Annotated in this window: 39 protein-coding genes (2 of these 39 cut by a window edge); 16 read left to right on the top strand and 23 right to left on the bottom strand. The window is 69.1% G+C overall.

The genetic code is table 11. From position 1 onward, the window contains the following. Both BLP83_RS09930 and BLP83_RS09925 read right to left on the bottom strand, forming a co-directional pair. Positions 1-2438 carry part of the coding region annotated (locus tag BLP83_RS09930) for a lectin-like domain-containing protein (protein ID WP_176764110.1) on the bottom strand (this coding region is incomplete at its 3' end). 1969 nt of the annotated region lie to the left of the window's left edge, so 2438 of the 4407 annotated nt are shown. Positions 2439-2810: 372 nt separating this feature from the next. Beyond that, positions 2811-3998 (bottom strand): amino acid aminotransferase, encoded by a 1188-nt coding sequence (locus BLP83_RS09925; protein ID WP_091242036.1) that lies wholly within the window; start codon positions 3996-3998, stop codon positions 2811-2813. Positions 3999-4171: 173 nt separating this feature from the next. On the opposite strand from BLP83_RS09925, the gene BLP83_RS09920 reads away from it, so the two are divergent. Beyond that, on the top strand, positions 4172-5443 hold the full coding sequence (locus BLP83_RS09920; RefSeq protein ID WP_091242034.1) for a multifunctional CCA addition/repair protein: 1272 nt from the start codon (positions 4172-4174) through the stop codon (positions 5441-5443). A gap of 19 nt (positions 5444-5462) precedes the next feature. Next, on the top strand, positions 5463-7898 hold the full coding sequence (locus BLP83_RS09915; protein ID WP_091242031.1) for an ABC transporter permease: 2436 nt from the start codon (positions 5463-5465) through the stop codon (positions 7896-7898). Positions 7899-8115: 217 nt separating this feature from the next. Here the strand turns inward: BLP83_RS09915 and BLP83_RS09910 are convergent, their stop codons facing one another. From BLP83_RS09910 to BLP83_RS09900, 3 genes are all read right to left on the bottom strand, one after another. Then, positions 8116-9495: a cyclic di-GMP phosphodiesterase gene (locus BLP83_RS09910; protein WP_091242029.1), complete on the bottom strand. Its 1380-nt coding sequence runs from the start codon at positions 9493-9495 to the stop codon at positions 8116-8118. 70 nt (positions 9496-9565) lie between these two features. Continuing rightward, entirely contained in the window at positions 9566-9964 is a 399-nt protein-coding gene (locus BLP83_RS09905; protein WP_091242027.1) for a hypothetical protein, read from the bottom strand. Continuing rightward, the gene (locus BLP83_RS09900) at positions 9961-11139 is read right to left on the bottom strand and encodes a class I SAM-dependent methyltransferase (protein WP_245680004.1); all 1179 of its coding nucleotides are present in this window, start codon (positions 11137-11139) and stop codon (positions 9961-9963) included. Before BLP83_RS09900 ends, BLP83_RS09905 begins: the two co-directional genes overlap by 4 nt. 71 nt (positions 11140-11210) lie before the next feature. Here BLP83_RS09900 and BLP83_RS09895 point away from each other — a divergent pair, with 71 nt between their 5' ends. After that, positions 11211-11957 (top strand): pteridine reductase, encoded by a 747-nt coding sequence (locus BLP83_RS09895; RefSeq protein WP_091242025.1) that lies wholly within the window; start codon positions 11211-11213, stop codon positions 11955-11957. Between the two features lie 243 nt (positions 11958-12200). Here BLP83_RS09895 and BLP83_RS09890 read toward each other — a convergent pair whose 3' ends face one another. Together BLP83_RS09890 and BLP83_RS09885 are read right to left on the bottom strand one after the other, a co-directional pair. Then, entirely contained in the window at positions 12201-14264 is a 2064-nt protein-coding gene (locus tag BLP83_RS09890) for a S46 family peptidase (protein WP_091242022.1), read from the bottom strand. Between the two features lie 107 nt (positions 14265-14371). Continuing rightward, on the bottom strand, positions 14372-15826 hold the full coding sequence (locus tag BLP83_RS09885) for an MFS transporter (protein ID WP_143006630.1): 1455 nt from the start codon (positions 15824-15826) through the stop codon (positions 14372-14374). 80 nt (positions 15827-15906) lie between these two features. Here BLP83_RS09885 and BLP83_RS09880 point away from each other — a divergent pair, with 80 nt between their 5' ends. After that, positions 15907-17484, top strand: coding sequence for a GMC family oxidoreductase (locus tag BLP83_RS09880; protein ID WP_091242017.1), 1578 nt, complete (start codon positions 15907-15909; stop codon positions 17482-17484). Between the two features lie 162 nt (positions 17485-17646). On the opposite strand, the gene BLP83_RS09875 is transcribed toward BLP83_RS09880, so the two are convergent. Then, complete coding sequence (locus BLP83_RS09875) at positions 17647-19575, bottom strand: M48 family metallopeptidase (protein WP_091242014.1); 1929 nt, start codon at positions 19573-19575, stop codon at positions 17647-17649. Positions 19576-19597: 22 nt separating this feature from the next. Continuing rightward, positions 19598-20203, bottom strand: coding sequence for a LemA family protein (locus BLP83_RS09870; RefSeq protein WP_091242011.1), 606 nt, complete (start codon positions 20201-20203; stop codon positions 19598-19600). 123 nt (positions 20204-20326) lie between these two features. On the opposite strand from BLP83_RS09870, the gene BLP83_RS09865 reads away from it, so the two are divergent. Further along, positions 20327-21568, top strand: a complete 1242-nt coding sequence (locus BLP83_RS09865) for a serine hydrolase domain-containing protein (protein ID WP_176764108.1) — start codon at positions 20327-20329, stop codon at positions 21566-21568. Between the two features lie 522 nt (positions 21569-22090). Here BLP83_RS09865 and BLP83_RS18690 read toward each other — a convergent pair. The 3 genes from BLP83_RS18690 to gcvT all read right to left on the bottom strand — a co-directional run bounded on the left by BLP83_RS18690 (position 22091) and on the right by gcvT (position 25063). Next, positions 22091-22633 carry a hypothetical protein gene (locus BLP83_RS18690; RefSeq protein ID WP_176764107.1) on the bottom strand — a complete coding sequence of 181 codons (543 nt, stop codon included), beginning with the start codon at positions 22631-22633 and terminating at the stop codon, positions 22091-22093. A gap of 866 nt (positions 22634-23499) precedes the next feature. Further along, positions 23500-23886, bottom strand: coding sequence for a glycine cleavage system protein GcvH (gene gcvH, locus BLP83_RS09855; protein ID WP_091242004.1), 387 nt, complete (start codon positions 23884-23886; stop codon positions 23500-23502). 91 nt (positions 23887-23977) lie between these two features. Continuing rightward, positions 23978-25063, bottom strand: a complete 1086-nt coding sequence (gcvT, locus tag BLP83_RS09850) for a glycine cleavage system aminomethyltransferase GcvT (protein ID WP_091242001.1) — start codon at positions 25061-25063, stop codon at positions 23978-23980. 96 nt (positions 25064-25159) lie between these two features. Between gcvT and BLP83_RS09845 the strand changes: the two genes are divergently transcribed. The 3 genes from BLP83_RS09845 (at position 25160) to BLP83_RS18680 (ending at position 27328) form a co-directional block, all read left to right on the top strand. After that, entirely contained in the window at positions 25160-25768 is a 609-nt protein-coding gene (locus tag BLP83_RS09845) for an RNA polymerase sigma factor (RefSeq protein ID WP_091241999.1), read from the top strand. Beyond that, positions 25765-26334, top strand: coding sequence for a hypothetical protein (locus BLP83_RS18685; RefSeq protein WP_176764106.1), 570 nt, complete (start codon positions 25765-25767; stop codon positions 26332-26334). The genes BLP83_RS09845 and BLP83_RS18685 overlap by 4 nt, the downstream gene beginning before the upstream one ends. Before the next feature lie 64 nt (positions 26335-26398). Further along, positions 26399-27328 carry a DUF4097 family beta strand repeat-containing protein gene (locus tag BLP83_RS18680; RefSeq protein WP_176764105.1) on the top strand — a complete coding sequence of 310 codons (930 nt, stop codon included), beginning with the start codon at positions 26399-26401 and terminating at the stop codon, positions 27326-27328. A 30-nt stretch (positions 27329-27358) separates the two neighbouring features. Here the strand turns inward: BLP83_RS18680 and BLP83_RS09835 are convergent, their stop codons facing one another. From BLP83_RS09835 to BLP83_RS09825, 3 genes are all read right to left on the bottom strand, one after another. Further along, positions 27359-27652 (bottom strand): hypothetical protein, encoded by a 294-nt coding sequence (locus BLP83_RS09835; protein ID WP_091241993.1) that lies wholly within the window; start codon positions 27650-27652, stop codon positions 27359-27361. A gap of 89 nt (positions 27653-27741) precedes the next feature. Then, positions 27742-28698 (bottom strand): patatin-like phospholipase family protein, encoded by a 957-nt coding sequence (locus tag BLP83_RS09830; protein ID WP_091241991.1) that lies wholly within the window; start codon positions 28696-28698, stop codon positions 27742-27744. After that, positions 28688-29659 carry a helix-turn-helix transcriptional regulator gene (locus tag BLP83_RS09825; protein ID WP_091241989.1) on the bottom strand — a complete coding sequence of 324 codons (972 nt, stop codon included), beginning with the start codon at positions 29657-29659 and terminating at the stop codon, positions 28688-28690. The genes BLP83_RS09830 and BLP83_RS09825 overlap by 11 nt, the downstream gene beginning before the upstream one ends. Positions 29660-29766: 107 nt before the next feature. Here BLP83_RS09825 and BLP83_RS09820 point away from each other — a divergent pair, with 107 nt between their 5' ends. Beyond that, entirely contained in the window at positions 29767-31233 is a 1467-nt protein-coding gene (locus BLP83_RS09820) for a choice-of-anchor Q domain-containing protein (protein ID WP_091241986.1), read from the top strand. Between the two features lie 94 nt (positions 31234-31327). After that, positions 31328-32041 (top strand): hypothetical protein, encoded by a 714-nt coding sequence (locus BLP83_RS18675; RefSeq protein ID WP_091241983.1) that lies wholly within the window; start codon positions 31328-31330, stop codon positions 32039-32041. A gap of 85 nt (positions 32042-32126) precedes the next feature. On the opposite strand, the gene BLP83_RS09810 is transcribed toward BLP83_RS18675, so the two are convergent. Together BLP83_RS09810 and BLP83_RS09805 are read right to left on the bottom strand one after the other, a co-directional pair. After that, positions 32127-36143 (bottom strand): translocation/assembly module TamB domain-containing protein, encoded by a 4017-nt coding sequence (locus tag BLP83_RS09810; RefSeq protein ID WP_091241982.1) that lies wholly within the window; start codon positions 36141-36143, stop codon positions 32127-32129. Beyond that, on the bottom strand, positions 36140-37852 hold the full coding sequence (locus BLP83_RS09805; RefSeq protein WP_143006629.1) for an autotransporter assembly complex protein TamA: 1713 nt from the start codon (positions 37850-37852) through the stop codon (positions 36140-36142). Before BLP83_RS09805 ends, BLP83_RS09810 begins: the two co-directional genes overlap by 4 nt. A 267-nt stretch (positions 37853-38119) precedes the next feature. Between BLP83_RS09805 and kbl the strand changes: the two genes are divergently transcribed. After that, complete coding sequence (gene kbl, locus BLP83_RS09800) at positions 38120-39313, top strand: glycine C-acetyltransferase (RefSeq protein ID WP_091241977.1); 1194 nt, start codon at positions 38120-38122, stop codon at positions 39311-39313. Positions 39314-39349: 36 nt separating this feature from the next. Then, positions 39350-39748: an HNH endonuclease gene (locus BLP83_RS09795; protein ID WP_091241974.1), complete on the top strand. Its 399-nt coding sequence runs from the start codon at positions 39350-39352 to the stop codon at positions 39746-39748. A 99-nt stretch (positions 39749-39847) separates the two neighbouring features. Here BLP83_RS09795 and BLP83_RS09790 read toward each other — a convergent pair whose 3' ends face one another. The 3 genes from BLP83_RS09790 to BLP83_RS09780 form a co-directional block, all read right to left on the bottom strand. Then, entirely contained in the window at positions 39848-40162 is a 315-nt protein-coding gene (locus BLP83_RS09790) for a non-heme iron oxygenase ferredoxin subunit (RefSeq protein ID WP_091241971.1), read from the bottom strand. A 188-nt stretch (positions 40163-40350) separates the two neighbouring features. After that, positions 40351-43683 carry a TonB-dependent receptor gene (locus BLP83_RS09785; protein WP_091241968.1) on the bottom strand — a complete coding sequence of 1111 codons (3333 nt, stop codon included), beginning with the start codon at positions 43681-43683 and terminating at the stop codon, positions 40351-40353. Positions 43684-44415: 732 nt separating this feature from the next. Next, the gene (locus tag BLP83_RS09780) at positions 44416-45426 is read right to left on the bottom strand and encodes an Hpt domain-containing protein (protein WP_176764104.1); all 1011 of its coding nucleotides are present in this window, start codon (positions 45424-45426) and stop codon (positions 44416-44418) included. A gap of 533 nt (positions 45427-45959) precedes the next feature. On the opposite strand from BLP83_RS09780, the gene BLP83_RS09775 reads away from it, so the two are divergent. The 4 genes from BLP83_RS09775 to BLP83_RS09760 all read left to right on the top strand — a co-directional run bounded on the left by BLP83_RS09775 (position 45960) and on the right by BLP83_RS09760 (position 51977). Then, on the top strand, positions 45960-46865 hold the full coding sequence (locus BLP83_RS09775; protein ID WP_091241963.1) for a peptidoglycan DD-metalloendopeptidase family protein: 906 nt from the start codon (positions 45960-45962) through the stop codon (positions 46863-46865). A 110-nt stretch (positions 46866-46975) separates the two neighbouring features. Further along, complete coding sequence (locus tag BLP83_RS09770; RefSeq protein ID WP_425388997.1) at positions 46976-48583, top strand: peptide chain release factor 3; 1608 nt, start codon at positions 46976-46978, stop codon at positions 48581-48583. Between the two features lie 261 nt (positions 48584-48844). Further along, the gene (locus BLP83_RS09765; protein WP_091241960.1) at positions 48845-49411 is read left to right on the top strand and encodes a sigma-70 family RNA polymerase sigma factor; all 567 of its coding nucleotides are present in this window, start codon (positions 48845-48847) and stop codon (positions 49409-49411) included. Positions 49412-49415: 4 nt separating this feature from the next. Continuing rightward, entirely contained in the window at positions 49416-51977 is a 2562-nt protein-coding gene (locus tag BLP83_RS09760) for a serine/threonine-protein kinase (protein ID WP_091241958.1), read from the top strand. Positions 51978-52160: 183 nt separating this feature from the next. On the opposite strand, the gene BLP83_RS09755 is transcribed toward BLP83_RS09760, so the two are convergent. From BLP83_RS09755 to BLP83_RS18890, 3 genes are all read right to left on the bottom strand, one after another. After that, positions 52161-52571 (bottom strand): hypothetical protein, encoded by a 411-nt coding sequence (locus BLP83_RS09755; protein WP_091241955.1) that lies wholly within the window; start codon positions 52569-52571, stop codon positions 52161-52163. A 200-nt stretch (positions 52572-52771) separates the two neighbouring features. Then, positions 52772-56902 carry a S8 family serine peptidase gene (locus BLP83_RS09750; RefSeq protein ID WP_091241953.1) on the bottom strand — a complete coding sequence of 1377 codons (4131 nt, stop codon included), beginning with the start codon at positions 56900-56902 and terminating at the stop codon, positions 52772-52774. A gap of 720 nt (positions 56903-57622) precedes the next feature. Further along, a protein-coding gene (locus BLP83_RS18890; protein WP_091241950.1) for a proprotein convertase P-domain-containing protein crosses the window boundary here: on the bottom strand, positions 57623-57671 show its end. The gene runs 1967 nt beyond the window's last position; 49 of the gene's 2016 nt are visible here — the last part of the coding sequence; its start codon lies beyond the right edge, outside the window; the stop codon is at positions 57623-57625.

The raw sequence follows: 57671 nt of genomic DNA, 5'->3' as shown, positions 1-57671 counted from the left end.
GTGCCATCGCCTGTCACCGGGCCCACTGCAGGTGCCACCGCGGCCAGGCTCACTGTCACCGTGATCGGTTCGCCCGCCACGGCATCACGATCCCCCGAGGCATCCACCACCACGCTCGAGATCGCGACATCGCCGCGAGCCACACTGAAGGCGAAGCTGGGGGAAGTGCTCGCCGAATCATTGAGATCGCCCGGATAGCTGGCCACCAGCTGCGTCACCAGGTCACCGGGTCGGAGGGTGCCTTCGGGGACGCTGCAGCTGCCGGTCGCCACGCCCGCGCTGGGTGGCTGCAAGCTTGCGACGCAACTCGTCACCGTGCTGTTGTCCGCTCTGCGCACGAAAACGGTGACGTCGCCCTGGGGATCCGCGCCCGCCACCTGCACATCGACACTGAAGCCCTGATTGCTGCGGGCCTCGGCACCGGCGCTGGTCGAGACCACGGCCGCTGCTGTCGGCGCCGGGTTGATGGTGACGCCAAGACTCGCCTGCGGCGCGGCGAGATAGTTGCCATCGCCGGCCTGATCCGCCAGCAACAGGCAGGTACCTGCGCTCAGTTGAGTCACGGTGCTCCCGGACACCGAACAGATCGCAGGCGAATCCGAACTCAGCACCACCGGGTTGCCCGATCCACCGCCGGTCGCGGTAACGCTGAAGCTGCCTCCCGCGCTGTAGGTCTGAGCGCCGGGATCATCGATCGTGATGGCTTGCGAAGCCTGCTGGATGGTCAGCGACTGGCTGGCCTGCGGCGCGGCGTTGTAGGTGCCGTCGCCGGCCTGGTTCGCGTTGAGCGTGCAGGGGCCCGCCGCCTGGATCGCGACCGTGGCCGGACTGGTCGCATTGACCGAGCAGGTGGCGCTGGCCGAGGTGATGGTCACAGGCAGGCCGGAGCTGGCGGTCGCGGTGGCGATGAAGCTGCCACCCGGGCTGTAGGTCTGGTTACCGGGGTTACTGAAGCTGATCGTCTGGTCGAGCTTCAAGGTGGTGAAGCTGATTTCGGGGCCATAGGCAGTGCCCGCGGAGTTGGTGGCGAAGGCACGCACGAAGTAGGTCACGCCGGGGGCAAGCCCCGACAGGTTGGCGCTGTAGCTGCCAAGGGTGCCGCCCACGACGACCACGCTGTTGGCCGTGGTCGGGCTGGCCGAAGTGCCGAACACCAGGCCGCGCTGGGTGATGGCTGCGCCGCCGTCCGCGGTGACCGTGCCGCCCGAGGTCGCGCTGGTCTGGGCGATGCTGCTGGCCGCGTCGGTCGCGCTGACCGTGGGCGCGCCCGGCGCACGCACGACCGTGAGGGTATAGGGCTGGGTCGAGCCGTTTTCGGCGACGCCGAGCACGGTGATGGTGTTGTTGCCGACGTTCAGCGCGATCGGGCCGGAGGCTGTACCGCTGGTCACGGCAACGCCGTTGACGCTGACGCTCGCGGCCGCGTTGGTCACCGTGGGAGTCACCGTGATGCTGCTCACCGCGTTCGCCACGTTCACCGTGTAACTGAAGACGCCGCTGGAGAACACGGGCGACAGGCTGCCCTGGCTGGTGGCCAGGCTGCTCAAGGTCGCATCCGAACTCGCCTGCACGTATGTGTTGCCAACGGTGTCGATGGGCTCGTAGCGGTTCTGGAAGTACCAGGTCTGGATGTCGTGGGTTTCCCAGGAGCCGCCGGTGGCCGCGGTGAAACCGATGAAGGCCTGATTGGTGCCGAGGATCGAGGCGAGGTTGATGCCGCTCTTGTTCAGCACCACGGGCGCCGCAGCACGACTGTTGTTGCCGTGCACCCGCACTTCCATGGTCTGGTTGGCGCCGTTGTAGTCGACCCAGACGTGATAGGTGTTGCCGTTGGCGAACTCGTTGCCGTAGGCCGCGTAATACCCCTGCGCCGCGGTGTAGACGTTGTGGCTGACATCGCCGTTGATGTCGATGGCGACATGATTGGGATCGGCGTCACCTCCGCCGTTGACGAAGGTGTCGAACTCGACGGCGATGCTGTTGTTGATGCCCTGATAGCCCAGTCCACCACCCACCGTAACCGCGCTGTTCGACGAGGTCTGCACGGTGAAGGTGAGGCCATCCGCACCGTCGCCGCCCGGGTTCAGCATGCGGAAGGTGAAGTAGCTGCTGAAGCTGTAGTCCGCCCCCAACTGGACACGACGGTTGTTGAAGGCACTGCCGGCCTGACTGCTGGCCGCTTCGGTGAGCCGCAGTTCGGTGCCGTTGATATAGGCATTGCCGTTGAAGTTCAGCAGGCTGCCGGCACCCGCGAAGCTCTCGTAGAAGAAGGTCAGCGGAATCGGGCCGCCCTTGGGCTGCGCCGGCCGCGACGGCTCGGCGGCCGCGGCGAACAGCGGCGCCAGGAGCAGCAACAAGGCCAGCAGGCAGCGCGAGAACACGGAGCCGTCGACGGATTCGATCGTCGAAGCGAGCGGAGCGGGAAGGCGAGAGCGCATAGGGAAACCCGTGGCAGTGAGCGAAAGCGCGCGCGGCGCGTGGCCGCTGCCAGCAAGTTCTGTTCCGGGCTGAAGATTCCCCTGGGCGCCCTGGCCGCCGTCCAGCCTTTCAAGGCCTGGGCTCTGATGCGAAGCCGCTGGCGAGGCGCCAGCTGAGGCCACGACGCGAGGCGCGTCAGAAAGCCGTCGCCTGCTGCTGGCGAGCGCGCCATCGGTGGTGACGGGCATCGAATCGGGGGCAGGCCCGGCCTGTCACTTCGCAGCCGTCTCATCGACATCCCGCAGCGCGCACGAGTGCCTCGTCGCGCACGGCAGCGCAGGGCGCGACCACGTCAGCAACCGGCCAAGCGGCCCCTGCCCCGGCGCAGGAGTTCAGAGCACGGCTTTCAGCGATCGCGCGAAGTGGCTGAGGTTCGCAGCCGACAGCCCCGCGATGTTCATGCGGCTGCTGCCGACCATGTAGATCGCATGCTCGGTCTTCAGGCGCTCGACCTGCTCGGGCGTGATGCCGAGGAAACTGAACATGCCGCGCTGGCGTTCGATGAAGCTGAAGTCACGCGCGACACCCGCCTCGCGCAGCGCCTGCACCATGGCGCTGCGGTAGTGGTTGATGCGGCCGCGCATGGCGGCGAGTTCGTCCACCCACTGCGCGCGCAGCTCGGCGTCTTCGAGGATCTCGCGCACCAGGATCGCGCCGTGCGCCGGCGGCATGGAGTAGACGTTGCGGATCGCCGACAGCAGCTGCGAGAAGGTCGCCTGCGTCTGCTGCGCGCTGTGGCCGATCACGCTGACGGCGCCGATGCGCTCGCGGTAGAGGCCGAAGTTCTTCGAGCAGGAGGTGGCGAGCAGCAGCTCGGGCAGGCGCCGCGCCAACAGGCGCGGGCCGAAGGCATCGGCCTCGAGCTCGGTGCTGAAGCCCTGGTAGGCCATGTCGACAAAGCACAGGAAGCCCTGTCTTTCGGCCAGCTCGGCCACCGCCTGCCAGTGCTGCGCTTCGAGATCAACGCCGCTGGGGTTGTGGCAGCAGGCGTGCAGCAGCACGACGTCACCGGCAGGCACCTCCGCCAGCGCGGCCAGCATGGCCTCGGCGCGCAGCGACTGCGTCGCCGCGTCGTAGTAGGGGTACTCGCGCACCTTCAGCCCCGCGGCCTTGAACACGGAGGGATGGTTGCCCCAAGTCGGGTCACTGACCCACACGGTGGCCTCGGGCCGCGCCCGCTTGATCAGCTCGGCGGCGACGCGCAGGGCGCCGGTACCGCCCGGCGTGTGCGCGGTGGCCACGCGGCCCTCGGCCAGCGCCGGCACATCGCCGAGCGCGAGCTTTTCCAGCGCGGCGTTGAAGCCCGGATCACCGGCCATGCCGATATACGTCTTGCTGTCCTCGCGCTCGGTGCGGCGGGCTTCGGCGCGCTTGACGCAGGCCAGCACCGGCGTGTGCCCGGCTTCGTCCTTGTACACGCCGACGCCGAGATCGATCTTGTGCGGCCGCGGATCGGCGCGGAACGCGGCCATCAGGCCCAGGATGGGATCGGCGGGGGCGGGCTGCAGCTCGAAGAACATCGCGAAAGCTCCGGGGAAGTCGAGCCCGGAAGGATAGGCGCTCGCTGCTGGCGCGACCAAGGGCGGTTGACGCATATGGCGCCCGCGCGCGCTGGCAGCGCGCCGCCACGACTGCAGTCATGTGAGGGGAGAACGAACGCGCAGCAGAACCGCATGCTCGCTACCATCCCCCCATGTCGAGCTTCCCCGCACGTCCTTCCCCCCTTCCTCCCGGCACCTATCTGGTCGGAGGCGCCGTCCGCGATCTGCTGCTTGATCGCCCCGTCGGCGAATGCGACTGGGTGGTGGTTGGCAGCACGCAGGCTGCGATGGAGGCCATGGGCTTTCGCGCGGTCGGCGCCGATTTCCCGGTATTCCTGCATCCGGTCAGCGGCGAGGAGTACGCGCTGGCGCGCACCGAGCGCAAATCCGGACGCGGCTACCGCGGTTTCGTTGTCGATGCCGACCCCTCGGTCACGCTGGAGGACGATCTGCAGCGCCGCGACCTGACCCTGAATGCCATCGCGATGGCCCCGGACGGTCGCCTGGTCGATCCCTGGGGCGGCCGCGCGGACATCGAGGCGCGCCTGCTGCGCCATGTGTCGCCGGCCTTTGCCGAAGACCCGGTTCGGATCCTTCGGGTGGCGCGCTTCGCCGCCCGCTTCGCGCCGCAGGGCTTCCGGGTCGCCGCCGAGACCCTGGCGCTGATGCGGCAGATGGTGGCGAACGGCGAGGTCGATCATCTGGTGCCGGAGCGCGTGTGGAAGGAGCTCTCCCGCGGCCTCGCCGAGCCCGCCCCGCAGACCCTGCTGCGCGTGCTGCGCGAATGCGGCGCGCTGGCCCGGCTGCTGCCCGAGGTCGACGCCCTCTACGGCGTGCCGCAGCGCCCCGAATACCATCCCGAAATCGACACCGGCCTGCACATCGAGCTGTGTCTGGAGCAGTCGGCGAAGCTCAGGCCGGGGGACACGCAGGTCGCCTTCGCGGTGCTCGTCCACGACCTGGGCAAGGCGCTGACGCCCGCCGAGGAGCTGCCCAGACACATCGCCCACGAGGAGCGCGGGCTCGAGCCGATCCGCGCGGTCTGCGAGCGCCTGCGCGTGCCTGTGGACGCCCGCGACCTCGCCCTGCATGCCTGCCGCGAGCATCTGAACGTGCATCGTCTGCACGAGATGCGCGCCGCCAGCATCGAGGCCCTGATCCAACGCTGTGACGGCTACCGCCGGCCCGAGCGCATCGCCCAGATCGGCTGGGTCTGCGAGATCGACAAGCGCGGCCGCGCCGGTCTCGCCGACCAGCCCTACCCAAACCGCGAACGGCTCGACCGCTGCCACCGCGCCGCGCTGGGTGTGCAGGCCCGCGACCTCGACCTGTCAGGGCTCAAAGGCCCGGAGGTGGGCGAGGCTCTGAAGCGCGCGCGAGTCGCTGCCATCTCGGCTGTGATCGCCAGCGACGCCCCGTCATGAACTCCGAGGCCCTGCGGACATGAACCTGCACCACGCTCTGCGCGGCCTGCTGCGCACGCCCGTTTTCAGCATCACCGTGGTGCTGACCCTGGCGGTGGGCATGGCCGCTGCGACCGCGATGTTCGCGATCGTGTACGGCATCCTGCTGGCGCCCCTGCCCTTCCGCGAACCCGAGCGTCTGGTCAGCATCGGCTGGGAGAGCGCACGGCAGCCGGCGCTGGCGCAGCCGCTGGTGCTGCAATCGATCTATCGGTCGGCAAGCCAGATCGAGGCGGTCGGTTTCTATCGCGGCGGCCAGGGCGAGTCCAACCTTCGCGACGAAAGCAGCGATGCGCCCGCCCAGCGCATCCGCGCGACCTGGGTCGGCCCGGGCACACTGGACCTGCTCGGCGTCGCGCCGCTGCTCGGTCGTTTCTTCACTGACGACGAACACCGCATGGACGGTGGCGGTGCGGTGATTCTCAGTGAAGCCGAATGGCGGGCCCGCTACGGCGCCGATCCGACGGTGCTGGGGCGAACCCTGCTGATCAACGAGGTGCGCCGCGAGATCGTCGGCGTCATGCCCGCGCGCTTCGCCTTTCCCTCGGCAGAGACGCGCCTCTGGCTGCCGGGCCGGCTCAGCGCCGATGCAGCGCTGGGCGACTTCTCCTACGCCGGCGTGGCGCGGCTCAAGCCCGGCGCCTCGCCGCAACAGCTGCAGCAGGAACTCGGCGTCCTGCTGCCCGGACTGGCGACCGCCTATCCCCGCCTGCAGGCGGGTGGCCGCACCCAGGACTGGCTGGACACGCTGCAGCCACAGCCGCGGGTCGCGCTGCTGCACGACAGCCTGACCCGAGGTGCCGAGCAGACGCTTGGTCTGCTCGCCGCGGCCGGTGGCCTGCTGCTGCTCGTGTCCTGGGCCAACGTGATGAACCTGATGCTGATCCGCGCCAACAGCCGCCGCGCCGAACAGGCGATCCGCCAGGCGCTGGGCGCCCATGGCCTGCGCGGCCAAGGACAGCAGTTCGCCGAACCCCTGCTGCTGGCGATGGCAGCAGCCGCTCTCGTACCGCCGCTGGCCGCGATGGCCGTGCACGTGTTCGCCGCCTTCGCTCCGCCCGACCTGCCGCGACTGTCCGGTCTCGGCCTGAACCTGCCAAGCCTCGGCGTCGGCGCCGCCCTCGCCTTGGTCAGCGCCCTGCTCTGCGCGGCCTCCGCGCGGCTGCCTCTGCGCGCCGCCTCGCTGTCGCAGCAGGCCAGCAGCGCGAGCGGGCGCGCAAGGACGGCGCGAGTGCAGGGCGTCGTGGTCGCAGCGCAGTTCGCGGTGGCGCTGGCGGTGACCGCCGGTGCTGTGCTGTTGCTGCGCTCGGCGCAGGCGCTGCAGCAGATCGACCCCGGCTTCAGCACCGCGGGCGTGACCACGCTGTGGACCCAGCTGCCGTTCGCCCGCTACGACGAAGCGTGCGGCGTCGCCTTCTACTCGGCCCTGAGCGCTCGGGCGCGGGAATTGCCGGGCGTGGAAGCGGCCGGACTGGCGCAGCGGCTGCCGCTGGCGGGCGGAGAGCCGCTGCAGCAAACCCTGCGCGCGGTCGGTGGCGACCGCCTGCTCAGCCTGCCGATCAACGCTGTCGACGATCACTACTTCGCAGCGCTGCAGATCCCCGTGCTGGCCGGGCGCGGCTTTGCCCGCAGCGAACACGAACAGGTCAGCAACGTGGTGCTGAACCGGTCCGCTGCAAGCGCACTGTTCGGCGATGCGGACAGCGCCGCGGCAGTCGGACGACAGCTTGCGCTCGACCCTGATGGCCCGACGTACACGGTGGTCGGCGTGGTGGCAGATGTACGCGACCGCAGCCTGACCGCGCCCCCGCAGCCCACCCTGTATCGCCCGCCGCTGCCAGCGCTTGATCCGCAGCGGGAGCCCGCCGCTCCCCGCAGCCTGGCCCTGCTGCTGCGTTCGCAGGACGCCGCCGCCACCGAGGCCCTGGTCGAGTCGATCCGCGCCATCGTCCGCGAGCTCGACCCCGGCGTCCCGGTGTCGACTGCGGAGTCTCTGCAGACGATCAGCGACGCTTCGACCGCAGCGCTCTCGCTGGGGCTGCGGCTGCTGAGCGCCGCCGCCGCGCTGGCGCTGCTGCTCGGCAGCCTGGGCCTGTATGGCGCGATGGCCTACACGGTCGCGCTGCGCCGTCGGGAGTTCGGCGTACGCGCCGCGCTCGGCGCGGCTCCCCTTCGCATCGCCCGTCTGGTCATGCTGCAGGCCATCAGCCTCGCTGTGATCGGTATCGGCGCCGGGCTCGGCCTGTACGCCCTGCTGGTACCGTCGCTGCGCAGCCTGCTGTACGGCGTCGGCAGTCTGGATATGGCCAGCCTCGCTGCGGCCGTTCTGATCCTGCTCGTCACCGCGGTGCTCGCCGGCGCGCTGCCTGCACGGCAGGCCGCACGCATCGCGCCGATGGAGGCGCTGCGACAGTGAGTGCGCCCGCCAGGCCCTCGGGACACGCGTGAGTCCCGGCCGGGCGGAGGCGGTCGCCGCCGGGCCCATGGCTGAATGGGGGGGTCGCCGGGCTCGTCGCGTGTGGCCGCCTCGGTCCGCATCCCCGATCGCCCGCTTCGCCCAGCGCGCTCGGTCACGCCACAGCGCGTGGATCCGCGAGCCGCCTCTTCGCCTTGTCGCTCCCGAGTCGCGCGGCCTACCCCGGCATCCACAGCTTCTCCAGCTGCGGAAAATTCCAGGTTTCGGGCGATTCGATGCCAGCGATGCGGTCGGCGCAGTTGGGCGATGCGAGGTCGAGATCGCGGATGAACACCGGCTCGCGCTTCTTGGCGTTGAAGAAGATCCGCACCTTGGGCGTCAGCAGCGATTCGTCGTGCTGCTCCGTGACCACGGCCAGCAGGTCGGACTGCAGCCGCACCAGCGCGCCGACCGGATAGATACCGATCGATTTCACGAAGGCGTTGAACACCTGCGGGTCGAAGTGACCTTTCCAGGCGGCCATGCGGCGCACCGATTCCGCCGGGCTCCAGGCCTTCTTGTAGGGACGGTTCGAGCTGATCGCATCGTAGACGTCACAGACCGCCCCCATCCGCGAGAGCAGGTCGATGTCTTCGCCAGCCTGGCCGTGCGGATAGCCGGTGCCGTCGTACTTCTCGTGGTGATGCAGGGCGATCTCCAGCGCCGCCGCCGAGGCGGCACCGCCTTCCTTGAGCATCTCGTAGCCGCGCACCGGGTGCGCCTTCATGATCCGGTACTCATCGTCGGTCAGCGCGCCCGGCTTGTTCAGCACCTGCAGGGGCATGGCCGCCTTGCCGATGTCGTGCAGCATGCCGCCGATGCCGGCCTCGCGGATCTGCTGGGCGGGAAGGCGCAGCTGCCTCGCCAGCGCGATCATCAAAGCGCACACCGCGACCGAGTGCAGGTAGGTGTAGTCGTCATGGCGCTTCAGACGCGCGACGCTGATCAAGGCGTCCGGGTTACGGGTGACCGACGCGCTGATCTCCTCCACCAGCGGCTCCACCGCCGAGGGGCTGACCGCCTTGCCCATGCGCGCCTCACTGAACAACTCGACCATCTTCTCCTTGGCCGCAAGACAGAGTTTCTGCGCGGACTGCAGTTCGGCTTCGATGGCGCGCTGAGCACGGCGCGGGGGCGCGGGCTTGATGGGCGCCGCAGGGGGCTGCTCCAGGGAATCCGCGTGAGCTTCGGTCGCGTTCTCGGCCGTGGAGTCCCCAGGCGCTTCGCAGGCGCCTTCGCTCGGCGCGTCCTCGTCCGTTTGAGCGTCATCGCCCGCTTCCTGCGCGATCGCCTCCGCGGGCTCCGCCACCGGACCGTCCTCCTCGGCCGGGTCCTGCGCTTCCGCTGCTTCGACCCCTGGCGGCGGCCAGCCGGGGCAGTCCAGGCCGCGTTCGGTGTCGATCAGCAATTCGGCCACGCCGCCGCGCCGAAGCACGTCGATCTCCTGCGCGGTCAGCAGGAAGGAATGCCGGAAGAACACCGGATGGGTGCCGTCGCCACCGAGGCGATGGAACCACATGCCCGGGCGGGCGAGACGGATGGGAATGGCCTTGATCATGGCCGAAAGGGCGCACCTGGGGGCAGGACAGCATGGGCGTTGATGCAAGCGGCGGGCCGCGGCCCGCGCGCTAGTCGCGGCGCGATACCGTCAGCAGGCCGCGCAGCGGCGAAACGCCCGCCAGCAGGCCAAGACCGGCGCCAAGGCCGTTGGCGAGGGCGTCCATGAGGTCAAAGCTGCGGACGCCGCCCGCGCCCTGCAGGAATTCGAGCGCCAGTCCGAAGCCGGCCAGCCCGATACCGGCCACCAGCAGGGTCCGCGCGCGCCGGCACAGCGGCACGCAGGCGAATCCGGCCAGCGCGTAGCCCAAGGCGTGCCAGAGCTTGTCGTAGCGCCCCGGGTCCAGCGGCAGCTCGGGCGGCGGCAGCAGCGACAGCAGCGCGATCAGAGCCAGGTAGAGCGCGAGGCCGGTGATCCACAGCGGACGCAACCAGGCATGGCGCCGCGCGAGGCGGGCGGCCGGGCTCACAGGCGGTGGCTCAGGTCGCCAAACGCGAACTGCGCCTCGCAGTCGACATCGCGCACCAGGCCCATCACCTGGAAACGCTCGCCCATCTCGGCGGGCAGGATCAGGCGCTTCGACTCCAGGGCCAGACGCTGCTGGCTGATCGCATCCGTCGCGCCGGCCTCGACGTGCTGCTGCAGGCCGTTGTTGAGCAGGAAGGCCGCTTGGCTGCAGTAGCCGGCCAGCTCGAAGCCGGCGTGCTGGCCGGCTTCCGCCAGCGCGGTGAAATCGACCGAGGCGGTGATGTCGGTGAGGCCGGGCAGATGAAACGGATCGGCATGCACGCGGTGGCGGTAGTGGCAGAGCAGGGTCCCGTCCGAGCGCTCGGGCAGGTAGAACTCCGAACGCGGATAGCCGTAGTCGACGAACAGGGCCAGGCCCTCGGCCAGCGACGCGCAGACCGCGTCCAGCCAATAGGGCAGCTGCGGCAGCAGCTCACTGGTGTAGCCCCCCTCGAAGCCGCGGCCCAGGCTGCGCTCCAGATGGCGCACCGCGCCGCCGACCAGCATGTCGGCGGGGCGCTCGCAGAAGCGCAGACCCGCGTCGGTGCGTTCGACATGCTGCTCCATGACTTCGCCGGCACGCATCACGAACCGGGAAGCCGGCAGCGCATCCAGGACTTCATTGGCGAACAGCACGCCGACCCAGTCCTCCTCGGGCAGGCGGTCCAGCCAGCGCAGCCGCCCGAACAGCTCGGCGGGAAGCTCGGCCTCGAGCCGGGCGCGCTGGCGCTCGCGCAGGTCGGCGCTGGGCTCCAGGATGCGGTACTCGGCCGGCAGCGCATGGCGCGCGGACAACGCCGGCAGCACGTGACGGGCGAAGGCACCGCTGCCGCCGCCAAGCTCGAAGAAGCAGGCGGCCCCCTTGTAGCGGCGAAGCACCGGCGCCGTGGCTTCGGCCACGCAGGCCGCGAACAGGCCGCCCAGCTCGGGCGCGGTGATGAAGTCGCCGGCCGCACCGAACTTGGTGGCGCCGGCGCTGTAGTAGCCCAGCCCCGGGGCGTACAGGGCCAGCTCCATGTAGCGCGAGAACGGAATCGCGCCGCCACTGCGCGCGATCTCGGCGTGGATCAGCGCGCGCAGACGTTCGCTGTGGGCCTGCGCCTCGGGTGCGGGCGCCGGCAGGTCGAGGGGGATCATGGGCGGTCTCGTGATGGAATCTTCAGCGGCCAACATCGACACTGCGGCCAGACCGCACGAAGGATACCCCGATGTCTGCATCCACCCCGCGCGCTCCGGTCGCGCTGATCACCGGCGCGGCGCGCCGGGTCGGCGCGGTGATCGCGCGCCGCCTGCACGCCGAAGGCTACGACCTCGCCCTGCACTACCGCAGTTCGACCGACGCGATGCTGGCGCTGGAGCAGGAGCTGGAGGCCGCCCGGCCAGGCAGCGTGCTGGCCATTCGCGCGGAGCTCGCCGAGCCCGGCGCGGCGTCCTCGCTGGTGGCGTCGACGATGGCGCGCTTCGGTCGTCTGGATGCGCTGATCAACAACGCTTCGAGCTTCCATCCGACGCCGATCGGCAGTGCCACCGAGGCGGACTGGGACGGACTGTTCGCCAGCAACGCGCGCGCGCCCTTCTTTCTGAGCCAGTCCGCCGCAGCGCACTTGCGTGCCACGCGCGGCTGCATCGTCAATCTGGTGGACGTCTACGCCGAACGTCCGCTGGCGGAGCACACCGTCTACTGCATGGCCAAGGCCGCCCTGCTGATGATGACCCTGTCGCTGGCGAAAGAGCTGGGGCCCGAGGTCCGCGTCAACGCCGTCGCACCGGGCGCCGTGCTGTGGCCGGAGACCGGCAAGCCCAGCGCCGAACAGCAGGCCCTGCTCGACAAGACCACGCTGAAGCGCCCCGGACGCCCGGAAGACGTGGCCGAGGCCATCGCCTACCTGCTCCGCGCCGAGTACACCAGCGGGCAGGTGCTGCGGGTGGACGGCGGGCGGGCGCTCAACATGTGAGCGCCGGGATTCGGGATTCGGGATTCGGGATTCGGGATTCGGGATTCGGGATTCGGGATTCGGGATTCGGGATTCGAAAAAGCGTGCGGCATGGGGTGGGCCCTGGCCCACCGTGCGCCCCACACCCGCCGCGCTTTCGCGTGGACGACACGACAGCTGCCGCTTTGCTGCGACAGCCGTCGTTTCAACGGGGCCGCGGGGAACCGACCTTCGGTCGATTCCCCACTCCCGATTCCCTATTCCCTATTCTCGGCCCTCAAGAATCTCATCCGCCAGATGGTTCGCGTCGTACACCTTGCGCAGGGCCTCGATCATCGCCGCCGAGTGCACGCTGACCGCGCGGTTGATCCGGGCGTCGTACCAGAAGGCGCCACCCAGGCTATGGATGTTGCCGTCGAACACCAGGCCCACCACCTCGGCCTTGGCATTGATCACCGGGCTGCCGGAGTTGCCGCCGATGATGTCGTTGGTGCTGACGAAGTTCATCGGCAGATCAAGGTTCAGTTTCTCGCGCGAGCTCTCCCAGCTCGGCGCCAGCTTGTACGGATCAGAGCCCGTCGCGCGTTCGTACAGGCCGCGGATGTAGGTCATCGACGGCACGGTCTCACCGCCCCACTCCCAGCCCTGCACGGCGCCATAGGACAGGCGCAGGCTGAAGGTCGCATCGGGGTAGACGCCGGTGCCCAGCTGGGCGAAGCGCGCGCGGGCGATCTTCTCGGCCGCCTGCTGGGTGACCGCCTGCACCTCGCGCTCGTAGCGCGCGCGCAGCTCGCGTGCCGCCGGGTCGACGGCACGCGCCAGCGCGATCATGGGGTCGTCGGACTTGGCAATGGCATCGGCACCGCCTTCCCACAGCGCACGGCGCACCGCGACATCGCCCAGCTTGGTGCCGCGGATCACGCGCTCGGCCAGCTGCTGCGGGCTGTCCTTGCCCAGCACCTGCCGCACGACCGGATGATCGGCGCCCAGCTCCTCGCGCAGCTTGGACAGGCTCCAGCCGAGCTTGACGATCTCGAAATCGGGGTAGAGCGGACGCTCGGCGAACAGGCCCTGCTCGACGCGCGGCAGGCCGGCCTCGCCGAATTCGCGCAGACGCTCGGCGTTGGGCTTGGCGCGCTCGTCGGCGCCACGCACCAGCGTGCGCGCCAAGCCGAAGTAGCCGGTGCGGAAGCCGCCAGCGCCTTCCAGCATGTTGAAGGCGGTCTCGATCTCGCGCGAAATGCGGGTGGCTTCGGCGATCGCCGACCAGGGGTCGCCAATCTCCTCGCTCAGCTTGGGATCGGCGGCGACGAAGGCCTTCAGCGATTCTTCGTCCTTGCGCTTGGCCTCGAACACGGCCGGATCGTTGAGCGTGCTCTGGCGGCCGCGCAGGGCCTTGAAGCTGTTCTCGACGCCGAACAGGTCGTTCTGGGCCTGCCGCGCCTGCTCCTCGCCGAGTGCGCCGAACTGCAGCAGCACGCCGCGCATCTCGGCCAGGCTCAGCAGACGGTTGATCAGGGACTGGTCGCGCAGCGCCTCGAGCTGGGCCACGGTCAGCAGGCGCTGGGTCGAACCGGGATGGCCGGTGATCATCACCAGCTCACCCTCCGCCGCGCCGTCCGGGTTCAGCGGAAAGAAGTCTTCCAGCGCGACCGGCTTGCCGTCTTCGTAGACGCGCAGCAGGCCCATGTCGAGGTTGTAGCGCGGGAAGTTGAAGTTGTCGGGGTCGCCACCGAAGAAGCCGGCCGCGAACTCCGGCGCAAACGCGAGGCGCACATCCTGGAAGCGGGTGTAGCGGTACAGGTGCTGCACGCCGCCCTGGTAGAGGTCGACCACATCGCAGCGCACGCGGTTGCGATCCTCACCCGCGCACTCGGCCTCGATCGCCGACTGCGCGGCGCGCTTGGCGTTGGCGAAGGCCTCACCCGACAGACCCTTGGTCGCTTCGCTGACGCGGCCGCTGACGTCGCTGATCGACTCCAGGCGGTTGATTTCGAAGTTGGGGCACTGGCGCTCCTCGGCCCGCGTCTTGGCGAGGAAACCGTCCTGCATCAGGTTGGCGTCGGCGGAGGACAAATCACCGATGCAGCCGACGATGCAGTGGTGGTTGGTCAGGACCAGGCCATCGCCCGAAATGAAGCTGCCCGAGCAGCCGCCGGCCAGACGCACGGACGAGCGCATCACCTTCTGCACCCAGGCCTCGGTCGGGGTGAAGCCGAACTCGGCCTGCATCTGCGCTTTCGGCAGGTTGTCGAGGGTCCACATGCCTTCGGCGGCAAAGGAGGGCGAGGCGATCGCAAGGGCAATGCTGGCGGCGATAAGGCGCATGGGGACTCCACAGCGGTGTTGGAAGCCCACGATTGTAGGCCGCTTGTGAAGGAGCGGATGTGCCGGAAGATTCCGCCCGCCCGTTCCAGACAGGCCTGAGGGCCGGTTCAGCGGGGCTCGGCGGCGCCCTGCGCGGCCTGCTCTTCGGGCAGAGCCTGCTTCTGCAGGCGGATCAATGACCACGCCGCGAGTCCCAGACCCGCGGCCAGAGCGGCGCCGGTCAGGAAGACCGCGGTCGAACCGAGCATGGCCAGACCCTTGTGCAGCCAGACGAAGGTGAGGTCGCCGGCGCGGTAGATCACGGTATCGATCACCGCCTTGGCCTTGTAGCGCGACTCGCGGTCGACGCGGGTATAGACCGTCTCGCGCGCCGGCTTGGCCAGCGAGAACTCGCCGGCGCGGGTCGCCACCTGCACGATCGCCACCAGCAGAGGCAGCGGTGCTGCCGCGAGCAGGCAGTAGCCCAGGAAGATCGCGCCAGCGGGGATCAGCAGCAGCGGGGCGATGCCGTAGCGCACCAGCAGGAAGCGGGTGAGGAACACCTGCACCAGGATGGTGGTGAGGTTGATCGCGAGGTCCAAGCTCGCGTAGTAGCTGGTGCGGGCTTCCGGTGTCGCGAAGTAGGTACGCGCGATCGCGGCCTGTTCGTTGTACAGCAGGGTGCCGACGCCGACGCCAAAGAACAGCAGCGCGGCCATCGCACGCAGCACCGGCCGCTCCCAGACCAGGCGCAGGCCGGCGAGGATCGAGCCGCCCATCGCCTCCTCGCCGGAACGCGTGCCGTCTTCGATCTCGCGCCGGCGCGCGTACGGCGCGAGGCGCACGATGCAGTACAGGCAGAGCCCGATCAGCGCGGCAGAAACCAGTAGCAGGTTGGCGACGCCGATCTGCTCGGCCAAGCTGCGTGTGATCACAGGGCCAAGGAATCCGCCCATCGTGCCTCCCGCACCGATGTAGCCGTAGAGCCGCCTCGCTTCGATATTGCGGAACACATCCGCCATGTAGCTCCAGAACACGCTGACGGCGAACAGGTTGAACACCGCCACCCAGATGAAGAACACCGTGTTCTTCCAGGCGTAGTCGCGGTTGAATATCCACCAGAAGCCGGCCAGGCAGGCGATGAAGAACAGATAGACCACGGGCAGGAACACGCGCCGCGCATAGCGACTGACGATGGCGCCGTAGATCGGCTGCAGCAGCAGCATGCAGATGAAGGTGCCGGTGAACAGCAGCTGCAGGTTCTGGGTACTGCCCATCGCGTCGCGCACGGGCCGGAGGATGTAGTAGCCAGTCAGCAGGAAGAAGAAGTACAGCGCGGCCCAGATCAGCGGCGGAAACTCGCGCAAGGCCCCGCGCAGCCCGGCGAGCTTGCCGAGGCTGGCGCCGGCGTCATCGCGTGCGCTCTGTGCGGACTTCACGGAAGTGGCTGACTGGCTCAAGCGGTTCTCGACGGGCGCGCCGCGGCCGCGGCGCGCGAACCTTAGCCGATCGCCCGCGCGCCTGCGACCTTGGTCGTGCAACGCTGCTTTCCGCGGCGCGGATCGAGTCTTTGCTCTAGACATGGGGTCTACGGTCCCGACACTTCGGAAAAACCCCGCAAACCCGCGCTGCGCCTCGCTGCAGCGCAGCATCAGGCCCTCTCATGTACGACTACATCATCGTGGGCGCCGGCTCCGCAGGCTGCGTGCTGGCGAACCGGCTTTCCGCCGATCGCGACTGCAAGGTGCTGCTGATCGAGGCCGGCCCGCGCGACTGGCATCCCTTCATCCACATGCCGGCCGGCATCGCCAAGCTGGTGGGCAAGAAGAACGCCAACTGGGACTACAGCACCGAACCCGAAGCCCAACTCGGCGGCCGCCGCCTGTGGTGGCCGCGCGGTCGCGTCCTCGGCGGCTCAAGCTCGATCAACGCCATGTGCTACACCCGCGGCGACGCCCGCGACTACGACGAATGGGAGCAGCAGGGCGCGCGCGGCTGGAACTGGCAGAGCGCCCTGCCCGCCTTCCGCAAGGCTGAAGGCAACACCCGCGGCGCCTCGGCCTTCCACGGCGCGGACGGCCCCCTCGTGGTCAGCGACCACATCCACACCAATCCGCTGTCGGATGTGTTCATCGAGGCCGCGCTGCAGGCGGGCCACACCCGCACCGACGATTTCAACGGCGCACGCCAGGACGGCTTCGGCTACTACCAGGTCACCCAGAAGAACGGCGCACGCTGTTCAACCGCAGTGGCCTATCTGAACCCGGCTCGCGATCGCACGAATCTCAGCATCGTCACCGGCGCGCAGGCCCAGGGTCTGATCTTCGAGGGGCAGCGTGCAGTCGGCTTGCGCTACCTGCAGGGCTCGAGTCTGCGCGAAGCGCGCGCGCAGCGCGAAGTCATTCTTTGCGGTGGCGCGCTCAACTCACCGCAGCTGCTGATGCTCTCGGGCATCGGCCCGGCCGAGCAGCTGCGTCGGCACGGCATCGAGGTGCGCGTGGATGCCCCCGGCGTCGGCGCCAACCTGCAGGACCATCTGGACATCTGCACGCTGACCCAGGCCAGCAACGATCTGAGCTACGACACGCTCTCCGACATCGCGGTGGCTTGGCAGTACTACCTGTTCCGCAAGGGCCCGGGCACCAGCAACGTGGCCGAAGCCGGGGGCTTCCTGCGCTCGCGGCTGGCCGCGGACGAGCGGCCCGACATCCAGTTCCACTTCGTCCCCGCCCTGCTCGACGACCACGGCCGCAATCGGCTCAAGGGCAGCGGCTACACCGTGCACGCCTGCTTCCTGCGGCCCAAGAGCCGCGGCCATCTCGAACTCGCATCGGCCAATCCACAGGACAAGATCCGCATCCACGCCAACTACCTGAGCGACGCCGAAGGCTTCGATCTCAAGGTGATGGTGGAGTGCGTGAGACTCTCGCGCGAGATCCTCGCGCAGCCGGCCTTCAAGCCGCACCGCAGTCACGAGCTGCTGCCGGGCGAGGCCGTGCGGGACGAGGCCGGCATCATCGACTTCATCCGCCGCAAAGCCGAGACGATCTATCACCCGGTCGGCACCTGCCGCATGGGCGAGGACGAGACCGCCGTCGTCGACTCCGAACTTCGCGTGCGCGGCGTCGACGGCCTGCGCGTGGTCGACGCCTCGGTGATGCCGACGCTCGTCGGCGGCAACACCAATGCGCCGACGGTGATGATTGCTGAACGTGCTGCAGCCTTCATCGCTTCGCGCTGAAGGCAGCAGCGCGTTGGGATTCGGGATTTGAGATTCGGGATTCGCAACAGCGCGCAGCACTGAGGCTGAGGCAAAAGGCGAAGGCTGCGTCGACGGGGTTGAAGAAACACATCGCGGCGCCCGCTCTTCAACGAATCCCGAATCCCGCATCCCGGCTCTTAATCAGGCCACCGGCGGCAGCGGGCACCTGAGATACGCGCAGACCGTGCGCAGCAGCTCGGCCTCTTCAAGGCTGACGCGCTGGTCGTGGGTGATCGCGACGACCAGGGCTTCGATCAGCAGGCGCTTGCCCGGCGGATCGATGCGGTCGAGCACCGGCAGTGCCTGATCCAGACGATGGCGCCAGTCCTGCGGCGGCACATACGGCTTCGCCATCTGCGGCAAGGCTGCATGCAGGGCCGACAGATAGGCGCGCCGGGCGTCGGCTTCGCTGTCGTGGCCGTACCAGGCCAGCACGGCGAGCAGATCGGCTGCTGCATCGCTGGCCTCGCTCAACTTGATCATGCGCTGGCGGGCGCGGGCACGCGGGTCGATGCTGTCCTCGATCTGCCGGACCAGCAGTCGGCCGATGGCGTATTCGAACAGTTCGAGCTCGCCGTCGGCATGTATGAGGGCATCGACGGCGTCCACCAGACGCTGCTGTCCGGCTCGCCCGAGATGCCGCACGCTGCCCAGTGCCAGCAGCAACACCGGCAAGCGCAGCGCCGGATGCAGTCCGATCAGCAGGGCCGACTCGACCTGCACCTGTTCGGCCGCACTGGCGCCCAGCAGCTCGCGCACCGCATGCAGCTGCTGCGCGCGCAGCCGCTCCTCGCGGTCCAGCAGCAGGCCGAGCAGCAGGGCCTGGGCGCGTTCGGGCTGCTGCAGGGCGAGATCGATGGCCGGCGGGATCGCCGCGCGGGCCTCGCCGGCGCGCAGGAAATCCTGCACGTCGGGCGCACCGACCTGCTCGATGACGCGTTCGACCTGCAGTTCCACCTCGGCTTCGCGCGCGGGCAGTTCGCCGCGCTGGCGCTGGGCCAGACCGAGCGCGAGGTCCTCTTCCATGCCGTGCGGCGGATTCGCCAGCCACTGCGCCTGCAGGCGATTCAGTTCGGCCCAGTTGAAGCCAGGCTCCAGCGCCCTGATGCGCTCGTGCAGGGGCGGATGGGTGGCGAACAGACCTGCGAAGCCCATGCCCTCGCCGAACAGCATGTGCGCAACTTCTTCGGTCTCGGCCGAGGCCAGCTTCGAGCCGACCGGCAGCCCGCCGATTTTCTTCAGCGCACCGGCGATGCCGTGGGTCTGGCGGGTGAACTGCACCGCGGACGCATCGGCCAGAAACTCGCGCTGTCGCGACACCGCGGCCTTGATCAACCGGCCGAAGAACAGGCCGACGTAGCCGACGACCATCAGCACCAGGCCGATGGCGACGATCGGTCCGGCATCGCGGCTGCGGCTGCCGCGAGTGAGTTCGAGCACGCGCGCGCCGATGACGCCCAGCGCCAGCACACCGAACAGGACGCCCATCAGGCGGATGTTGAGGCGCATGTCGCCGTTCAGCACGTGGCTGAATTCGTGGGCGATCACCCCCTGCAGCTCATCGCGATTCAGGTGCAGTAGCGCCCCCCGACTGACGGCGACCGCCGCATCTCCCGGCGCATAACCCGCAGCGAAGGCGTTGATGCCGGGCTCGTCCTCGAGCACGAAGATGGCCGGCACCGGCAGCGAGGAGGCGATCGCGATCTCCTCGACCACGTTGCGAAGCCGCTTGAGCTCGGGGTCGCGGGTGTCCTCGGACACCTCGCGACCGCCCATAGCCCGCGCCACCGCCGCGCCGCCGCCGCGCAGGCTGGCGATGCGGTAGAGCGAGGCCGCCGCGATCACGAGGGCAGTCGCCGCAGCGACGAACAGCAGCAGACCGCTGAACTCGCCCAGCAGGCCCAGAGCGCCGCCTGCGCGTTCGAGATCGCGGGCGTCGGCGCCGATCAGAAGCAGCAGGAAGATCCCCCCGCTGACGGCCGTGACGATGGCCACGACCGCCGCGATGAACAGCAGCAGCAGCCGCTTGGACTGGCTGCGCGCCTGTGCCTGACGCTCGAAGAAGTTCATGCCTGGGAGCTCCGCCGCGGCCTTAGAACTGGACCTTCGGCACCTCGCGCTTGTGCGCTTCCTCCTCGCCGATGCCGAGCAGGGCGGCCTGCTGGAAGTTGAAGGTGCCGGCCAGCAGGTTGGCAGGGAACACCTCGCGCTGGTTGTTGTAGCTCATCACCGCATCGTTGAAGGCCTGGCGGGCAAAGGCGACACGGTTCTCGGTCGAGGACAGCTCTTCGGTCAGCTGCGCCATGTTGGCGCTCGACTTCAGCTCGGGATAGGCCTCGGACAGCGCGAACAGGCGACCCAGTGCGCCGCCCAGCGCGCCCTCGGCCTGGGCCAGCTGCTGCATCGCCGCGGGATCGCCCGGGTTGCCCTTGGCGGCGTTCAAACCGCCGATGGCGCTGTTGCGGGCGCGGATCACCGCCTCCAGGGTGTCGCGCTCGTGCTGCATGTAGGCCTTCACCGTCTCGACCAGGTTGGGGATCAGGTCGTGGCGACGGGTGAGCTGCACATCGATCTGGGCAAATGCGTTGCGGTAGGCGTTGCGGCGGGTGACAAGGCCGTTGTAGATGCCGACCGCCCACAGCACCAGGGCGATGCCGACGCCGAACACGGTCAACACGAACAGAAACAGGATGGACATGGCTCCTCCAGGGATGAACGGGGGACGTGCGTCGCGGTCGTCGACCGGATCTCGCGGGCTAGAATGCGTGGGCTTTCTCCGCCGCGCCAGCCTGGACCCGACGTGCCGCACCGACCCCATCGCATGCCCCGTGTGACATCGCGCCTCGCGCTTGGATTCGGCCTCGCCCTCGGCTGGCTGTCGACCGCGGCCAGCGCCGAGGTGAGCGCGGCACCGACGCGCCAGCCCACGGTGGAGATCACCGCCCAGGCCGCACGCGCCGAACAGACCGCGCGCACGGTGGAACGCCTGGCCGAGCGGCTGGTGCGCGAGTACGGGGTGGTCGGCATGGCGGTCAGCGTGGTGCACGGCGACCAGGTGCTGCTGGAGCGCGGCTTCGGTCATACCCAGGCAAGGCGCAGCGAGGAGGTCGACGCCGACACCGCCTTCCGCCTGGCCTCGTTGTCCAAGGCCTTCGCCGGTACGCTCGCGGGCTTGTTGGTCGAAGAGGGCGCACTGCGCTGGGACACCCGCGTCGCCGATCACCTGCCGGCCTTCGCGCTGGCGCGCGCCGACACGGCGATGGAAACCACGGCCGCCGATCTGCTGAGCCACACCGTGGGACTGGGCTTCCACACCTTCGATCGCGAGCTGGAGGACGACCAGCCCTACCCGCTGCTGGCGCAGCGTCTGGGCGAGGCGCCGATGCTGTGCCCGGACGGACGCTGCTACGCCTACCAGAACATCGCCTTCAGCCTGATCGGCGATCTCGCCTTCGCCGTGACAGGCGACTTCTTCACCCATCTGGTCGAGAAGAAGATCTTCCACCCGCTGGGGATGTATGGGGCGACCTATGGCCGTGAAGGCCTGGAGGGCAGCGCCCGCTGGGCGCGCCCCCACGTGAGCGCGGGCGGGCGCTTCGTCGCACTGCGACCCAAGGAGAACTACTACCGCGTACCGCCGGCCGCGGGCGTCAACGCCACCGCACGCGACATGTCGCAGTGGCTGCTGGCGCAGATGGGGCGCCGTCCCGACGTGCTCTCGCCAGAGCTGCTGGCTGAGATCCAGAAGCCTCGGGTAGCCACGCCCTCGGAACGTCGCGCAGCGCCCTGGCGTCGCGAACGCCTCAAAGCCGCGCACTACGGCCTCGGCTGGCGCGTCTTCGACTACGCCGGCGAAACCCTGGTGTTCCATGGCGGCGCGGTGCAGGGCTACCGCGGCTTGATCGGCTTCCTGCCCGAGCGGGGGTTTGGCATTGCGGTGCTCGTCAACTGCGAGTGCCGACTGCAGAGCGGCCTGTTGCCGACCGCGCTCGACAGCTTCCTTGGCCTGCCGCGCAAGGATTGGATGCAGCTCGACTCGCAGCCTCGCCGCCGTCGGCGCTGAGCCCCGCCCCAATCGAGAGCGCTGGGGCTGAAGGCGCACGCGACGCCGTCAGCGAGCCGGTGCACGTGGCCAGCCGACCCTAGACCAGAGCCAATCCACTCGACCCACCGGGATTCGTGCCTGATGCCCCGTCAGCCCACGGTCGCGTGGGCTCATGCGCGTCCCGGCTTCGCTGCGGGCGCCGGCGTGCTGCACATCTGCAGAACACGCGTCCCGACAGCCGCCAAGCGGGCCCAAAGGCAACACGGATCAAGTCCCTCCTGGCCTTGATCCGTGATCGCGAGTCCGACACATGTCCGGACTCCTCCGGCCGCTACGCGACGACGCCTTCGCTTCGCTCGGCCACGCCGAACCGAGCACCGCGTGCTCGATCCGCGGGCGCGCTCTCCATGGCGCGCGACAAGGCTGAACTCTTCAGCGTTGCCCAAAAAGAAACCCCGATGCCAAGCGGCACCGGGGTTGATGTTCTGCGGTGAGGCGACGACGAATGTCGCCTCACGCGCGAGCACGCAACGCGCAGCTTCAGGCAGCCGGAGCAGCCGGCGGCGGAACGAGCGGAGCAGCGGGCTTCTTCTTGGCCGCCGGCTTCTTCGCAGCAGGCTTCTTGGCCGGGGCAGCCTTCTTGGCAGCGACCTTCTTCGCCGGAGCCGCCTTCTTGGCAGCCACCTTCTTCGCCGGAGCCGCCTTCTTGGCAGCGACCTTCTTGGCGGGAGCCTTCTTGACCGCCGCCTTCTTGACCGCGGCCTTCTTGACCACGGCCTTCTTGGCCGGAGCCGCCTTCTTGGCGACGGCCTTCTTGGCCGGAGCCTTCTTGGCAGCGACCTTCTTCACCGCGGCCTTCTTGGCCGGAGCGGCGGCCTTCTTCGCAGCAGCCTTCTTGGCCGGAGCAGCGGCCTTCTTCGCAGCAGCCTTCTTCGCGGGAGCAGCCTTCTTGGCAGCAGCCTTCTTGGCCGGAGCGGCCTTCTTCGCAGCGGGTTTCTTGATAGCCATCGTCGGGTTCCTCGTCAGGGTTGATCGCAACTCTTGCAACACGCGTCCTGCGGTGCGGGCATCCTGGTCCGCCACCACTCCACTCCCGGACACCGCGTCCGGTTCCGCGCCTGGACACCTTCCATGGCAGCCCAGCCGATCACGCGCGAGGGCCCCAAGGCCCACGCGTCCAAACACATGAGGCGAATGCCGCGGCGGACGCCGCGAGCAGCGTGATGCGGACCGGGTTCGGACCGCGGATCCGGCGACGTGCCGCTTGCGGCGACGTTCCGGGCGAGCGTGTTTTTCGAAGAGAACGCGGCCCCACCCTTTGCAGGGATTCGCAGAGAGTTCTCTGCCGGAGGCCGTTTCGATGGCTCGCTATGTTCAACGCCATGTGTTCTGTTCTTGACACGCTGCGCGAAAGCTAATCAGCGCTTTTCTAAGTGTCAACAGAGTTGTCGTGCGCGCAGCGCGCAAAGCCTTCGCACCGGCGCGATTCGATGTATCGGAAGCGTCCTGGAAGCCACTCCCGGCAGCCCGATTCCGCTTCGATAAGTAGCAGAACCAAACGCTGAAAGCCTTGCTACGCAATGATTCTCGCGAAGTGACGGTGGAACTTCATGGTTTTCGCCTTCGGCACAGCGTGCTGCGCCACCGGAAGCATCAGCGCTGCGCTTCGATTCGTGCCCACAGGCCACTCCGATGCGCAAACTGCGCAGAACTGCGCAAACTGCGCGAGCACTCCGCATCAGGACGAGCACTCGAGCGCAGTGCTGCAGCGCAGTCGCGCTGCGTGCGAGGCGTGTCGCATGCGGCTCCGGATCAAAGGCGATGCCTCCAGCGAATCACTCGACCAAGGTCGCGGATACCCGGCGCAACCCGGTATCGAAAACACGAACGGGGCGCCAGGCGCCCCGTTCGTTCACACGCGTGCGACCAATCGCGCGGTCGCTGCGGGCTTACTCTTCGATCAGCTCGGCATACTCGTCCGGGCCGAGCAGCTCGCCGAGCTGAGCGGGCTCCGATGGCTGCAGCACGAACAGCCAGCCCTTGCCGTAAGCATCGGCATTGATCGTCTCGGGCGCATCGGCGAGCTCCTCGTTCACCGCAACGACAGTGCCGGAGATCGGCGCATAGACATCACTGGCGGCCTTGACCGACTCGACCACGGCCACGCCCTTGCCGGCCTCGACCTCGTCGCCGACGCCGGGCAGTTCGACGTAGACCAGATCACCCAGCGCAGCCTGCGCATGGTCGGAGATGCCGACGGTGACGCGGCCGTCGTCCTCTAGTCGCGCCCACTCGTGGGACTTCAGGAACTTCAGGTCACCGGGGATCTCGCTCATGGGTCTGCTCCTTGGCAGGCGGTGGTTCGGTGTGGAGGCGATGCAGTACCGCGTCGCGGGCGGCGCGAGTTTATCAGTGGAGTCCGCTGCTTCAGATGCCGTCGCGCGGCTTGCCCTCGCGCACAAAGGGCGGCGTCACCTGCCGCACGGGGACGTCGCGGCCACGGATGTCGACCGCGATCGCGCCGGGTTCGCCCGACGGAACGCGCGCAAACGCGATCGCCTTGCCCAGCGTCGGCGAGAAGGTGCCCGAGAGGATCTCGCCATCGCCCTTGGCGGTGCGCACGGTCTGACCGTGGCGGAGTACACCCTTTTCGTCCAGCACCAGGCCGATCAGCTGGCGCGGCGCGCCGGCCGCCTTCTGCGCTTCCAGCGCGGCGCGGCCGATGAAGTCGCGGCCTTCGTCCAGCGCCACCGTCCAGGCGAGTGCGGCTTCCCAGGGCGTGGTGTCCTCGTCCATGTCCTGGCCATAGAGGTTCATGCCGGCTTCGAGACGCAGGGTGTCGCGGGCGCCGAGTCCGCAGGGTTTGACGCCGACCTCCAACAGGCGATCCCACAGGGCTACGGCCTCGCCCTCGGGCACGATGATCTCGAAGCCGTCCTCGCCGGTGTAGCCGGTGCGCGCGATGAACAGGCCATCGGCCTCGGCGGCGGCAAATTTGCCGACGGGTTCGATCGCCGCGCGACCTTCCGCACTCAGCAGGCCCAGCACGCGCTCGCGCGCACTCGGGCCCTGCACCGCGATCATCGCCAGCTCCGGGCGCTCGCGCACTTCAATGCCGAAAGGTTCGGCCTTGGCGGCGATCCAGGCCATGTCCTTGTCGCGGGTGGCGGCGTTCACCACCAGGCGGAAGAAGTCCTCGGCAAGGAAATAGACGATCAGGTCGTCGACCACGCCGCCGCGCGTGTTGAGCATGCAGGAGTACAGGGCCTTGCCAGGCTTCTTCAGCTTGTCGACCGAGTTGGCCAGCAGCTGGCGCAGGAAGGCGCGCACCTTGGCGCCATGCAGATCGACCACGGTCATGTGGGAGACATCGAACATGCCGGCGTCGCGGCGCACCTGGTGGTGTTCCTCGATCTGCGAGCCGTAGGCGATCGGCATGTCCCAGCCGCCGAAGTCGACCATGCGGGCGCCGAGTTCACGGTGGCGGGCGTTCAACACGGTCTGCTGGCTCATGCGGGCTCCAATGCGGGGCTGGAAGAATCGGAGGCGCATTATCGAGCTTCGAACGTACAGGTAAACCCTTCGGCGCCGTAGGGCATCCGGGCACGTATGCTCAACGCGACCCTGCCCTTGCCCGATGCAATCGACGTGACCGACGCCACCGCGCCCGAAGCCGATGAGTGCGCACCGTCCGATCCGCTGGCGACGCTGGCGCGACGCGCGGCGCGGGGCGATGTGCGAGCCTTCGAAGCGCTCTATCGCGCGGAGCATCGACGGATCTATGCGGCGGTGTGGCGACTGGTGGGCGGGCATGAGGCGCGCGCCGAAGAACTCACCCAGGACGCCTTCGTCCGCGCCTGGAAGGCGCTGCCGGGCTTCCGCTTCGAGGCGCCGGTCGGCGCCTGGCTGCATCGCCTGGCCGTGAACACCGCCCTGATGGATCTGCGCGCACGCCGCGACGCCGAGGATCTCGAGGTGGACGACAGCACGCTGTCGCTGCAGGCCGCGCCGCGACAGGCACAGGAGCATCAGATCGATCTGCAGGCGGCGATCCTCAAGCTGCCGGCCCGCGCCCGTGCCGTGCTGGTGCTGCACGACATCGAGGGTCTGACCCACGAGGAAATCGGCGACTCGCTGGGCATCGCGCCCGGCAGCTGCAAGGCCCATCTGCATCGCGCGCGCCAGCACCTGCGGCGCGCGCTGGGAGACACCGCATGAACCGTTTGCCCGAACACGACGACGAGCTCGGCTGGAGCGAGCGGCTGCGGGCCGCCGCACCGATGCCCGCGCGCACACCCGATCTGTGGCCGGACATCGCCGCGCGCCTGGCGCAGCAAGATGCGCAAGCGTCAAACCCCGCACATGGCGTGCCGGCAGCTGCGCTGCGCTCCGTGCGCACAGCGTCCCGACGCCGGCATCGCACGTTCGCGCTGTCGCTGCTGGCCAGTGCCTGTCTGCTGGCGGTGGTGGTGCTGGGCGTGCTGGTCCAGCATCCGCCCGACCTCGCGCCCGCGCCGATGGCGAGCGCGCATCCGCTCGACACCCTGCTTCTGCGCGAGGCCGAAGCCCTCGAGCGCGAGTACGCGGCTGCCTTCGCGCAGTTCGAGGGCGCGCCGCTGCCGGCCGCCCTGCAGCCGGGACTGCAGGCGCTGGATCTGGAAGGCCGCCGCATCAGCGCCGCGCTGGCCGAACACCCTCGACAGGCACGCCTGCTCGATGAGCTGCGCCGCGTCCACCAGCGTCGCCTCGATCTGCTGCGGCGCGGCATCGAACGCCATGCCTGAGCACAACGCCGACCCGCAGGACGCGCGCTGCCCCCACTCGTTTCCCTATCGGAGAGAACCCGCCATGTCTGAACACCGCCCCCTGCGCTTCTTCCCCCTGGGCCTGGCGCTCAGCCTGCTGGCTGCCCTGCCCTGCGCTTCGGCCCAGACCGCCATCAACGAAACCCGCACCCTTTCGGCCGATGCGCGCGTGTCGGTCAGCAACGTCAAGGGCAGCATTCGCGTGGTCGGCGGCGAGGGCAGCACGCTGCGCCTGCGCGGGCAGCTGGGCGAGGACGCCGAACTCAAGCTCTCGGCGGACGACCCCGAATCGGTCAGCATCGAGATCGAATACCCCAACAGCTCAGGCTGGGGCTGGGGCGGCGGCGCGGGCGGCGATACCGACCTGCAGATCGAACTGCCCCGCGACGCGCGGCTTGAGGTCGAAGCGGTCAGCGCCACGGTCGACGTGCGCGGCATGAACGGCCGCAGCCTGAAGATCAGCGCAGTGAGTGGCGAGGTCGACCTGCGCGACAGCGCACCCCAGCAGTTGGAGCTGGAAACCGTCAGCGGCGGGCAGCGCATCCAAACGGGCGCCAGCGAACTGGACCTGGAATCGGTCAGCGGCAGCATTGAGGTCGAAGCGAGCGCCGCCCGCCGCCTGCGCGCGGAAGCCGTTTCCGGCGATGTGGATGTCCGCCTGCAGCAGCGGATCGAGGAGCTGAGGATCGAGACGGTATCCGGCGCCGTGCGGGCCAGTGCTGGCCCCAGCGCGGGCGGGCTGCTGCGCATCGAGACGCTGAGCGGCGCGCTGCGCCTTGAGCTGCCCGCGGACACCTCGGCGCGGATCGAAGCCGAGAGCTTCAGCGGTCGCATCCGCAGCCCGGTCGGCGAGGTGGAGCGCGAGGACTACGGCCCGGGCTCCAGCCTGGACGCGACGCTTGGCGGCGGTGAGTCAAGGATCCGGCTGGAGACCTTCTCCGGCGCGATCGACTTGAGCCTGCAGGGACGCTGAGCGCAGGCCCGCGCTTCGGCGCCTGCGGACTCAGTGCAGTCGGCGCGCGTACGGCAAGCGCTGGCGCCGACACGCGACGAGCAGGACCATCGAAGTGGCGGGCCAGAGCAGCAGCCAGAACGGCCACCAGCCGATCAGCGGATCGCTGCCGCGCAGCGCCGGGAACAGCAGGCTGGCGATGATGCCGGTGCACAGCCAGAGATAGAGCAGGGGCGCGAGCAGATCGCAGGCGGCCGGGGCGCGGCCCGCGGCCCGCGGCTGGCGACGGAGTGCTGCGGGTGCGGATGGAAGCGGCTGCAGGACGCGGTGGCGCAACAGGGACATGGCGGGCTCCGGATCGCTCGGGAGCCCGGACTCTGTGCGGCCTGCATCTCAGGGCCTGAGAACCGCCAACCCGCGGAACCCCCGCAGGATCAGCGCTCGCGCTGGCCGGCCTCGAAGGCATCCAGCGCGCGCTGCGTACACTGCCGGCCCAGCTCGATCAGCTCGGCCGCGCGCCAGAACTCATAGAAGCTGCAGCGATCGCGCGGCATGCGGATCAAGAGGTCCGGCGGGTCCAGCGCCAGCTGCATGCGCGCGATCTGCGCCTGCATGGTGTCGAGCGAGCGCCCCATCAGGTCGATCAGGCCGGGCTGGGCCTTCTGTTCCGCGCCTGCCTCGCGCTTGGCATCGCTGAAGCCGGCGGTCAGCGATTCGATGAAAGCGGCGATCCGGGCACGATAGCCACTGGGCTCCTCGCTGGTGGTCACCGGCAGAGGCTCGGCCGCGGGCTCGACGCGCGGAAAGCCCGCCGCCGGTGGCCCGTTGACGTCGATGGCGATGACCAGGTCCGCCCGCACCTGGCGGGTGGCCGCGATCGGCACCGGCGCCAGCAAGCCGCCATCCACCAGGTCACGGCCTTCAAGGCGGTAGGGCGTGAACACCATCGGTATGGCGATGGAGGCGCGGATCGCATCGAACAAACGGCCGCGGTTCAACCACACCTCACGCTGGCTTTGCAGGTCGGTTGCCACGGCAGTGAAGGGAATGGACAGACTCTCGATCGCATGCTCGCCGACCAGATCGCGCAGCGCGCCAATCACCCGGTCTCCGCGGATCAGGCCGGGAAAGCCAAAGCTGAAGTCGAGCAGGCGCAGCACGTCGCTGCGTTCCAGCGCACAGGCCCATTCCTTGTAGAGGGGCAGACGGCCGGCCGCGTGGATGCCGCCGACCAGAGCCCCCATCGATGAACCGGCGATGCCGACGATGCGGTAGCCGCGCTCCTGCAGCACCTCGATGGCACCAATGTGACCGAGGCCGCGGGCACCGCCCGCGCCCAGCACCAGCGAGACCCGCTTGGCGCTGGCGATTGCGCCGGGCTCAGTCGCCATAGGCCGAAGCCGCCAACTTGAGCAGGATGCGCGCTTCCTGGCGCAGCGCCGGCGGCGCCATCACTTCAGCGTCGGGGCCGTACTTGAGCACGTCCATCAGCAGCTCCTTGGGATTGCTGTAGGGCAGTTTCAGCTCGTAGCTGCCGTCATCGAGGAAGCGGCCTTCCTGCTTGGAGTGCCAATGCTCGTCGGCCACCCAGCGCGCGGCGTGCGGCGAGAAGCGGATGGTCGCCACTGCTTTGGGCGTGCCGGAGAAGATCCCGTAGCTCGAGGACAGCTGCTGGTCGAGTTCGGCCTCGGCCATGTCGATCGCGGTCTCGTCCTGCACCCGCGGCCCGCGGATGCGGTCCAGCGCGAAGCTGCGCAGGCCTTCGCGCTCATGGTCGAAGGCGTCGAGGTACCAGTGGTTGCGGTAATGCGTCAGCCGCTGCGGCGAGACCTGCCGGCGCGTCGGTGTGTCGGTCGAACGAGCGCGGTAGTCAAAGCTCAGGCGCTTGCGCTCCAGCACCGCGCTGGCGACGGCGCGAAAGCTCTGCTGGTCCAGCGGACGACTGCCGTGACCGACGACGCGCACGCGCTGCAGAGGCCAGCGCTTGCCGCCGCTCTGCTCGGCCAGCAGCGCATCGATGCGCCCGCGCAGCGGCTCGATCGCCTCGCTGAGCACGCCGGCGCCAGTGCGTTCCAGCAACTGCTGGGCCGCCAGCAGGGCATGCAGTTCGTCCGAGGTGAGCCACAGACCTGGCAGCTCGAAGCGCTCGGCCTCGTCGTCGGCGTAGCGGAAGCCCGAAGGATCCTCGCTGGACTCGATCGGTGCGCCCAGGCTGTCGCGCAGGAAGGCGATGTCGCGGTAGAGCGTGGCGCGCGAGCACTGCAGCTCGTCCATCAGGCGCTGCGCCGAGACCGGATAGCGCGCGACTTTCAGGATGCGGTGCAGGGTGAGGGTGCGTTCGTGTCGGTCCATGGGCGGCTATTGTGCCGCAGTGGCCTGCCGAGCCGCCGCTGCGCGCATGCGGGGCGCCCCGGCGGTATGCTCGGCGCCCTTGCCTTTCGTCCTGAGCCGGAACAAGCATGCGCACCGAAGCTTCGCACCGTCTGCCCATCAGCCTTGCACTCGCCCTCGGCCTCGGCCTGGCCCAGGTGGTCGGCGCCGCCACCTTCGTGGTCGACTCCGCCGAGGACAGCGGCGAAGGCAGCCTGCGCGCGGCGATCACCCTCGCCAATGCCGCGCCCGGTCCGCACGTCATCGAAATCCAGGTCCCCGGCAGCGCGGTCACCCTCAGCCTGCTCTCGCCGCTGCCGGTGATCAGCACTGCGGATCTGACCATCACGGCCGCCGCCAGCCCGGGCTTCCGCATCGACGGCCAGACCTTCCACCGCATCTTCGAGACCGGCACGGGCAACACCAGCCTGGCCCTGACCGACCTGCACCTGCGCCGCGGCAAGGCGGCGCGCGGCGGCTGCGTGCTCGCCCACGCCAGTGCCCAAGCCAGTCTGCGCCTGGAGCGCATGCGCTTCGAGGCCTGCACGGCCGAAGGCAGCAGCGGCGAAACCGTCGGCGGCGCGGTGTACCAGCCCCAGGCAGCGACCCTGACGGTGCTGGACAGCGCATTCACCGACAACCTCGCGATGGGCCCGAGCGCGGGTGGCGGCGCGATCGCCACCGAAGCCACCTCGGTGGACCTGCGCGGCAGCCGCTTCGAGCGCAACTTCGCGCTCGGCAGCAGCGGCAGCGTGAGTGCAGGCGGTGCGCTGGCGCTCAGCCTGCCCGAGTTCGGCCTCGCCTTCCTGCAGGGCAACCGCTTCATCGACAACAGCGTGGATGGCGTGCAGGCGGCGATCGGCGGCGCCATCGGCGGCAGCTGCCCGCAGTGCGTGATCACCATCGAGCAGGGCTACTTCGGCGGCAACAACGCCCGCAGCGGCGGTGCGCTGGCAATCCTGTCGGCCTCCGCGGTGGCCCTGCCGCCCGCCCTCAACCTCGAGAACCTCAGCTTCGAGCGCAACATCGCGAGTCTCCGCGGCGGCGCGATCGAGGTCGGCGGTTTCTCGCTGGACGCGCGCAACCTCAGCCTGCAGCGCAATCGCGCGCCCGGCGGAGGCCATCTGGCGGTCACCGGCTCGCTCGTTGTCGATCGCCTCTCCGGCACGGTGCTGGCCGCCACTGACGCCAGCGCCGGCGGCAGCACGTCGAGCTGTGACCTGAGCGGCGCGCTGGTGCAGGGCGGTGGGCTGCTGCGCGGCAACCTGTTCGCCGAGTCGGCGAGCTGCGGCGCACTCGCAGCGAGCGGCGCTCAGCCCATCAGCAGCAGCCAGCTGGGCACCCTGGACACCCGCGACGGGCTGATGCCGGTGCTGGTGTTCGGCCCTGACAGCGGCGTGATCGACAGCCTGAGCAGCTGCCCGGTCAAGGACGCCCGCGATACCGAGCGGCCCATCGATGGCGACGGCGACGGCGAGGCGCAGTGCGATGTCGGCGCCTACGAGCACCCGCTGCCGGTCGCGATCTTCCGCAACGGTTTCGAAAGCACGCCCTGAGCCCGGCGACGGATAACGCCGGCTTGCCGCGCGGCTAACCCGGGCTTAATGCGCGCCTCACCAGCATGCGCGCTCCCTCTTGCCTGCCCGCCGCATGCCCCGAATTGCCGACGCCCTGCCCCACGCGCCGAGCCCGCCGCCGCGCACGCGCCTGCGGAGGCCGGCACCTGCCTGGCTCCAGCGTCCGGCCAGCGCGGTGGGCATCGCGCTGGGCGTGCATGCGCTGATGCTGCTGTGGCTGCTGGCCGGCGATCGGCAGCGCCTGCCCGCGGCCGAGGACACGCCGCTGCAGGTCGAATGGATTCGCCGCGCCACCGAGGCGCCACCGGTGCCGCCCATGCCGCAGGCGCCAACGCGAACGGAGCGCGACACTCGCGTGCGCTCGGCGGCCGTGGATGTCGCCCCCGAGCCGCCGCCGACCAATGCCGTCGATGAACGCGCCGCGAGCGCAAACGAGCCCATGGAGCCGGCGCCGATCGCGCGCTCTCTGGCGGCGCAGATCGGCGCCTTCGCCGGTGAGGGCACATCCACGACACAGTACGAACGCGGGCCGCTCGACCGCCCCGCGCAGGTCCTGCCGGGCCGCGGCGAAGCCTTTGCCGAAGGCTTCCACGTGCGCGAGGAAGTGAGCCCGGCGGACCGCGTGCAGGCCGTGCTCAGTCTGGTGGGCCTGGGCGCCGGCGGCGGCGCCACCTGCGCCGATCTCCGCCGCAAGATGGTCTCCGGCATCAGCGATGCCGAACGTCGCACGCTGATCGACGACGAACGCAGGCTCTGCCGGCGCGGCCAGGCGGGCACTTTCCGCTGACTTTCCTGCGCCCATCGAAGCGCCTGGCCGCGCTCCGCGTGCGGGCGCAGCCGGTTCGCCCGGGTCCGGCTCCAGGCTTCGCTCCTCAGCGCTCCAGCCGATAGTTCACCGAACCGCGCGTCTCGCGCTCGCTGGTGTCGATCTGCAGGTCCCACTGCTCGGTCAGCAGGTATTTGATGCTGAACACTTGCCCCTCGCCGAACAGGGCCACGCCGTAGGCCACGTAGAGGCGCGGCGAAAGGAACTTGCCGAGCATGAGCGCGGCACCACCGAGCGCGGCGGAATCCTCGACGCTGGCCTGATCGAAGCCCAAGCGCGCGCCCAGACGCTCGGCGATGTAGTTGCCGCCTGCGCCCAGTGCGGCGGCGGCAGCGTTCAGCTGCTGGCCTTCGCCGCTGCGCACCGCACGCACTGGCCGGCCCAGCATGAGATAGCTCAGCACGTCGGCCTGGTCGAGGCTGGGCTGCGACCACAGGCCCAGCACCGGCGCCGCCGCCGTACCGGTGACGCGGATACCGACCGTCACCTCGTCCAGCCTGCGCTCGGCGCGGATATCAAGGCCCGGGTTGTCGAGCGGCGACTGTGCGAAGGAGAGCCGGCCGCGCGTGATATCGAGATCCTGTCCATAGGCCTTGTAGCGGCCGCTGACGTTGAGACTGCCGCTGGCGCGAGTGGCGCGGCCGGGCCGATCGCGCACGCGCAATTCGCCGCGCACCTTGCCTTTCAAGCCAAAGCCCTGCAGCGCGACCGCCTCGCCCAGGGCCACCCGGATATCCGCATCGACGCGCTGCGCGGCCTCGACCGCGCGCTCGGGTTGCGCCGGATCGAGCACAAGCACGTCGGCACTGACCTGCTGACCGCCCTCGAAGCGATCGAGCCTCACGTCGGCGCGCGGCACATCGACGCGGCCGCGCAGGCGCAGCAACGCATCGCGCTGCTCCAGCTCCAGTGCGGGCGAGGCGAACAGACGCAGCTGGGCGGTATCCGACAGCAGCACTTCGCTGCCCTCGATGCTCAGGCGCAGCGGCGACTCGGCCGCCTCCGACCAGTCGATGCGGCCGCGCCCGCGCAGCTCGCCCTCGGAGCGCAGGGCGAAGCTGAGCTCGGCCGCACTGGCGCCCTCAAGCTGCAGCTCGATCAGGCCTTCGCTGGGTCGGATGCCCAGGGCGGGCAGCTCGGCGCTGAAGCCGCTGAGTTGCGCGCCGCCGCGCAGATTCGGTGCGCCCAGCGCACCGTCGAACGCGAGCTCGACGCTGAGCCTGCCGCTGGGCGCGATCATCGCCTCGTCGCTCAGCCACTCCAGCAGACCGAGTTGGTCGAGCTGCAGCGCGAGTTGGCCTTCGATGCCTGCGTTCTCGCTGCCCACCGCAAGCGCGCGCAGCTCGCCCTGCAGCAGCCCGTCCTCGCCCAGGCGCGCGCCCAGCCCGAGGCGCAGCAGCTCCGCATCGCCCGCGATCTCGATCGAAAAGTCCTGCCAGCGCAGGAGTTCGCGCCCCTCACGCCGGCCGAGAGAGAGCCCGCCCTGCGCCGAAGCGAGCCGGCCCTCGACCTGCCAGTCGCCCGCCTTGGACGCGAGATCGATGCTGCCGCCCAGCACACCCTGCCATCGCGGCCGCGCCGGAGCTTCGCGATCGGACAGAAGCCCGAGCGGCAGCGCCAAAGGCAGGGCGTCCAGCTCGAGGCGGGCGGTCAGCGATTCACTGCCCTCGCCGCGCAGCGACGCACAGAGCCGACCGAGGGATTCCGCGCCGTCGATGCGCCCTGAGGCGATGCCATCCGCGCCCACGGGATCCACCGCAGGCGCCGCGCCGGGCGACAGCGCCGCACTGCCGCGCTCGGCGCGCTGCGTGCCTTCGAGACAGAAGCCATCGAGGCGAAGACGCCGCGCCCCCAGCTCGATCGCCGCGGGCTCAGCCAAGGCCCAGTCGCCCCCGCTTCCGCGCCGATCCGGCGCGCGCCAATCCAGCTGCTCAAGTCGACCCAGCCAGCGCCGCTCGTCCGCGCGCCAGCCGCCGGCGAGTTCGAGCGCGAGTCCGCCGCCGGCGACCGGCTGCCGCAGCGACAGCGCGTGCGCCGACACCTCGCCGCGCAGCGCCAGCACCAGCGCGCCCAGTGCGCGGCCGGCGATGCGAGTCTGAGCGCTCTCGAGCTGCAGCTGCAGCGGCGCCTCGGGCGCAAGGCCGAGCTCGCCGCGCAGGTGCGGGGCATCGATCTCGGCGCCCGCGGCACGGACCTGGTCCGCGCGCAGATCCAAGCCAAGACGCGGCGCGGCCGGGGTGCCGGACAGACGCAGTTCGCCGCGAAGCGCTCCCTTCGCATCGGCCGCCAGACCGTCCAGCTGCAGAGGTGCCAACTGCAGCGTGGCGGCTACGGTTTCGCCCAGCCGCGCGCTGCCGCTGAGCGCACTCTCGCCCCAGCGCAGCTCCAGTTCGGCCTCGCCCGCGCCCACCGGCAGTGCGGCGGCGGGGGCCGGCGGCGCGCCGCTCCAGCGCGCGCGGACATGCCCTCGAAGGGCTTGCTCGCGCAGGCTGCCGTCGAAGTCCTCCAGGCGCAGTACGCCTTCGCGTGCCGCCCTCGTCTCGCGACCCTCGCTGTATAGACGCGCGGAGACCCGGCTCGGCCACTCGGGCGCGAGCAGGCTGGCATCCAGCTCGGCCAGATCGGCCCTGATGCGCCAGTGCAGGCCTTCGCTCCAGTCGAGCTCGCCGTCGGCGCGCAGGCGGCCCTCGTCGGTGCGCAGCTCCAGCGCCTGCAGCTGCGCCTGCTCGCCCTGCACGCGCAGGCCGCCGCTCAGTGCACCGGCCAGCTCGCCGCGGGCGAGCTGCAGCGCCAGGGTGAGCTCGGCATCGTCGAACGCGCCGCGGGCCTCAAGCGCGCCGTCGACGCGCAGGGGCGGGGCATCGGCCAGGGGCAGATCGAAACGCTCGAAGTCCCAGCGGGCCTCGAAGCGCGCCGGCGCATCGGCGGACGGCAGCCGCAGCCAGCCGCGCAGCGCGGCGCTGCCCTCGCCCTGCTGCAGTCGCAGGGCGTCGATGTGCAGAGTCGAGGCATCGGTGCGCAGCGTGGCGGCCTCCAAGGCATAGCTGCGGCCGTCGACCGCGAAGCCGCCCGACAGCGCGACGCGGTCCAGGCCGCCCTCGCCCCGCAGCTGCAGGCCAGCCAAGCCGATTGGCCACACGGCGGTGAGCGCCGGCGGCGGCGTGGGCGCCTGCAGATTCAGCTGCCACTGCAGCCTCGACAGGGCCTCGCGCACGTCGACATCCAGGGCGAACTCCGGCGCGTCGGGCAGGCGCAGTTCGAGACGCGCCGCCGCGAGTCCGCCATCGATCGTGGCCTCGAAGGCCTGCGCGGCCGCGAGCCCTGCGCGCCACTCGCCGCGCAGTCGCAGCGCAGCCTGCCAGTCGCGGGCGCTGTCGATGCTGCCCTCCGCGCGGAGGGAGATCAGCGGCGCGTCGAGGCTCAGCTCGGCCATGCGCAGCTGGCCCGCGTCCAGCGTCAGCGAGGTGACCGCGATGCGTTCCGCCTCGAACAGCAGCGCGTCCACCGCGTCGGCTGGCGCTGCTTCCGGGGGCTCGGCGTCGGCCGCTGCGCCCTCGCCCGCAAGCGCCGAGGCGGCGGGTGCAAGCGCATCCGACGCCCGCTCGATGCGCAGCCCGCGCAGCTCGGCCGAGTCGAGCGCCAGCTCGATGGGCAGCACGAGGCTGGGCAGTGATTCCGGCAAGGCGAGCTCGAAGCTCGGCGGTGGCGGATCGGCCTCGTCGGGCGGCAGCACGAGGCGGATGCCCTCGCCCTCGATCGCCTGCACATGCAGGCGCGCGGCGGCCAGTGCACCCAGCTCCGCGCGCAGCTGCAGACGCTCGATCTCGAGGCTCAGGCCATCCTGCTGATAGCGCAGGCCCTCGAAGGCCAGCCCGTGGGTGAGGCTGCCGCGCACGAGCTGCCAGTGCAGACTGCCGGCAGGCAGCGCGCCCTGCAGGCGCGCCAGGGCGAAGCGGGCGCCGGCTTCGGTGCCCAGCAGCCAGGCGCCGAACAGCGCGAGCAACAGTGCGCCCGCACCGAGCGCAAGCGCGGTGAGACGCAGCCAGCGACGGACGCGACTCACAGCTCAGGCCCCAGGCTGAGGTGGATCTGAAAAGGCTCGCGCGGATCGTCCAGGCCCCGCGCCAGGTCCAGCGCCACCTGGCCCACCGGCGAGCGCCAGCGCAGGCCAAGCCCCGCACCGCGCCGCAGATCGATGCTGCCGTCATTGAAGGCGCTGCCGGCGTCGGCGAACACGGCCGCGCCCCAGGCCTCGGTGAACATGCGCTCGTACTCGATGTTGAGCACGGCGAGGTTGCGACCGCCAACAGGATTGCCGCCCAGGCCCGACGGGCTGATCTCCTGGTAGCCGTAGCCGCGCACGCTGCGATCGCCGCCGGCGAAGAAGCGCAGCGAGGACGGCAGGCGCAGGAACTCGCCGGAGAAGGTTCTGCCCAGCTGGCCGCGCAGCAGCACGCGGTTGCGCTCGCCGAAGCCGCGGATGTAGCGGGCCTGCACCAGCAGCTGGGTGAAGTTCGCGTCCGAGCCCAGCGCGCTCAGGCCCTGCTTCACTTCGCCGGTGAAGCTGAAGCCACGGGTCGAGTAGTTGGCGTCGTTGTAGCGCTGCCAGCGCGCGCGCAGCGCCGGATAGACGAGGGTCGACAGGCCGCTGGTTTCCAGATTGCGCTCGACGCCGATCGCATAGCGCTCGCGCAGCGCATGCAGGCCGAGTTCGAGGCTCCAGTCACCGAGGCGACCGATGCGACTGGCCGACAGCTCGGCGGTCTCGCTGTCGACCAGTTCGCTCTCGTCCTCACGGTAGCTGGCGCCGAGCTGGTACCACCCCTCGATGGGCGCGAAAGCGGGGATGCGATACAGGCTGTTCAGCGCGCTGCGTCGCTGGGCAAGGTCGAGGCCGGCGCTGAACTTGTGTCCGCGCGCGTTCACCCAGCGGCGATCGAGGCCCAGCTTCAGGCCTGCCCCCGAGTCGGTGCCGAAACTCAGGCCGGCGGTGTAGATGTCCCGTTTGGCGGGCGCGAGCTCGACCTGCACCGGCACATCCAGCGTGTCGGGTTCGGGCTCGGGGCGAAGGTCGATGAAACCGAAATAGTCGAGGTCGCCCAAGCGCTGGTGCAGCTGGAGCAGTTCGGCCTGGTCGAAGTCCTGGCCGGGCGCGATGTCGATCCAACGTTCAACGAGGCCCGGCTCGAGCTGGCTGCCGTCGATGGCGACCGTGCCGAAGCGGTAGCGGGCACCGCTCGCCCAGCGCAGCCGGATGTCGGCGCGGCTGTCGGCGCGGATGACTTCAACGCGGTTCTCTTCCAGCCGCGCATCGAAATAGCCGCGCGCCGACAGTTCGCGGGCGATCGCCGCCTTGCCGCCCTCGTAGCGGGCGTGGTTCATCAGGTCGCCCACGCGCGGGCGGAACGCAGCGATGGCCGAGGCAATGCGCGCGTCCTCCGCGGCGGCGCCTTCGACCCGCACGTCCACCGTCCGCACCCGCACCGGCGGGCCGCGCTGCACGTTCAGGCTCACCGCGAGGCCCGCCGCGGTTTCGTCGACCTGCACGTCGACACCCACCGCGTAGTAGCCGAAGGGCTCCAGCGCGCGTCGCACTTCGTCCGGCGCACGCCGCAGCAGCAGGGCCATGCGGCCAGGGCCGACATCCTCGCGATCGGCTTCGTCGAGCTGGAACAGCCCGACCTGGGCCCGCACGTTGTCGGCCTGGCTGGCGCTCAGGCCGCGCACCCGCACGCTGGCGAGGCGCAGCGGCGCGCGATCGGCCGCCTTCACGTCGCTGGCCCGGTCTGTCGGGAGGTCCGCCTGCGCGCGCGCTGCGGCCGCGGGGCACAGCAGCAGGCACAGACACAGAAGAGCGGGCAGTCGATCCAAAACGCCGGAGGCTCGATCGGAGGGTCGGCGCAGGATACCCAGTCCCGGCGCAGGTCGAGTCAAACCGGCATTCAACGCATGGCCGCATCGATCGACACTTGGGATGCACGCGCCGCTCTAGGACAATGGCGGCCCCGCGCCCCGCGCCCGCTGCCGATTCCCACGCCCATGAGCCTCAACTCGCGCCTCGCTTCTGAACTCGACGAAATCCGCGCCGCCGGGCTGTTCAAGTCCGAGCGCATCATCGTCTCCCCGCAGTCGGCCGAGATAGAGCTGGCGGACGGCCGCCGGGTGCTGAACTTCTGCGCCAACAACTACCTCGGCCTGGCCGACGACCCCGGCGTGATCGAAGCGGCAAAAAGCGCGCTGGACACCCACGGCCACGGCATGGCCAGCGTGCGCTTCATCTGCGGTACCCAGGACCTGCACAAGCAGCTGGAAGCGAAAATCGCCGAGTTCTTCGGCAAGGACGACGCGATCCTCTACGCCGCCTGCTTCGACGCCAATGGCGGCCTGTTCGAGCCCCTGCTGGGCGAGCAGGACGCGATCATCTCCGACGCTCTGAACCACGCCTCGATCATTGACGGGGTGCGCCTGTGCAAGGCCAAGCGCTACCGCTACGCCAACTGCGACATGGCGGACCTCGAAAAGCAGCTGCAGCAGGCGCGGGCCGATGGGGTGCGCGACATCCTGATCACCACCGACGGCGTGTTCTCGATGGACGGCTTCATCGCCCCGCTCGACCAGATCACCGCGCTGGCGGCGAAGTACGGCGCGTCCGTGCACATCGACGAATGCCACGCCACCGGTTTCTTGGGCGAGACCGGCCGCGGCTCGGCCGAAGTGAAGGGGGTGCTGGAGAAGATCGACATCATCACCGGCACCCTGGGCAAGGCGCTGGGCGGCGCGCTCGGTGGCTTCACCTGCGGCTCGCGCGAGGTCATCGAGATGCTGCGCCAGCGTTCCCGGCCCTACCTGTTCTCGAACGCGCTGCCGCCCTCGGTGGTGGCCTCCGGCCTCGCCGTGTTCGAGCGCATCGTCGCCGCCACCGAGCTGCGCGCGCGCCTGCGCGACAACACCGCGCGCTTCCGCGCGAAGCTCGCCGCCGCCGGTTTCGATCTGAAGCCCGGCGAGCACCCGATCGTTCCGGTCATGCTCTACGACGCGCCGCTGGCGCAGCGCTTCGCTGCCGAGCTGCTGGAGGAAGGCGTGTACGCGATCGGCTTTTTCTTTCCGGTGGTACCCAAGGGCCAGGCGCGCATCCGCACGCAGATGAGCGCGGCGCATACGCCGGAGCAGATCGAGCGCGCCGCCGAGGCCTTCATCGCCGTTGGCAAGCGGCTGGGCGTCCTGAAGGGCTGAGCCTCAGCGCTTTCGCGTGACGCCCGGTCGGCCTCGATGCGCCCTGCCCTGAAGCGCCTGTTCCTGCGCGCCCTGCACACGGACGTGCAGGCCGAGGTGCTCGCGGACGGCGGCTACCGCACCCGCTGCCTGCACTGCCGCGCGCGGCTGGAGTTCAAGCCCGACGGCGAGCCGCGCGGCGCCGGCTCGCTGGAGCACGTGATCCCGCAGGCCTGGTTCGGCAAACGCGCCGCGGCGGATCTGTGCGCGCGTGTCGGCAGCGACGCCAACGACGCTCGCAACCTGGCGCTCGCCTGCGCCACCTGCAATCAATCCAAGGGCAAAGGTCCGGACGCGCGCGGGCCGCAGGACGCACGGGCGCTGCAGGTCACCGAACAGGCACTCGAACGGCGGTTGGCGCGCTGGCGGGCGGGTGAAGCGCAGGACGACGCATAGGGTGGGCCGGGACCCACCCTATGCACACGAGACGCCCGTCGGGGCACGCGATCAGCGCGCTTCTTCGAATCCCCAATCCCGAATCCCGAATCCCGGCTCTCAGCGATCGTCGCGGGTATAGACCACCCCGCCTTCCAGCCGCACCGGAAACACCGCGATCGCCTCATAGGCCGGCGCGCACAGAGCTTCGCCTGTGCGCAGGTCGAAGCGGGCGCCGTGACGCGGGCATTCGACCACGCAGCCGTGCACCGGGCCGCCGGCCAACTCGGCGCCGTCGTGGGTGCAGACATCCTCGACCGCAAACCAGCCTTCGGCGGTGCGGTACACGGCGATGGCGGTGTCGCCGTCCCACACCACCTGGAACTCGCCTTCGGCCATCTGATTCTCGCCGCACACGGCAATCCAACCCTGCATTGCTGACTCCCTCAAAGCCAAAAGGCGTGGCACAGGGCGAGCGCGACCGCCGCGTTCGGCGGACGACAGCGCCCATCCAGTCCCAGACCCGCACAAAAAGAACGGCCGGCGCATCGCTGCGCCGGCCGTGCAAGTGTCGCATCCCATGCCGCGTGCCGGACCCGGACGGGCCCGACACGCGCGGGACATCAGAAGCGGTAGCGCAGGGTGATCTGCGCGGCCCACTGCGACTCGCCGCGGTTCTGGCGGGTGGTGAAGTTCTCGGTCTCAAGCAGGCTGTAGACGTAACGCCCCTGAGCGTCCATACCGTTGTAGGCCACAAAGCTGCGGGCCTGGGCGCCGCCGACGTTGGTACCACCGTTGAAACCGATTTCGTCAATGCGACCCCAATCCTTGTTGATCAGGTTGCCAACGTTGAGGATGTCGAGAACGATCTCGGTCTTGTGGCCGTCCATGAAGCCCGGCAGCTGCTGGCTGACGCGGATGTCGAAGCTGTTGGTCCACGGCGAGAACTCGGTGTTGCGTCCGACCACCTGGCCCGCGAACCGGTCCAGACCGTTGTCACGCACGACCTGCCAGAACGCGGCCTCTTCAGCGGCACCACCGCGGAAGACCACCTCGCCGCTGCCCTGGGCGCTCGGGATGTACATCAGATCGTTTCCGAGGATGCCATCGCCGTTGGCGTCGTTGTTGAAGGTCCAGCTGTAGGGCTTGCCCTTGCGGCCTTCATAGAACAGGCCGAAATCGGTGGCGTTGTCGCCGAACAGGAAGGCGCGGTAGCCCAGGGTGGCAACGAAGCGGTCACGCACCACGTAGGGCGAACGTGCCACCACCTCCTCATTGGGGTTGAACACAGCCCGGTTGGCCCAGTTCGAGTTGCCGACCGAGGAGGTCAGCGGGCTGACCTCGTCCGCATCGGAATAGTTGTAGGCCACCGACCACGACCAGGGATCGTCCTGGCGGGCGCGCGACAGCGACAGGGTCAGGTTCTGGCCGCTGCCCTTGGTGGTGTTCTCGGCGACCAGCACGTTGTTGAACGCGCTGTTGTTCTGGAAGCGCGAGCGCGGTGAATTCGCCCCGGCACAGGCGCCGCTGGTGACTGCCGTGCCGTTGGCGTTCCAGCAGTTGGCGTTGTAGCCGGCCGGGTTCCAGAACAGGGCGCGGCCATCCGGACCGAGACGCGTGGCCTCACCCAGATTGAGGTGGCGGTAGTAGATGCCGCTTTCGGTCTGGGTCAGCAGCAGCTCGGCGGTGAACACCGCACCCCAGAACGGGGTTTCATGATCGAAGGCCAGGTTGGCCTTCCAAACCGAGGGCAGCTCCAGATCCGGCGACAGGAAATCGACGTTGGCGGCCGGGTTCGAGCCGGGGAAGGACACGTTCTGGTTGTTCGGATCCGGGTTGAAGATCCCATCGGCCGAGCAGGCGGCGAACGTGCCGCCGCAGCCCACGACCTGGGTGGCCAGACCGGTGTTGGAGTAGGGGTTGGACAGCCACACGTTGGCGGCCGAGCCCTGGAACAGACCGATGCCGGCGCGCAGCTGGGTCGCACGCTCGGTGTCGAAGGTGTAGTTCATGCCCAGACGCGGCTGGAACAGGCCCTTGCCATCCAGCGTGGCGCTGTTGTCGAGGCCAAAACCGCCGGTGGCGCGGCCGTTGACGATCGGGCCCGGAGCAGCGGCCGCGGCGGCGTTGAACAGCGGGCTTTCCGGCATGCGGGTGCGGTCATAGCGCACGCCGAACTGCAGGCTCAGGTTGTAGTTGACCGCCCAGGTGTCCTGCAGGAAGACGCCCCAGTTGCCCAGCTCCCACTGCGCCACGCCGTCATCCAGGGTGAGGCCCGGGCGGGCCACCTGCACCTGGTAGTTGGTCGGGCGACCCGACTCGAAGCTGTTGGCGCAACCCGTCAAGCAGGCGAACGTGTAGTTGCCGCGGGTGTCCTGCAGGAAGGCGTTGTAGACGTCGATGTTGGACCAGTCGAAACCGGCCTTGATCTCATGGTCGCCGACGAACCAGTTGCCGGCGAAGAAGATCTCGTCCGACGTGGTGCCCAGCACGTTGAAGTGGCGCGAGCGCTCGGTGCCGAAGTTCAGGCTGCGGGTGCCGCCCAGCACTCCAGCCGGGGGAGTGCCACCGGTGAACTGGACCGTGATCGCCGGCAGGAAGCTGTTGTTGTTCGGCGCGCTGTCGTACTCGGAGCGGCTGACGCGCAGTTCCGTCGAGAAACTGTCGGTCCAGTCGGCGTACCACTGGCCGACCAGCGATTCGACGGTCTTCTCCTGGGTGTACCAGTGCGAGCTCAGGCTCAGCGCGCGCGTGCCGGAGCCCGGGAAGATCGGGTTGGACTCCTCGGTCTTGGTGTAGCGCAGGTTGGCGCGCTGGAAATCATTGATGTTCCAGTCGAACTTCAGCAGCACGTCTTCGACCGAGAGTTCCGCCTGGGTCGGCGCATCGGCGGTGCCGATGTCGATGCCGTAGCGGCTCTGCGCCAGAGCGCGGGTCGCGTCGATGTCCTGCTGGGTGATGAAGACCTCGGTGCCGTTGCCGCCCAGGGGCACGAAGGTGTTGCCCACGCGGGTCGACTTGTAGTCTTCGTACGACAGGAAGAAGAACAGGCGGTCCTTCAGGATCGGGCCGCCGAAGGTCACACCGACGGTTTCATCTTCCGATGCCGGCGGTGCGAAGAAGCTGTCGCTGGTGCGGTTGTAGCGGTCGCCGGCCAGCTGGTCGTCGCGCCACACGTAGTAGACGCTGCCGCTGAACTCGTTGGTGCCCGACTTGGTGACGGCGTTGATGTTGGCGCCGGTGTAGCCCTTCTGGGTCACGTCGACGTTGGAGATGTTGATCTGCACCGCGTCGATCGCGTCGATCGAGATCGGCTGCTTCTGCGTCGGCAGGTTGTTGGCTTCGAGGCCGAAGGTGTCGGAGATGCTGACGCCGTCGACGGTGATGCGGTTGAAGCGGCTGTTCTGGCCGGCCACCGAGATTTCACCGCGATCCTTGTCGGTCTGCGACACGCGCGGGTCGAGGCGGGCGTAGTCCTGCAGGTTGCGCTGGATCGAGGCGAAGCTGTCGAGCTGGTCACGGCTGATCTGGGTGCTGGCGCCCATGCGCTCGGGTGAGAACACCGTGCCGGCCGAGCCCACCACGGTGACAGCCTCAAGCTCGGTGGCCTCGGCGGCCAGGTCGACGTTGACGGCGGTGACTTCGTTCAGCTGCAGGAACACGTTCTCGGTGCTCTCGGGCTCAAAACCAGGGCGCAGCACGGTGACGGTGTAGGGGCCGCCGACGCGCAGGCCACGGGCGGTGTAGCGGCCCTCGGCGTCGGTGGTGGAGCGCACGGTGGTGCCGGAGGGGGTGTGGACGATCACGACCTCGGCGCCGGCCAGGGCTTCGCCCTGCTCGGAGGTCACGCGACCGGCCATCTGGGCCGAGGTGGTCTGCGCGAAGACCGGGGTGGAAGTCGCAAGCACCAGCGCCAGGGCGCCGGCAAGTCGGGTGACCCGCAACTGCTTGTTCATCGTGCTGAGTTCCTGCGTTTGGAGGGGGGAGCTTGCTGGTCCGGTGCGCGGCAGCCTGGGCGGGTGACGCGTTCCGGCGGGTGTCGCCGCGTTGGCGGCGACGAGCTGCCCAAGGGCAGCCCTTCGAACCACGTTTGAGAATCGGCGCGCCCACCGTCGCTGCGGCCATACGCAGGCGTAGCGGGAGGACGGTCGTTAACTCAAGTTTAACCGGACTATATGACAGTTTTGTAGCTCGGACGCCAGACGGTCATGTCGGCCGGGCGGCGGAACGGGGCGGCCCTGGCGGCCGAAAGGCCAGCATGGGGCCGCACTGCCTGCGCCCTGCACGTCCGCTTTGGCCACTTCCGAGGCCGTTCCGAGGGGCGCAGTCGCCGCCCGCGGCAGGGCCGCACCGCGCCTCCTCGCGCAGGTCCGGACAGGTGCCCATCGGGCCGCCAGCGAAACGCCCACCGCTGGCGGGGCACCGCCACGCGAGGCTTGTGTGCAGCCAGCGTTGGCGGGCGCGAAGCTCGTACAAAGCCTGGGGCAACGCTGGAGAATTCGGCGTTGCCGCGCGCCATGGAGCGCCGCCCGCGGATCGAGCACGCGATGCTTGATCCAGCCGAAGCGAGTCCGGACCTGTGAGGGACTCGCGACCACTGATCAAGGCCAGGAGGGACTTGATCCGTCTTGCCTTGGACCCCGCGAGCCCTCGCCCAGCGCAAGACGCCCCTCTGCACGCGGGTGGGCCTAGCGATCCAGCACCGCGATCAGCGCATCCAGCCAGCCGGAATCGGCACCCAGCCGCGCGCGGGCGCCACGCAGCGCGGCGTCGGAGAGGCTTTGGCGCCCACCGGCGGCGACCCACGCCGCCACTGCCCGCAGCAAGGCCGCACACTCGACTACGGGCTCCACCGGGCCGGCCCGTCGCGGTTCGAGCTGGCGCGCCAGCAGGCTGGCGCAGTCGCGCCACTGCGGGCGCGCGTCGAGGAAGGCCGCCGCCACCTCGGGATGTCCACGCCAGACCGTGCTGCGCGGCTCGTCGGCGGGCGCGCGCTCCAGCAGTCGAAGATCGCCGGGCAACTGCGCACGCCCCACATTCCAGAGCAGGGCCGCGCCCTGCACCTGCAGCTGGGGCAAGGCCATGCCGCTCGCAGCGTGCAGGCGCGCCGCGATCTGCTCGCGCCAGAGGGCACCCTCCGCCTCCCGCTGCAGGCGTGTTTCGGCGGCGCCTCCGATGCGGCGGAACATGTCCAGGTCAACCTGCAGAGACGCCTCGTCGCCGCGCCCGGCCCCGGCGCTCCAGGGATCGAGCAGCACCCGCAGCACGGCCAGCTGCTCCTCGCGTTCGCGTCCTGCCGGCACCAGCCGCTGCAGGCTGCGTGTCACCGGAGCGAGATCCAGACCGTAGGCAGGACCATCCAGGCCATGCAGATGCAGGCTCTGCTCCAGCAGTCGGCCGCTGCGCCTCAGCAGTTGACGCAGCGCGTCGTCCATGGGCAACTGGCCGTCACGGACGGGCTGCAGCACGTCCTCCAGCGCATGCACGAGATCGGCAGCGGCGTCGAGCCGCAGCATGCGCAGCCCGCTCTTCTGCGAATGCAGGGCACGGAACAGGGCATTGAGCGCACCGGTCGAGGCCGGATCGCGCTTCAACTCCGCCAGGGCTCGCAGCAGCTCACCGCGCGCCTGCGCCCACTCGATCAGGAATTCGGCGAACAGCCGCTCCTCCGCCGTGGCGGTATCGATGCGAGCGCGCAAGGGGTCTATCCACATCGAGGCGGCCTGCGGGTCAGCAGTGAGAGTGAGCCGACACAGCAACCGGGGCCGCGGGCGGCGATGTCCCGGATGATCGCAGGACCCGGCGGACGAGGTCCATCGCTGCCGCGGGCAACTCGGCGCGGCGAATCCAGGCATGTTGGCGGCCTGCCCCTGCGCGAGCCTGGCCTCCGGGCCAAGGCCGCGCTGAAGCATCCAGCCTTGTCGCGCACCGGGGCGGCGGCGCCCACGGTCGAGCATGCAAGCGCCTGATTCAGCGCACCCGTGCGTAGACCAAGACGTTGCCGCGCAGCGGCGCAACGGGTACGGACCTGTGCCGGCCTCGCCATCACGGATCGAGGCCGGCAGGGGCCTGATCCGCTCAGCCCAAGCGTCTGCGCCCCCGTCCGCGCGCGATCGACCTCTTCCACGCAGGGACAGGGAGACACCCAAGACACGCTGCGCACAGCGATTCGCGCGCGGAAGCCCAGGGCAATCATGGCCTTGAGCGCGGCACGGCTGGCTACACTCGGCACATGCGCCACCGACTGCCACTGCTGATCCCGCTCGCACTCACCCTGGCCCTGCCGGCCAGCGCGCAGACCGTCTACAAGCTGGTCCGCCCGGACGGCACGGTGCACTACACCGATCGCCGGCCGGCGGACATCGACGGCGTCGAGACGATCCAGGTGCGCGCCGAAGTGCAGCAGATCGCCCGCCTGCGGGTCGAGTCCGACCGCGAGCTGCGCCACGCGGTGGTTGGCAACGTCCTGCACGGGCCTCTGGAAATCCGGCTGCTCGCTGCCGAGGCCAGCAACCTGCAGAGCGAGCCCGCCCTGCCCCTGCGGACCGTGTTGACCGGCGAGGGCGAGCAGCGGGTGGCGGTGTTCGGTCCACTGGACCCGGCGCAGGGCTGGGGCTTCTCGCTGCAGCTGCAGGCCATGCCGGGCGATCCGCGCGCCGTGCATGAGGACGTCGACTACGCCCTGCCCTTCGAGGGCGATGGTTGGCGCATCGACCAGGGTTGGGGCGGGCGCTTCAGCCACACCTCGCCCGAGTCCCGGCATGCGGTCGACTTCAGCGCGCCCGAAGGCACCCCCGTGCTCGCCGCCCGCGAGGGCGTGGTGATGCAGATCGCCGACGACTTCCGCGGCGCCGGTCTCGATCTGGAGAAGTACGGTGCGCGCGCCAACTTCGTCCGCGTGCTGCATGCCGACGGCAGCATGGGCCTGTACGCGCACCTCGCCCCGGAGTCGGCGCGGGTGCGGCCGGGGGCACGAGTGCGCGCTGGCCAGGTGATCGGCGCGGTCGGCAGCACCGGCTACTCCACCGGCCCGCACCTGCACTTCGTGGTGCAGGTGAACCGCGGCCTGAAGCTGGAATCGGTGCCCTTCCGCATGCAGGGCCCGGGTGGCGCCCTGCGCATTCCGGGCGCGCCCTGAGGCGATGGCCGGGCCTCGATCCCGCCGTGCCGCAGGTGGGTGTCAGGCGCTGCGGTAGAATCCGCGCCCCTTTGCTGCCCTGAGCGTCGCCATGCGGCGACCGCCTGCCCATGATCACCGAAGCCGCGAAAGAGGCGATGCGTCGCCGCACCTTCGCCATCATTTCCCACCCGGACGCCGGCAAGACCACGCTCACCGAGAAGCTGCTGCTGTTCGGCGGTGCGATCCAGATGGCCGGCTCGGTCAAGGGCCGCAAGGCCGCACGCCACGCGACCTCCGACTGGATGGCGCTGGAAAAGGAGCGCGGCATCTCGGTCACCAGCTCGGTGATGCAGTTCCCCTACGAGGGCCGCATCGTCAACCTGCTGGACACGCCCGGCCACGCCGACTTCGGCGAGGACACCTACCGCGTGCTGACCGCGGTCGACTCGGCGCTGATGGTGATCGACGTCGCCAAGGGCGTGGAGGAGCGGACCATCAAGCTGATGGAGGTCTGCCGCCTGCGCGACACGCCGATCATGAGCTTCATCAACAAGCTTGATCGCGAGGGCAAGGACCCGATCGAGCTGCTGGATGAAATCGAGCAGGTGCTGGGCATCGCCTGCGCACCGATCACCTGGCCGATCGGCATGGGCAAGCGCCTGAAGGGCGTGGTGCATCTGGTCACCGGCGAGGTCCACGTGTTCGAGTCCGGCCGCAACTTCACCCGCCAGGACTCGACCATCTTCCCCAGCCTGGACGATCCCGGCCTGGCCCAGCTGGTCGGCGCCGAGCTGCTGGCGGAGGCCCGCGAGCAGCTGGAGCTGGTGCAGGGGGCAGCCCAGCCCTTCAAGCTCGACGACTATCTGGCCGGCAAGCAGACTCCGGTGTTCTTCGGCTCGGCGGTGAACAACTTCGGCGTGCAGCTGCTGCTCGACTTCTTCGTCGAGCACGCGCCCTCGCCGCGTCCGCGCGCCACCAGCACCCGCGAGGTTGCACCGAGCGAGGAGCCGCTGACCGGCTTCGTGTTCAAGATCCAGGCCAACATGGACCCGCAGCACCGCGACCGCGTGGCCTTCATGCGCATCTGCTCCGGCCATTTCACCGCCGGCATGAAGACCCTGCACGTGCGCACCGGCAAGGACATGAAGATCGCCAATGCGCTGACCTTCATGGCCTCGGACCGCGAGATCGCCGTCGAGGCCTGGCCGGGCGATGTGATCGGTATCCACAACCACGGCACCATCTCGATCGGCGACAGCTTCACCGAGGGCGAGCCGCTATTCTTCACCGGCATCCCGAACTTCGCGCCCGAGCTCTTCCGCCGCGCGCGTCTGCGCGATCCGCTCAAGCTCAAGCAGCTCCAGAAGGGCTTGGCCCAGCTCAGCGAGGAAGGCGCCACCCAGTTCTTCAAGCCGCTGATGAGCAATGACCTGATCCTCGGCGCGGTCGGCGTGCTGCAGTTCGACGTGGTGGCCTACCGTCTCAAGGACGAATACAGCGTGGACGCCAGTTTCGAGCAGGTCAGCGTCGCCACCACCCGCTGGATCCGCTGCGACAACGCCAAAAAGCTCGAAGAGTTCCGCGAGCGCAACGCCAACAACCTCGCGGTCGATGCGGCCGGACATCTGGTCTATCTGGCGCCCTCGCGGGTCAACCTGCAGCTCACCCAGGAGCGCTGGCCCGAGGTCCGCTTCGACGCCACCCGCGAACATGCGCAGGCCGTCGGGGTGGAGTGATCGGGCGCCAAGTCACTCACGCCATCGGGCTCCAAGGGCGAGTGAACGCGTAGACGCGCTGCAGGCGGCTTCACAGCGTCACGGTTGCGCGCCGGATACGCGCTGCTAGCATGGCGCGCCTGATGCGGCATCGAGCGGCGACCCACGGACGGGATCGCGCGGTTCCGGTGCGCCAGGGGGAGCCACCCGATCGCCGCGCGCGAGCGTCGCGGATGCGGGCGGAAGGTGTCGCCAGCGGGGCGCAGGTCGCCCGGGAAAGCCATGACCGACAGTTCAGTCACCGCGCTGCTGCACGCCTGGCGCTCGGGCGAGGCCGGCGCTGCCTCCGCCCTCATGTCCGCGCTCTACCCGATGCTGCGCGAAATCGCCCAAGGCCAGCTCGCGCGCTTTCCCGGCGCGCGCACCCTGCAGCCGACCGAGCTTGTCCACGAGGCCTACGAGCGCCTGCACCGGCAGAAGCAGGTCGACTGGGAAAACCGCAGCCACTTCTACGCCATGGCGGCCACGGCGATCCGTTCGATCCTGGTCGACCATCTACGCCAGAAGGGCAGCCAGAAGCGCGGCGGCGACGCTGTGCGCGTGGATCTGGAGGCGCAGATCGACCGCATCGAATCAGCCCAGTCCGCCCCGCTGGACTGGCTGGAGCTCGACTCCGCCCTGCAGGCATTGGCCGCGATCAATGCGGACTGCGTGCGTGTGGTCGAAATGCGCGTGTTCGGCGGCCTGAGCGTGGACGAGATCACCGAGGTCATGGGCAGCTCCAGCGCCACCGTGGGCCGTCAATGGCGCTTCGCGCGCGCCTGGTTGGCCGAACATCTGAGCCCGTAAGACCATGAGAAACGAGACGCCTCGCCCCGCCTCGGGGCCGGACCGCGACACCGCGAGCTTTGGCCAGCAGCTTCTGGCGGCCTTCGACGCCGTGGCCGATGTGCCGCCCGCGGAGCGCGAGGCGGCGATTCAGGCCCTGGGCCTTGAGTGCCCCGAACTCGAACGCGAACTGCGCGCCCTGCTCGACCGCGATGCCGAGACGGGCCCGCTGGATACCACCCTGTCCGCGCAGATCCAGCCCCTCCTGCAGGAAGCCCTGCCCGAGTTGGACCCCGCCCCCGCACAGATCGGCCCGTACCACGTGCTGCGCCTGCTCGGCGAGGGCGGGATGGGGCGCGTCTATCTCGCCCGCCGCAGCGACGGCCCGGTCAGCCGCGACGTGGCCATCAAGCTGATCCGCCCCGACCGCGCCGGCGCCGGCCTGCTCGCCCGCTTCGAGGCCGAACGTCGCCATCTGGCCGCGCTCGACCATCCCGGCATCTGCCGCTTCATCGACGCCGACAGCCTCGCCGACGGCACGCCCTATGTGGTGATGGAGGCCGTGCAGGGCGAACCGATCGTCGACTACTGCCAGCGCCATGCCCTGGGCCTGCGCGCCCGCGTCGAGCTGCTGCGCAAGCTGCTGGCCGCCGTGGCCCACGCCCACGATCGCCTGCTGCTGCACCGGGACATCAAGCCGCACAACGTGCTGGTGACCGCCGACGGCCAGCCCAAACTGCTCGACTTCGGCATCGCCAAATCGATCGAAGACGCGCAGGCCAGCGTCACCCGCACCGCCGAGCGCTTCTTCACGCCCAACGCCAGCGCGCCAGAGCAACTGCTCGGCGAGCCGGCGGGCGTGGCCTGCGACGTCTACAGCCTCGGCGCGTTGGCCTACGAGCTGCTGAGCGGCGCCCTGCCCTTCGACTTCCAGGGCCTGCGCGCTGCCGAGATCGAGCGTCTGGTGCTGCAGGTGGCGCCGCCACTGATGAGCGAGCGCAGCGCCCTGCCCTGGGCGCGCGAACTCAAGGGCGACCTCGACGCCATCATCGCCACCTGCCTTCGCAAAGCTGCCGGCGAACGCTACCGCAACGTCGACACGCTCGACGCCGAACTGCAGCGCTGGCTGGAGGGCCGCCCGGTCACGGCGCGGGCCCCGAGCTGGGCCTATCGCAGCCGCCTGTTCATCCGCAGGCACCGCGTGGCGGTGGGGCTGTCGGCTGCCCTGGTTCTGGCCATTGCTGCATTCGGCAGCGGCCTTGTGCTGCAGGCCATCGAGCTGCGCGAGCAGCGAAACCTCGCGGTGATCGAGCGCGATCGCGCGCTGCAGGTGGTGGAGATTCTGGAGTCGGCGTTTCGGAATGCGGATCCGGGGCGAGTATCCGGCGACCGTGTGACCGCGCGTGAGATCTTGAACTCAGCCGCTCCGGGAATCAAAGGGCTCGAGGCGCATCAACCTGAGGTCTTTGCCCGCCTTGCGGCCACGATGGCGCGCGTTGAGCTGGACCTCTCACAGAACAGACTCGCCTCCGATTGGGTTGATCGCGCACTTGCCGTTGACGACAGAACAGGCTTGTCCAGCGAAGTCCTCAACAGCCTGCTCTACACCGGGACCATGGCAATGGCTAGGCATGGCGACGCCAGCAAGGCCGAGGGGTATCTGGCTCGACTCCAAGCTCTCCCAGCGGCGCCAAGACTTGAAAATGAACTCGCTAGCGCGCGCGTTCTGATGACAAGATCGCGCATCGCAGAAGCTATTCCCATTCTGCAAACGGCAATCGGTCGAGCGGACAAGATGGACCTGGGGCCAGAGTCGTTAATTGCAACCGAGCTGCGCTGGACCGAGGCAGCCGCCCTCGGCATGGTGGGCCGGCACATCGAAGCAGCCAACGTTCTGGAGAAAGTAATCACCTGGCAACTCCAGCGGCTTCCCCCGGACCACGGCTTGGTCGCCCGCTCTCGACTGATGAGGCTGGTAGAACTCAGTAACAGGTCGACGGATATGGAGAACGTGGCCGCACTCGATCAAGAGCTCATCCGACTGAGAGAAGCCTACGGCCCCGCGAGCGCAGTTATTGGCCTGGGGATTGCCGCCAGAGCGAGGATGTTCAGACGCCTCGGCAAACTCAATGAAGCGTCAGAAGAATACAACAACGCTCTTCAGATATTGGAAGCCTCGCTTGGCCAGGATCATGAGGCTGTTTTGCAGAACAGACTTAACCATGCACTCACACTTCAGCAGGAAGGATCCCCAAGCAGGCTCCACCAAGCAGAGGCGATACTTAGGGAGACGTACGCAACCACGCAGCGTCTCTACCGGAGACTCGCGCCGATATCACTGCAGGCACAGGTGCAACTGTCTATTGTGCTGATGCGCTCAGGAAATCATGATGACGCCCTGTTGATTCTTGCCGACAGCAGGTATGCGGACGCGGATCAAGTACCCAGTCGAGACAACTTAAGAAATCAAGCTGTTGCGCTCAGGATGGCAATGCAAACTCCGGATTGCGCCAGCCGCCCCCCCAATCCCCTTTGCCTGAATGTTTCAGATCGCCTTGAAAAGGTGTCACACAGACTCGATCAATAGAATTTTACCAAGACCCTGTCGAAGAAGCTTCAGCACTCACCCAACAGACAGAAGCCCATCAGACTTCCGGATACCATTACACAGCCAGATTCACACCAAAAGACGTCGCCAATGCATCAGCGGGGTCAGGTCTAAATGCATCAGCGGGGTCAGGTCTAGCTTCGTAGCATCGAGGCTCCCGCGCTAGAGCTTGCCGGCCCCACGCACCACCCGCCCCACCGTGGTGAAGTGGACGCCGAAATGGCGGGCGATTTCCGCGTAGCTGTACTCCCCGGTGCGATGGGCGGCCAGCATGGCGGCGTCGCGGTCGGGGTTGGCGGTAGCAATGGCCTCCAGGGACGGAGGCGGTGGGCGGCGATGGGCGCGGGGGACGTTGATTTCATCCGCGTCCCCCGCCTTGTCCTGCATCCGCTGCACGAAGGCATCGCTGCCCAGGTAGACCTGACGGTTCAAGTGCTTCCAGATCGGCTCGGCGCCGACGCCGGCCGCGACGAACTGCATGTAGCGGCGGCGCGCCGCGTTGCGCGTGTTCGCGAAGGCGGACAGCAGGCCGTCGGTCGCCAGCCAGTCGGGTGGGGCCTGTGCGCCAACCATCGCGCCGTAGCTGCTCCAGGGCCAATCCCCGGCGTCTACACCTGACCTGCCCCCAGCACCCGCAGATACGCGAAGGGCCACCCGAGGGTGGCCCTTCACTTTGCAGGCTAGAAACGTCGGGGCTGCGAAACGCCGCGAACGTCATGAAAGTCCAGCGGGCCGGTGAAGCGATGTCGCTTCACCGGCCCAGGGAGCAAGCCTCAGTTGGTGCCTTCGAAGCCGTTGGCAAAGATCTCCGGCGGCAGCGGCTGCACTTCCAGGCTCACCGGCACTTCCACCAGCGGGTTGGCGGCATCGTTGCTGCGCACGCAAATCGTGGCTTCGACGGTTCCGGCCGCCAGACCCGTCGCATCAGCGGTCACGCCGACCGTGCTGGTCGCACCGGCGGCCGTGCTGCCGGAGGCCACCGACGTGCTCAGCCACGGGATGCTGGACGGGCTGTCGCAGACCGACGGCAGCGGGATGGTGATCGCCGCTCCAGTGCTGTCGAAGGCGATGCTGCGCAGCACCGCCGGATAGCCGGTCGTGCCGGTCGTGGTCAGACGGGCATAGCCGAAGTTCAGCTGTTGCGTGCTCGGGTTGATGAAACGGAAGCCCAGATAGCCATCCACGCCACCGGCCTGACGCCATGCCGCGGTGGCGGCCGACTGAGCGGACGCGCCGAAGGTGCTGTCGGGTCCAACCGTGTCGCCGGGCTGCAGCACGGTGTACAGCGTTCCGTTCCAGACGGCGCCGCCAAGCTGGCCCAGCTCGTTCACGTTCGGCCAGTAGAAGGCCATGTTGGGCGTGGCATAGACGTTGAGGTCGAACGGAGCCTCGAAGCAGCCGGCGCAGGTCTCGCCGTTGCCCCACTTGACGGAACCACCGTCAAAATCTGCCGGGAAGGTGAAGTTGATGTTGTCGAAGCGCACGATGTTGCCGCCCTCGACCGTGGACGCCTCGGTGATTTCCCAGTTCAGCGGCAGCAGAGTGCCATTGTTGGTGATGCCAAGGTTGTCCGTGGCGGTCGAACCCACGGTGGCCTGCAGGCTCAGCGAGGGCGGCGCCAGGGCGATGCTCGGCAGCTGGTCGTTGGTGACCACTTGCATGGACACCGGCACGACCGACAGCGTGCGCTCGGGGTCGTTGCTCTCAAGGCACAGCAGCGCATCGTACTGGCCCGGCGCAAGGCCGGTGGAGTCCGTGGTCACCTGCACGGTCGTGCTGGCGTTGCCCGCCACCGTACCGGACGCAGGCGCGACAGAGACCCAGGGCACCTCCGACGGCGCCAAGCAGTTGGTGCCGCCCGTGCCGGTAGCACGGATGCTCCAGTTGCGGCCAGGAACGAGGGAATCGATCAAAGACAGGGTAGCCGCTTCAGTCAGCACCGGCGGGTTCGGCGCGATACCGCCCGGGAAGTTGAACGCTGCCCAGGAGCGCTGCTGCGAGTTGCCCGCCGAATCACCGATCGCCACGCCGTAGCCAGCGCCCTGGGCGCCACCGCGTGCGGAGCGATTGACGACACCCACCAGAACATCACCGCTGGCAGCCGTGATCTCGACGCCCGCCGGCAGATTGACCGTCTTGAAGCCCACGCCCGCGGTGATCACCTGATCGGTCACCGAAGCGACCAGGGTGGCACCGTTGGTGGGATCGCGATCCGGGTCGATCCAGACGTGCACATCGAACAGGTCACCCGCCAGCACGTTGCCATTGCCTGGCGCGAAGCCCACCTGCACCTGCTGCAGGGTGAAGGGCACCTGCAAGAGGGTCGGCGAGAAGCGGTTGAACCAGGTCCACTGCTGGGTAGCAACGTTGATGATCGTGGCGATACCGCCGTCAACCTGCAGGTTGATCGGCTGGCTCACGCCACCGGACAGCGACTCGGGCTGTTTGTCTTCCAGATCCAGCACCACCGCTCGAGCGGGCGCTTCGGCGAAGCTGAAGGTCAGCGGCGCAGCCGTCGGGCTGGCATTGGTGATGGTGATCGGAAGCGTGCGGCTACCGCCCGCAACGACCACCGTGTCCAAGGCCTCCGGCGTGTACTGCAGGACCGGCGGCGTCTGCTCAAGACCGCGAATGGCCATCGGCCAATGCAGCTGCGGCGAAGCACCTCCGGCTTCGGTGAAGGTGACGGCACCAAAGTGGGTGACCGTGTTCTGGGTGCCGTTCGGCGTCACCGTGATGGTGATCGTGCGGGTCTCGGCCAAATCACCCGCGAACTCGAATGTCGTCGGGCTGACCTGGATGTCGAAGCTGCCGGTGTTCAGGCTCGCAGCAACCGTCCACGTCGAAGGCGTGCTCAGGGTGTTGCGCACGGTCCGCGTGAAGGTGCAGGTGGGCGAGCAGTCGAGGTTGCGCAGGGCCGGCAGGTTGAGCGTGCGAACGTCGCCGCCCGTCGCCGGATTGGCCGCCAGGAAGTTTGAGGTCGTCTCATCCATCACCAGGCCGGCGCGAGCCGCCTTGGTGAGGTCGACGCGGCCGCTGCCGACATCGTCGGCGTCCCAAGGCCCGCTGCTGGGCGTACCGTTGACGAAGTCCTTGGAGCCCGTGCGCTTGGCCGTCATCTGCAGCGCGGACTTGACTTCCTGCACGGTCCAGGTCGGGTGGATCTGGCGCACCAGGACCGCGGAACCCGCCACATGCGGGCTGGCCATCGAGGTGCCGCTCAGGTCACCGTAGGTGGGCTCGCTGGCCGGCGTGGCCAGCGCCGCGTAGATGCCCGTGCCCGGAGCAGCGATGTCCGGCTTCTGCAGGTGCTGCAGGGGCGAAGGCGTCGGGCCGCGCAGGCTGCTGGACGCGAGAATGTCGCCCGCGGCCGGATCCGAGGACGTCACCGACGTCGCGGAGATGGTGGCCTGAGCCCCCGCATTGGCGGTGACATGAGCGCGAATGGCCAAGCCGTCCGCGTTGAAGACCATGACTGCCGGAATCGAGGCCTCGGTACCACCCATCGCGATCGGCGGCTGACCGGGATTATTGTTGAAGATGATCGCGCCGATCGCACCTGCGGTCTGGGCGTTCGCGAGCTTCTCGGTGAAAGCGCAGGTGCCACGCGAGATCAGGGCGATCTTGCCAGTCATGCTGCCAGCGGGGAAACCGCCGCCGGCGTCGCAGCCGAGCTCGTTGCCGAGCGCCAGGCTGTCGGCGACTTCGGCGGTGACGTCCGCCGGAATGGTCATCAGCCCCTTGAGGCCGTAGACGTTCTGCGGGCCGTCCAGCGAGACACTGACAGGGTTGCTGGTGACGCGGTCGTGGGTGGTATTGGCCACCGCCATCACCCACGGGCCGCGGTGGTTCACCGCACCGATCGGGTTGGTGACCGTGGTATTGGTGTTGCCCGCCGCCGCCACCACCATGATGCCGGCGTTGACCAGGTCCAGCTTGGTGCGGTCGAAGTCGGTCCACGGCGAGGCGCCGCCCGAAATCGAATAGTTCATGACGTCCGCATCGCCATCCAGCAGCAGATGGTTCAGGCCTGCGGTCAGATCGGCACCGGGGCAGCTGCTGCCCGGGCAGACCTTGTACGAGCGGATGTGCGAGCAGGGCGCGATGCCTGCGATCGGGGCGACCGGTGCCGGGGTTGCGTCCAAACCCACGAAATTGCCGGCGGCGGTACTGGCCACGTGGGTGCCATGACCGTTCACGTCAGCGGGGTTTGGGCCGGCGCAGAGGCCGGAGGGGTCGGTTGCAGCGCAGTCGACCGCGCTGAGCAGCTTGTTCGGCACATCATTCTGGCCGAAACCGCACACTTCGGTTTCGTTGGTGAATGACGGATGCGAGGGAACCACACCCGAGTCGAGGATGGCGGTGATCATGCCCTGACCCAGAACCTCGGACCCGCCCGGCACGTTGGCACCACTCCAGATGGTGTTGGCGCCAATGAACTCAGGCGTGCTGCGCGTCTCCAGCTGGTACACCTGCTCGCGTTCGACCGCGACCACGCCCGGCAGGTCAAGGAGCTTCTGCGCCTCGGCGGGCGTCAAACGGGCGGCGACGCCGCTGTGGGTTGCCAGGTAGTAGTGGCTGGGCTGCAGGCCACGACCAAGGGCCGCCGACATCGACTCAAGGTGGACCCGCTGCTGGCTCTGAATCTCGCTCAGAATGGACTTCGAGGCATCCGAACGTGCGTCCAGCGCTTCACCGGCGGCGCGAGCGCGCTCCGCAAGCCCGGCCTCCGCGAACCGAATGAGATACACGAAGCGCCCGGAGGCGTCGGCCTCGGAGTACTGCGCTGGGACTTCCAGCAGGTTCTCGACCGGCAGCTCCGCGAACGCCGGCGCCGCAGCTGGCAGCAGGGCACACATCAGCGCGAGGCTGCGGATCCTGAGTTTGGGTGTGTTGGGTTTCATGCTGACTTCCTTGATTGCTGGATGTGCCCCCGGGCACGCGGGGACAGCTCGACGCGGGACGCTCGACACAGACTCTGGGCCGGGCGACCTTGAAGCACGCTGCAGGGATCCTCTGAAGGCTCCAGGACAGCGCAAGGGATCAGGAAACACGCACCCACGCCCGACCCCCTCAGGACCAAGGGAACCGTGCGGGTCTGGTTGATGGTGATTTCGGCAGCCTGCGCCACCCACCCCATGGTGTGGGACTGCTTGTCCCGCCCCCCTGGGATCGAAGTCCGGCCAAGTCTTCTACCTGACGAACCACGGAAACCCACAGCGCCCCCGCTGACGGAATCCTGCCCCTATGGCGCACTTGTCGCCATCGCGCAACCATAGGACAGCGATAGCGTTGCCGCAAGCTGCGTCGCACGCGTCATCGCATCAGTGAATGAGGCGCGAAGAATTCAGCACATGCCGGGGCCGCAGAAGCAGCGAACAGGCGTGTCTTCCTGCACTGGCACGCCACGAGCGGGCCTTGGACGGCCTGCCGGTCAATGCGCTGCTCGAACGCCCAGGAAGTCAGCGCGGGAGCACCACGATTCGCGGATCTCGTTCACCCCGATCCGCGTGGCAAAGGTGTCCCACGCAATTCTCTTGGTGGAACGTCGGGGACGGCCAAGACACGACCGTCCCCGACGTCGATGCCCGAACGCAACGGCGGGCAGCGGATAGTGGGCCCGCTTAGAACTGCAGGCTCCAGCTGTTCAACCTGCCGGTATCACCCGCCGCA

The organism is Aquimonas voraii (genome assembly GCF_900101825.1).
GTDB lineage: Bacteria > Pseudomonadota > Gammaproteobacteria > Xanthomonadales > Xanthomonadaceae > Aquimonas > Aquimonas voraii.
Note: the sequence above shows the minus strand (reverse complement) of the source record. Positions and strands in the feature narration are given on the sequence as shown.

Excerpts from the sequence above, each read along its gene's own strand:
- BLP83_RS09925 (WP_091242036.1), bottom strand. The coding sequence starts at position 3,998 with ATGTTCTTCGAGCTGCAGCCCGCCCCCGCCGATCCCATCCTGGGCCTG.
- BLP83_RS09920 (WP_091242034.1), top strand. The coding sequence starts at position 4,172 with ATGTCGAGCTTCCCCGCACGTCCTTCCCCCCTTCCTCCCGGCACCTAT.
- BLP83_RS09915 (WP_091242031.1), top strand. The coding sequence starts at position 5,463 with ATGAACCTGCACCACGCTCTGCGCGGCCTGCTGCGCACGCCCGTTTTC.
- BLP83_RS09910 (WP_091242029.1), bottom strand. The coding sequence starts at position 9,495 with ATGATCAAGGCCATTCCCATCCGTCTCGCCCGCCCGGGCATGTGGTTC.
- BLP83_RS09900 (WP_245680004.1), bottom strand. The coding sequence starts at position 11,139 with ATGATCCCCCTCGACCTGCCGGCGCCCGCACCCGAGGCGCAGGCCCAC.
- BLP83_RS09895 (WP_091242025.1), top strand. The coding sequence starts at position 11,211 with ATGTCTGCATCCACCCCGCGCGCTCCGGTCGCGCTGATCACCGGCGCG.
- BLP83_RS09890 (WP_091242022.1), bottom strand. The coding sequence starts at position 14,264 with ATGCGCCTTATCGCCGCCAGCATTGCCCTTGCGATCGCCTCGCCCTCC.
- BLP83_RS09885 (WP_143006630.1), bottom strand. The coding sequence starts at position 15,826 with ATGTCTAGAGCAAAGACTCGATCCGCGCCGCGGAAAGCAGCGTTGCAC.
- BLP83_RS09880 (WP_091242017.1), top strand. The coding sequence starts at position 15,907 with ATGTACGACTACATCATCGTGGGCGCCGGCTCCGCAGGCTGCGTGCTG.
- BLP83_RS09875 (WP_091242014.1), bottom strand. The coding sequence starts at position 19,575 with ATGAACTTCTTCGAGCGTCAGGCACAGGCGCGCAGCCAGTCCAAGCGG.
- BLP83_RS09870 (WP_091242011.1), bottom strand. The coding sequence starts at position 20,203 with ATGTCCATCCTGTTTCTGTTCGTGTTGACCGTGTTCGGCGTCGGCATC.
- BLP83_RS09865 (WP_176764108.1), top strand. The coding sequence starts at position 20,327 with ATGCCCCGTGTGACATCGCGCCTCGCGCTTGGATTCGGCCTCGCCCTC.
- gcvH (WP_091242004.1), bottom strand. The coding sequence starts at position 23,886 with ATGAGCGAGATCCCCGGTGACCTGAAGTTCCTGAAGTCCCACGAGTGG.
- gcvT (WP_091242001.1), bottom strand. The coding sequence starts at position 25,063 with ATGAGCCAGCAGACCGTGTTGAACGCCCGCCACCGTGAACTCGGCGCC.
- BLP83_RS09845 (WP_091241999.1), top strand. The coding sequence starts at position 25,160 with ATGCTCAACGCGACCCTGCCCTTGCCCGATGCAATCGACGTGACCGAC.
- BLP83_RS18685 (WP_176764106.1), top strand. The coding sequence starts at position 25,765 with ATGAACCGTTTGCCCGAACACGACGACGAGCTCGGCTGGAGCGAGCGG.
- BLP83_RS18680 (WP_176764105.1), top strand. The coding sequence starts at position 26,399 with ATGTCTGAACACCGCCCCCTGCGCTTCTTCCCCCTGGGCCTGGCGCTC.
- BLP83_RS09835 (WP_091241993.1), bottom strand. The coding sequence starts at position 27,652 with ATGTCCCTGTTGCGCCACCGCGTCCTGCAGCCGCTTCCATCCGCACCC.
- BLP83_RS09830 (WP_091241991.1), bottom strand. The coding sequence starts at position 28,698 with ATGGCGACTGAGCCCGGCGCAATCGCCAGCGCCAAGCGGGTCTCGCTG.
- BLP83_RS09825 (WP_091241989.1), bottom strand. The coding sequence starts at position 29,659 with ATGGACCGACACGAACGCACCCTCACCCTGCACCGCATCCTGAAAGTC.
- BLP83_RS09820 (WP_091241986.1), top strand. The coding sequence starts at position 29,767 with ATGCGCACCGAAGCTTCGCACCGTCTGCCCATCAGCCTTGCACTCGCC.
- BLP83_RS18675 (WP_091241983.1), top strand. The coding sequence starts at position 31,328 with ATGCCCCGAATTGCCGACGCCCTGCCCCACGCGCCGAGCCCGCCGCCG.
- kbl (WP_091241977.1), top strand. The coding sequence starts at position 38,120 with ATGAGCCTCAACTCGCGCCTCGCTTCTGAACTCGACGAAATCCGCGCC.
- BLP83_RS09795 (WP_091241974.1), top strand. The coding sequence starts at position 39,350 with ATGCGCCCTGCCCTGAAGCGCCTGTTCCTGCGCGCCCTGCACACGGAC.
- BLP83_RS09790 (WP_091241971.1), bottom strand. The coding sequence starts at position 40,162 with ATGCAGGGTTGGATTGCCGTGTGCGGCGAGAATCAGATGGCCGAAGGC.
- BLP83_RS09785 (WP_091241968.1), bottom strand. The coding sequence starts at position 43,683 with ATGAACAAGCAGTTGCGGGTCACCCGACTTGCCGGCGCCCTGGCGCTG.
- BLP83_RS09775 (WP_091241963.1), top strand. The coding sequence starts at position 45,960 with ATGCGCCACCGACTGCCACTGCTGATCCCGCTCGCACTCACCCTGGCC.
- BLP83_RS09770 (WP_425388997.1), top strand. The coding sequence starts at position 46,976 with ATGATCACCGAAGCCGCGAAAGAGGCGATGCGTCGCCGCACCTTCGCC.
- BLP83_RS09765 (WP_091241960.1), top strand. The coding sequence starts at position 48,845 with ATGACCGACAGTTCAGTCACCGCGCTGCTGCACGCCTGGCGCTCGGGC.
- BLP83_RS09760 (WP_091241958.1), top strand. The coding sequence starts at position 49,416 with ATGAGAAACGAGACGCCTCGCCCCGCCTCGGGGCCGGACCGCGACACC.
- BLP83_RS09755 (WP_091241955.1), bottom strand. The coding sequence starts at position 52,571 with ATGGTTGGCGCACAGGCCCCACCCGACTGGCTGGCGACCGACGGCCTG.
- BLP83_RS09750 (WP_091241953.1), bottom strand. The coding sequence starts at position 56,902 with ATGAAACCCAACACACCCAAACTCAGGATCCGCAGCCTCGCGCTGATG.